General features: G+C 56.3%; 49 protein-coding genes and 1 pseudogene (1 of these 50 running past the window's edge). 5 read left to right on the top strand and 45 right to left on the bottom strand.

Annotated features, from left to right (window positions below):
* Positions 1-848, bottom strand: partial view of a methylisocitrate lyase gene (prpB, locus tag GTP27_RS20535; protein ID WP_161040968.1) — the 5' portion only. It extends 40 nt beyond the left edge of the window; the window shows 848 of its 888 coding nt (coding positions 1-848); it begins with the start codon at positions 846-848; its stop codon lies off the left edge, out of view.
* A gap of 173 nt (positions 849-1021) precedes the next feature.
* Here prpB and prpR point away from each other — a divergent pair, with 173 nt between their 5' ends.
* Positions 1022-2725: a propionate catabolism operon regulatory protein PrpR gene (prpR, locus tag GTP27_RS20530; RefSeq protein WP_161040967.1), complete on the top strand. Its 1704-nt coding sequence runs from the start codon at positions 1022-1024 to the stop codon at positions 2723-2725.
* Between the two features lie 37 nt (positions 2726-2762).
* Here prpR and clpA read toward each other — a convergent pair whose 3' ends face one another.
* Both clpA and clpS read right to left on the bottom strand, forming a co-directional pair.
* A complete protein-coding gene (gene clpA, locus GTP27_RS20525) occupies positions 2763-5069 on the bottom strand; it encodes an ATP-dependent Clp protease ATP-binding subunit ClpA (protein ID WP_161040966.1) in 2307 nt (768 codons plus the stop codon).
* On the bottom strand, positions 5066-5368 hold the full coding sequence (gene clpS, locus GTP27_RS20520; protein WP_155434756.1) for an ATP-dependent Clp protease adapter ClpS: 303 nt from the start codon (positions 5366-5368) through the stop codon (positions 5066-5068). Before clpS ends, clpA begins: the two co-directional genes overlap by 4 nt.
* Before the next feature lie 322 nt (positions 5369-5690).
* On the opposite strand from clpS, the gene cspE reads away from it, so the two are divergent.
* Entirely contained in the window at positions 5691-5894 is a 204-nt protein-coding gene (gene cspE / locus GTP27_RS20515; RefSeq protein ID WP_008446468.1) for a transcription antiterminator/RNA stability regulator CspE, read from the top strand.
* A gap of 81 nt (positions 5895-5975) precedes the next feature.
* On the opposite strand, the gene chrA is transcribed toward cspE, so the two are convergent.
* Together chrA and icd are read right to left on the bottom strand one after the other, a co-directional pair.
* Positions 5976-7376, bottom strand: a complete 1401-nt coding sequence (chrA, locus tag GTP27_RS20510; protein ID WP_161040965.1) for a chromate efflux transporter — start codon at positions 7374-7376, stop codon at positions 5976-5978.
* 72 nt (positions 7377-7448) lie between these two features.
* Positions 7449-8702, bottom strand: a complete 1254-nt coding sequence (icd, locus tag GTP27_RS20505) for an NADP-dependent isocitrate dehydrogenase (RefSeq protein ID WP_155434754.1) — start codon at positions 8700-8702, stop codon at positions 7449-7451.
* Between the two features lie 196 nt (positions 8703-8898).
* Between icd and GTP27_RS20500 the strand changes: the two genes are divergently transcribed.
* Positions 8899-9459, top strand: coding sequence for a pseudouridine synthase (locus tag GTP27_RS20500; protein ID WP_161040964.1), 561 nt, complete (start codon positions 8899-8901; stop codon positions 9457-9459).
* 144 nt (positions 9460-9603) lie between these two features.
* Here the strand turns inward: GTP27_RS20500 and rpsT are convergent, their stop codons facing one another.
* Complete coding sequence (gene rpsT / locus GTP27_RS20495; protein ID WP_072787092.1) at positions 9604-9870, bottom strand: 30S ribosomal protein S20; 267 nt, start codon at positions 9868-9870, stop codon at positions 9604-9606.
* Between the two features lie 182 nt (positions 9871-10052).
* Between rpsT and murJ the strand changes: the two genes are divergently transcribed.
* The gene (gene murJ, locus GTP27_RS20490) at positions 10053-11603 is read left to right on the top strand and encodes a murein biosynthesis integral membrane protein MurJ (RefSeq protein WP_161040963.1); all 1551 of its coding nucleotides are present in this window, start codon (positions 10053-10055) and stop codon (positions 11601-11603) included.
* Between the two features lie 574 nt (positions 11604-12177).
* Here the strand turns inward: murJ and GTP27_RS20485 are convergent.
* Positions 12178-13131, bottom strand: coding sequence for a DUF535 family protein (locus tag GTP27_RS20485; RefSeq protein ID WP_286173288.1), 954 nt, complete (start codon positions 13129-13131; stop codon positions 12178-12180).
* Between the two features lie 1404 nt (positions 13132-14535).
* Between GTP27_RS20485 and GTP27_RS20480 the strand changes: the two genes are divergently transcribed.
* Positions 14536-15342, top strand: coding sequence for a GNAT family N-acetyltransferase (locus GTP27_RS20480; protein ID WP_161040961.1), 807 nt, complete (start codon positions 14536-14538; stop codon positions 15340-15342).
* Between the two features lie 343 nt (positions 15343-15685).
* On the opposite strand, the pseudogene GTP27_RS20475 reads toward GTP27_RS20480, so the two are convergent.
* The 38 genes and pseudogenes from GTP27_RS20475 to xrtB form a co-directional block, all read right to left on the bottom strand.
* A pseudogene (locus GTP27_RS20475) lies at positions 15686-16207 on the bottom strand (FxDxF family PEP-CTERM protein); the annotation flags it as partial.
* Between the two features lie 240 nt (positions 16208-16447).
* Positions 16448-17128, bottom strand: coding sequence for a type II secretion system protein (locus GTP27_RS20470; protein WP_229634261.1), 681 nt, complete (start codon positions 17126-17128; stop codon positions 16448-16450).
* Positions 17129-17136: 8 nt separating this feature from the next.
* Positions 17137-17517: a type II secretion system protein gene (locus GTP27_RS20465; RefSeq protein WP_161040958.1), complete on the bottom strand. Its 381-nt coding sequence runs from the start codon at positions 17515-17517 to the stop codon at positions 17137-17139.
* Positions 17511-17975 carry a type II secretion system protein gene (locus GTP27_RS20460; RefSeq protein WP_161040957.1) on the bottom strand — a complete coding sequence of 155 codons (465 nt, stop codon included), beginning with the start codon at positions 17973-17975 and terminating at the stop codon, positions 17511-17513. The genes GTP27_RS20465 and GTP27_RS20460 overlap by 7 nt, the downstream gene beginning before the upstream one ends.
* Before the next feature lie 9 nt (positions 17976-17984).
* Positions 17985-19985 (bottom strand): secretin GspD/PilQ domain-containing protein, encoded by a 2001-nt coding sequence (locus GTP27_RS20455; protein WP_161040956.1) that lies wholly within the window; start codon positions 19983-19985, stop codon positions 17985-17987.
* A complete protein-coding gene (locus GTP27_RS20450; RefSeq protein WP_161040955.1) occupies positions 19985-20581 on the bottom strand; it encodes a hypothetical protein in 597 nt (198 codons plus the stop codon). The genes GTP27_RS20455 and GTP27_RS20450 overlap by 1 nt, the downstream gene beginning before the upstream one ends.
* A complete protein-coding gene (locus tag GTP27_RS20445) occupies positions 20578-21129 on the bottom strand; it encodes a hypothetical protein (protein WP_161040954.1) in 552 nt (183 codons plus the stop codon). Before GTP27_RS20445 ends, GTP27_RS20450 begins: the two co-directional genes overlap by 4 nt.
* Positions 21126-21671: a PilN family protein gene (locus GTP27_RS20440; RefSeq protein WP_161040953.1), complete on the bottom strand. Its 546-nt coding sequence runs from the start codon at positions 21669-21671 to the stop codon at positions 21126-21128. Before GTP27_RS20440 ends, GTP27_RS20445 begins: the two co-directional genes overlap by 4 nt.
* Positions 21668-22510, bottom strand: a complete 843-nt coding sequence (locus tag GTP27_RS20435) for a hypothetical protein (RefSeq protein WP_161040952.1) — start codon at positions 22508-22510, stop codon at positions 21668-21670. Before GTP27_RS20435 ends, GTP27_RS20440 begins: the two co-directional genes overlap by 4 nt.
* A complete protein-coding gene (locus GTP27_RS20430) occupies positions 22503-24233 on the bottom strand; it encodes a GspE/PulE family protein (protein WP_229634260.1) in 1731 nt (576 codons plus the stop codon). Before GTP27_RS20430 ends, GTP27_RS20435 begins: the two co-directional genes overlap by 8 nt.
* Complete coding sequence (locus GTP27_RS20425) at positions 24230-25417, bottom strand: type II secretion system F family protein (protein WP_161040951.1); 1188 nt, start codon at positions 25415-25417, stop codon at positions 24230-24232. The genes GTP27_RS20430 and GTP27_RS20425 overlap by 4 nt, the downstream gene beginning before the upstream one ends.
* A gap of 15 nt (positions 25418-25432) precedes the next feature.
* Positions 25433-25876, bottom strand: a complete 444-nt coding sequence (gene gspG / locus GTP27_RS20420) for a type II secretion system major pseudopilin GspG (RefSeq protein ID WP_161040950.1) — start codon at positions 25874-25876, stop codon at positions 25433-25435.
* 120 nt (positions 25877-25996) lie between these two features.
* Positions 25997-26785, bottom strand: coding sequence for an XrtB/PEP-CTERM-associated transcriptional regulator EpsA (epsA, locus tag GTP27_RS20415; RefSeq protein ID WP_161040949.1), 789 nt, complete (start codon positions 26783-26785; stop codon positions 25997-25999).
* The gene (locus GTP27_RS20410; protein WP_161040948.1) at positions 26782-27492 is read right to left on the bottom strand and encodes a response regulator; all 711 of its coding nucleotides are present in this window, start codon (positions 27490-27492) and stop codon (positions 26782-26784) included. The genes epsA and GTP27_RS20410 overlap by 4 nt, the downstream gene beginning before the upstream one ends.
* 230 nt (positions 27493-27722) lie before the next feature.
* On the bottom strand, positions 27723-28340 hold the full coding sequence (locus GTP27_RS23675; RefSeq protein WP_202416967.1) for an NF038129 family PEP-CTERM protein: 618 nt from the start codon (positions 28338-28340) through the stop codon (positions 27723-27725).
* Positions 28341-28352: 12 nt separating this feature from the next.
* The gene (locus tag GTP27_RS20400; RefSeq protein WP_161040947.1) at positions 28353-31412 is read right to left on the bottom strand and encodes an ExeM/NucH family extracellular endonuclease; all 3060 of its coding nucleotides are present in this window, start codon (positions 31410-31412) and stop codon (positions 28353-28355) included.
* A 157-nt stretch (positions 31413-31569) separates the two neighbouring features.
* Positions 31570-32583, bottom strand: a complete 1014-nt coding sequence (locus GTP27_RS20395) for a TIGR03790 family protein (protein ID WP_308495304.1) — start codon at positions 32581-32583, stop codon at positions 31570-31572.
* A gap of 70 nt (positions 32584-32653) precedes the next feature.
* Positions 32654-34069: a mannose-1-phosphate guanylyltransferase/mannose-6-phosphate isomerase gene (locus GTP27_RS20390; RefSeq protein ID WP_161040946.1), complete on the bottom strand. Its 1416-nt coding sequence runs from the start codon at positions 34067-34069 to the stop codon at positions 32654-32656.
* Positions 34066-35226: a nucleotidyltransferase family protein gene (locus tag GTP27_RS20385; protein WP_161040945.1), complete on the bottom strand. Its 1161-nt coding sequence runs from the start codon at positions 35224-35226 to the stop codon at positions 34066-34068. The genes GTP27_RS20390 and GTP27_RS20385 overlap by 4 nt, the downstream gene beginning before the upstream one ends.
* A 9-nt stretch (positions 35227-35235) precedes the next feature.
* Positions 35236-36237 (bottom strand): UDP-glucose 4-epimerase GalE, encoded by a 1002-nt coding sequence (galE, locus tag GTP27_RS20380; protein WP_161040944.1) that lies wholly within the window; start codon positions 36235-36237, stop codon positions 35236-35238.
* 32 nt (positions 36238-36269) lie between these two features.
* Positions 36270-36914 carry a hypothetical protein gene (locus tag GTP27_RS20375; protein WP_229634262.1) on the bottom strand — a complete coding sequence of 215 codons (645 nt, stop codon included), beginning with the start codon at positions 36912-36914 and terminating at the stop codon, positions 36270-36272.
* A 145-nt stretch (positions 36915-37059) separates the two neighbouring features.
* Positions 37060-37941, bottom strand: a complete 882-nt coding sequence (gene epsG / locus GTP27_RS20370) for a chain length determinant protein tyrosine kinase EpsG (protein ID WP_161040942.1) — start codon at positions 37939-37941, stop codon at positions 37060-37062.
* A 13-nt stretch (positions 37942-37954) separates the two neighbouring features.
* Positions 37955-39358 (bottom strand): chain length determinant protein EpsF, encoded by a 1404-nt coding sequence (epsF, locus tag GTP27_RS20365; RefSeq protein WP_161040941.1) that lies wholly within the window; start codon positions 39356-39358, stop codon positions 37955-37957.
* Positions 39359-39427: 69 nt separating this feature from the next.
* Positions 39428-40216: a polysaccharide export protein EpsE gene (gene epsE, locus GTP27_RS20360; protein WP_161040981.1), complete on the bottom strand. Its 789-nt coding sequence runs from the start codon at positions 40214-40216 to the stop codon at positions 39428-39430.
* A 31-nt stretch (positions 40217-40247) separates the two neighbouring features.
* On the bottom strand, positions 40248-41249 hold the full coding sequence (locus tag GTP27_RS20355; RefSeq protein WP_161040940.1) for an EpsD family peptidyl-prolyl cis-trans isomerase: 1002 nt from the start codon (positions 41247-41249) through the stop codon (positions 40248-40250).
* 239 nt (positions 41250-41488) lie between these two features.
* Positions 41489-42871, bottom strand: a complete 1383-nt coding sequence (locus tag GTP27_RS20350) for an undecaprenyl-phosphate glucose phosphotransferase (protein ID WP_161040939.1) — start codon at positions 42869-42871, stop codon at positions 41489-41491.
* Between the two features lie 10 nt (positions 42872-42881).
* Positions 42882-44171 (bottom strand): XrtB/PEP-CTERM-associated polysaccharide biosynthesis outer membrane protein EpsL, encoded by a 1290-nt coding sequence (gene epsL / locus GTP27_RS20345; RefSeq protein WP_161040938.1) that lies wholly within the window; start codon positions 44169-44171, stop codon positions 42882-42884.
* 47 nt (positions 44172-44218) lie between these two features.
* On the bottom strand, positions 44219-44917 hold the full coding sequence (locus GTP27_RS20340; RefSeq protein ID WP_229634258.1) for a CAAX prenyl protease-related protein: 699 nt from the start codon (positions 44915-44917) through the stop codon (positions 44219-44221).
* Between the two features lie 94 nt (positions 44918-45011).
* On the bottom strand, positions 45012-46925 hold the full coding sequence (locus GTP27_RS20335) for an ATP-binding cassette domain-containing protein (RefSeq protein WP_161040937.1): 1914 nt from the start codon (positions 46923-46925) through the stop codon (positions 45012-45014).
* Positions 46926-47058: 133 nt separating this feature from the next.
* Positions 47059-48093, bottom strand: a complete 1035-nt coding sequence (locus GTP27_RS20330) for an SDR family oxidoreductase (protein WP_371865966.1) — start codon at positions 48091-48093, stop codon at positions 47059-47061.
* 7 nt (positions 48094-48100) lie between these two features.
* Entirely contained in the window at positions 48101-49381 is a 1281-nt protein-coding gene (locus GTP27_RS20325; RefSeq protein ID WP_161040936.1) for a nucleotide sugar dehydrogenase, read from the bottom strand.
* Between the two features lie 36 nt (positions 49382-49417).
* Complete coding sequence (locus GTP27_RS20320; RefSeq protein WP_229634257.1) at positions 49418-50173, bottom strand: WecB/TagA/CpsF family glycosyltransferase; 756 nt, start codon at positions 50171-50173, stop codon at positions 49418-49420.
* A complete protein-coding gene (gene wecB / locus GTP27_RS20315) occupies positions 50170-51279 on the bottom strand; it encodes a non-hydrolyzing UDP-N-acetylglucosamine 2-epimerase (RefSeq protein WP_161040935.1) in 1110 nt (369 codons plus the stop codon). The genes GTP27_RS20320 and wecB overlap by 4 nt, the downstream gene beginning before the upstream one ends.
* Positions 51280-51418: 139 nt before the next feature.
* Positions 51419-52471: a glycosyltransferase family 4 protein gene (locus tag GTP27_RS20310; protein ID WP_161040934.1), complete on the bottom strand. Its 1053-nt coding sequence runs from the start codon at positions 52469-52471 to the stop codon at positions 51419-51421.
* Positions 52468-53916 carry a phenylacetate--CoA ligase family protein gene (locus GTP27_RS20305; RefSeq protein ID WP_161040933.1) on the bottom strand — a complete coding sequence of 483 codons (1449 nt, stop codon included), beginning with the start codon at positions 53914-53916 and terminating at the stop codon, positions 52468-52470. Before GTP27_RS20305 ends, GTP27_RS20310 begins: the two co-directional genes overlap by 4 nt.
* Positions 53917-53982: 66 nt before the next feature.
* Positions 53983-55473: an O-antigen ligase family protein gene (locus tag GTP27_RS20300; RefSeq protein ID WP_161040932.1), complete on the bottom strand. Its 1491-nt coding sequence runs from the start codon at positions 55471-55473 to the stop codon at positions 53983-53985.
* A 44-nt stretch (positions 55474-55517) separates the two neighbouring features.
* A complete protein-coding gene (epsI, locus tag GTP27_RS20295; RefSeq protein WP_161040931.1) occupies positions 55518-56210 on the bottom strand; it encodes an exosortase-associated protein EpsI, B-type in 693 nt (230 codons plus the stop codon).
* A complete protein-coding gene (gene xrtB / locus GTP27_RS20290) occupies positions 56207-57115 on the bottom strand; it encodes an exosortase B (RefSeq protein ID WP_229634256.1) in 909 nt (302 codons plus the stop codon). Before xrtB ends, epsI begins: the two co-directional genes overlap by 4 nt.
* Positions 57116-57671 lie beyond the last annotated feature (556 nt).

Raw genomic sequence — 57671 nt, 5'->3', positions numbered from 1 at the left:
TCGAAGCTGTGGTAGTTGATGCGCTCGTACAGCTCGGCGCGGGTCTGCATGGTGTCGACCACGTTCTGCTGAGTGCCGTCGCGGCGGATGGCGGTGTAGACGTTTTCCGCCGCCTTGTTCATGGCGCGGAAGGCCGACAGCGGGTACAGCACCAGACCAACGTCGGCGCCGCGCAGTTCATCGACGGTGAACAGCGGAGTGGCACCGAATTCGGTGATGTTGGCCAGTACCGGCACTTTCACGGCAGCGGCGAATTTTTTGTACATATCGAGGTCGATCATGGCTTCAGGGAAGATCATGTCGGCACCGGCTTCCACGCAGGCCACGGCGCGCTCGATGGCGGCATCCAGACCTTCGACGGCCAGCGCATCGGTACGGGCCATGATGACGAAGTTTTCATCGGTGCGGGCATCCACTGCAGCGGCGATACGGTCAACCATTTCCTGCTTGGTGACGATCTCTTTACCTGGGCGGTGGCCGCAGCGCTTGGCGCCCACCTGATCTTCGATGTGCATGGCGCCGGCGCCAGCCTTGATCATCGATTTGACGGTACGGGCCACGTTGAAGGCGGAAGCACCGAAGCCGGTATCCACATCGACCAGCAGCGGCAGGTCGCACACGTCGGTAATCCGGCGCACGTCGGTCAGCACATCATCCAGGCTGGAGATGCCCAGATCCGGCAGGCCCAGCGAACCAGCCGCTACGCCGCCACCGGACAGGTAGATGGCTTTGAAGCCGGCACGTTTAGCCAGCAAGGCATGGTTGGCGTTGATCGCGCCAACGACTTGCAGTGGGGATTCTTCCTGTACAGCTTTGCGGAAAGCGGCGCCTGCGGAATAGAGACTCATGTTGTGACCTTTCAATGTTGCGTTAAGTGCTGTCCTTAGTGCAAGCAGCGTGCCATGCTCCCAGCCTATACAAATCAATCACTTAGCAAGCTGCAACGTTTCATATATGTTTCAATTGCGTTTCAATGACGTTTCACATTGAAACATCGCAACACCTGCTCTAGAATAGAATCATGCGCCATTCCACTCCCCTCCCCTTCGACGCCAACGACAAACCCGTGATCTGGACGGTGTCCGTTTCGCGCCTGTCCGACCTGTTCCGCGACATCACGCTGGAATACGACGACCTCGCCACCATCGAACCGATCAAGCTGGGTTTCGACGAAGCGGCGCGGCATATCCGCGAACGCATGGCGACGGAGCGCTGCGATGCCGTGATTGCGGCTGGCTCCAATGCCGCTTATCTGAAAGGCCGTTTGTCCGTTCCGGTGGTGATAGCCCGCTTCAGCGGCTTCGATGTAATGCAGGCGCTGGCCCGGGCACGCCGCGTGTCGGACCGCATCGGCATCATCACCTATCAGGAAAAGCTGCCCGAACTGGCCGAATTTGCCAGCACCTTCGGCTTCGATGTGGCGCAGCGCACTTACGCGACGGAGGAGGATGCCCGTGCCCAGATCAATGACCTGAAAGCGGCAGGCATCAAAGCCATCGTCGGCGCTGGCCTGATTACCGATCTGGCCGAAGAAGCCGGGCTGACGGGCGTGTTCGTGTACTCGGCCACTTCGATCCGCGACGCTTTCGACAACGCGCTGGAAATGGCCCGCCTGACCCAGCTGGAATCGAACCGCCACCGCGCGCGCGGCACGGTGGAGAAAGACACGCTGCGCGCCAAACACGGCATCAACGACCTGCGCGGCGAATCGCTGGCGATGGAAGGCATACGCCAGTCGGTAGTGCTGTATGCGAAATCCGCCGCCACCGTGCTGATACAGGGCGAAACGGGCTGCGGCAAGGAACTGGTAGCACAGGCCATCCACCGTGAAAGTCCGCGCACGCTAGGCCAGAACCGGCCCTTCGTGGCAGTCAACTGCGGCGCCATCGCCGAGTCGCTGCTGGAGTCGGAACTGTTCGGCCATGAGGAAGGCGCTTTCACGGGCGCGCGGCGCGGCGGCCATGCCGGCCTGTTCGAGGCAGCCAACCGGGGCACGCTATTTCTCGATGAAATCGGCGAGATGCCGCTGACCTTGCAGACGCGCTTGTTGCGCGTGCTGGAAGAGCGTGAAGTGGTAAGGGTGGGCGGTACACGCCCCATACCCATCAATGTGCGCATCATCAGCGCCACCCACTGCGACCTCGAACAGCGCGTGCGCGAGGGCCGCTTCCGTGCCGATCTGTTCTACCGGCTGGCCGTGCTGCGCCTGACCTTGCCGCCGCTGCGCCAACGTCCGGACGATATCGTGCCGCTGGCCGAGTGGTCGCTGAAGAATGCGCTGGCATCGCTGGGCGCCCGCCCCCATCCCAACCTGCATGCGGAAATGCGCGCCTGCGCACCGGTGCTGCAAGCCTACGACTGGCCGGGCAACGTGCGCGAACTGCGCAACCTGACCGAGCGTCTGGCGCTCTTCCTCGCTGCCGAACCACTACAGGCGCTGACGCCCGCCTTCGCGCTGAGCGTGGCGCCGGAACTCATGCATTCTGTGCGCAGCGCAACGCCGCGCCTGCCAGACAGTCTGCCACCTGTGCCGTTGCCGGTACCAGCCACGCCTACAGCAAGCTCACCGTACGGCAACAGTCACCTGCCTGTACCCCACCCCGCCAGCGAAAGCGTGAGCGCCGTACTGGCCCGCTTCGGCGGCCGGCGCGATGCCGCCGCCGACTACCTCGGCATCAGCCGCACCACGCTGTGGCGCAAACTGCGCGCCGAAGGCCAGAGCTGAGAACAAAAAAAAATCGGGGCCAGGCCCCGATTCTTGTTTATTCCACTTCGACCGTTTCCGGTGGCGTGCTTGGTGCTGCATCCGGCGGTTCCGGGAACTCCAGCTTGACCTGGTCTTTCTCGTCCAGATCCACCGTTACGCGGCCGCCCGTTACGAGACGACCGAACAGCAGTTCGTCGGCCAGCGCCTTGCGGATCATGTCCTGGATCAGACGTGCCATCGGACGCGCGCCCATCAGCGGGTCGAAGCCTTTCTTGCCGAGGAACTTGCGCAGATTCTCGGTAAATACGGCTTCCACTTTCTTCTCGTGCAGCTGCTCTTCCAGCTGGATCAGGAACTTGTCGACCACCCGCAGGATGATTTCTTCATCGAGCGGACGGAAGCTGATGGTGGCGTCGATACGGTTGCGGAACTCCGGCGTGAACATACGCTTGATATCCGCCATCTCGTCGCCTGCCTGCTTGGCCGTGGTAAAGCCGATCGAGGCCTTCTGCAGACTCTCAGCACCGGCGTTGGTAGTCATGATGATGATCACGTTACGGAAGTCGGCTTTGCGGCCGTTGTTGTCCGTCAGCGTGCCATGGTCCATCACCTGCAGCAGGATGTTGAAGATGTCCGGATGGGCTTTCTCGATCTCGTCCAGCAGCAGTACCGCATGCGGTTTCTTGGTGATGGCTTCCGTCAGCAGACCGCCCTGATCGAACCCCACATAACCGGGCGGCGCGCCGATCAGACGGCTCACCGCATGGCGCTCCATGTACTCGGACATATCGAAGCGGATCAGCTCTATGCCCAGAATGAAGGCCAGCTGTTTCGCCACTTCCGTCTTGCCCACGCCGGTAGGACCGGAGAACAGGAAGGAACCGATAGGCTTGTCGGTTTTGCCCAGACCGGCGCGGGCCATCTTGATGGCCGACGACAGCGCTTCGATGGCGGGGTCCTGACCAAACACTACGTTGCGCAGATCACGGTCGATAGTCTGCAGCTTGCTGCGGTCGTCCTGATTGACGGTCTGCGGCGGAATCCGCGCGATCTTGGAAATAATGTCCTCGATCTCGGATTTGCCGATGGTTTTCTTCTGCTTGGATTTCGGCAGGATGCGCTGGGCAGCACCGGCTTCGTCGATCACATCGATCGCCTTGTCCGGCAGATGACGGTCGTTGATGAAGCGCGCCGCCAGCTCGGCAGCGGTGGACAGCGCCGATGCCGAGTACTTCACGCCATGGTGTTCTTCGAAGCGCGATTTCAGGCCACGCAGAATCTGCACGGTCTGCTCCACGGTAGGCTCGTTCACATCGACCTTCTGGAAGCGGCGGCTCAGTGCATGATCTTTCTCGAACACGCCACGGAATTCCGTATAGGTGGTGGCCCCCACGCATTTGAGCTGGCCATTGGCCAGGGCAGGCTTGAGCAGGTTGGACGCATCGAGCGTGCCGCCGGAGGCCGAACCGGCACCGATGATGGTGTGGATCTCGTCGATGAACAGAATGCCGTGCGGATTATCCTTGAGCTGCTTGAGCACCGCTTTCAGACGCTGCTCGAAATCGCCGCGGTATTTGGTACCGGCCAGCAGTGCGCCCATGTCGAGCGAATACACCACGGCATTCTGCAGGATTTCCGGCACATCGCTCTGGGTGATGCGGTAGGCCAGACCTTCGGCAATCGCGGTCTTGCCCACACCGGCCTCGCCCACCAGCAGCGGGTTGTTCTTGCGCCGGCGGCACAGGATCTGGATCACGCGGTCCACTTCGTCTTCACGGCCGATCAGCGGGTCGATCTTGCCCTCAGCCGCCGCCTTGTTCAGGTTCTGCGTGTACTGGTCAAGCGGGCTTTCCTTAGGCTGGCCTTCACCGCTAGGCGTACCTTCTTCGCCGCCTTCCGAGGCTTTGGCCGGCTCACCCTGCTGGTCCTTGCGCACACCGTGCGAGATGTAGTTGACCACGTCCAGACGGGTCACGCCCTGCTGGTGCAGGTAGTACACGGCGTGCGAATCTTTTTCGCCGAAGATGGCCACCAGCACGTTGGCGCCCGTGACTTCTTTCTTGCCGTTAGAAGCCGACTGCACATGCATGATGGCGCGCTGGATCACGCGCTGGAAGCCCAGCGTAGGCTGGGTGTCCACTTCGCCCGTGCCCGGCACGGTCGGGGTGTTGTCGCCGATGAAATTGGTCAGCGTTTTGCGCAGGTCTTCAATATTGACGGCGCAGGCGCGCAACACTTCGGCAGCCGAAGGATTGTCCAGCAAGGCCAGCAGCAAGTGCTCTACCGTGATGAATTCATGCCGTGCCTGCCGTGCTTCGACAAACGCCATGTGCAAACTTACTTCTAATTCCTGCGCAATCATACTTCCTCCATCACACATTGCAGGGGGTGGCCTGCCTTGCGTGCGTGCGTTAAAACAAACTCCACTTTGGTACTGGCGACGTCTTTGGAAAATACGCCACACACACCTTTGCCGTGCTGGTGCACGCTGAGCATAATTTGCGTGGCCGTTTCCCGGTCTTTATTGAAATACTCCTGAATGATGGCCACCACGAACTCCATCGGGGTGTAGTCATCATTCAGCAGCGCTACCTGATACAGCGGCGGCGGTTTCAGTGCCTGCCGCTCCAGAAGCGCTTCGGTGTCATGCTTGGTTGCCATACGCTTATATTCTAATGCTTTCAGTCTTGTTGCAATGTGATTTCACATGGCGATGTCTATAGTTTCCATCTTACGCGTTTTCTCGACTTGTCGCAGATGGCTCCCTCTATTCCAATTTCAAGAGTTGCATTTTCACCAATTTAATTCAAAGTAGCAAAATGGATACAAATATGCTTGACATTAGAATTTGCTACGCTAACAATGCGTTATCGGCTGCGTGCAGAAATGTACATGTTGATAAGAAGTGAGGCGTGAGGAGGGGGCAAGAAGCTTCTTGCTTTTATGGCTCGTGTGATCCGTTTTAATTTTGAAAGTTCTTTTTATGGCAACAGGTACTGTTAAGTGGTTCAATGATTCCAAAGGTTTTGGCTTCATCACTCCTGATGACGGCGGCGAAGATTTGTTCGCTCACTTCTCCGCAATCAACATGAACGGTTTTAAGACCCTCAAAGAAGGTCAAAAAGTTCAATTCGAAGTCACGCAAGGCCCTAAAGGCAAGCAAGCTTCCAACATCCAATCCGCTTAATTTCTTAAGCAGCAGATGTAAAAAACCTCGCACTGCGAGGTTTTTTTTCATCCCTACTCCGCCACCCCTGTTGTAGAAGCCCTACAAAAAGTATCCATGGAGCAACCCTATTAAAGCGCAGAAAATAATCACTTTATGCACTTTCTGCTGATAGCGTATCAGTGCGATGGCCGCCACGATGGCAATTCCGGCTGCTGCCAGATCAAGCGGTCCGGTCGGGCCTTGCGGCCATAAAACGTTGTAACCGAAGAACAGTGCCAGATTCGCGATTACGCCCACCACCGCAGCCGTGATGCCCGTCAAAGGTGCGGTCAGTTTCAGATCGTCGCGCGTGGCTTCCACCAGCGGACCGCCAGCCAGAATGAAAATAAACGACGGCAGGAAGGTGAACCAGGTCACCAGCAGCGCCGCTACGGTACCGGCCAGCCAGGCTGGCTGCGCAGCGGCGAGTGCCTGGCCGTAGGCGCCCACAAAGCCGACGAACGCCACCACCATGATCAGCGGGCCCGGCGTGGTCTCGCCCAGCGCCAGACCATCCATCATCTGCGCCGGCTGCAACCAGCCGTAATGCACGATCGCGCCCTGATACACATAGGGCAGCACGGCATACGCCCCGCCAAAGGTCAGCAGCGCCGCTTTGGTGAAGAACCAGCCCATCTGGGTCAGCGTGTGCTGCCAGCCCAGCAGCAGCGTCAGCGCGCCCATGGGCAGCAGCCACAGCAAGAGGCCACTGGCCAGCACCAGCAGCAAGCGCGACCAGCGGAAGCGGGCGTGCGCGGGCGGTGGAGTGTCATCGTCGACCAGGGCCGCGCCATAATGCTGCTGCACTGCTGCGCCATGCCCCGCCATGCTGAATGCGGCAGGACGCCAGCGCCCGCCGGCATAGCCAGCCAGCGCTGCCAGTCCGATAATCAGCGGGAACGGCCAGTGCAAGGCAAAGATGGCGACAAAGGCGGCAGCAGCAATACTCCACAGCCAGCCATTACGCAGCGTGCGCTTACCGATGCGGTGGGCTGCCTGCAGCACGATGGCCGTTACGGCAGGCTTGATACCATATAGCAGTCCCGCCAGTAGGGGCAGCTGGCCGTAGGCAGCATACAGCCACGACAGCACAATCAGCAGCACCAGCGACGGCAGCACGAACAATACGCCAGCTACCACACCACCGCGGGTACGGTGCAGCAACCAGCCGATGTAGGTCGCCAGCTGCTGCGCCTCCGGGCCCGGCAAGGTCATGCAGTAATTGAGCGCATGCAGAAAGCGCCGCTCCGATATCCAGCGGCGCCGCTCCACCAGTTCCTGATGCATGAGCGCGATCTGTCCGGCCGGACCGCCAAAGCTGATGCAGCCTAGCAGCCACCAGTAACGTACGGCCTGCCAGAAGCTCGGCGCGGCCGGAGGCAGGGCCGTGGCAACGGGCAGCGCCTGCTGGCCTGCCGACGCTTCCTGTCTGCTGTGACTCTGCTGCTCTTGCTGCGCCATCGCCTTCCCCTCGCCAAAATAAAAAAAGGCCCGCTTCATCGCTGAAGCGGGCCCTCTATGCTAATGCATGAATTACATGTTGGCGATCATTACGTCGCCGAAGCCCGAGCACGAAACCTGGGTTGCGCCTTCCATCAGACGGGCGAAGTCGTAGGTGACCTTTTTCGAGTCGATCGATTTTTCCATCGACGAGATGATCAGGTCAGCTGCTTCAACCCAGCCCATGTGACGCAGCATCATTTCAGCGGACAGGATCAGCGAACCTGGGTTCACGTAATCTTTGCCTGCGTACTTAGGTGCGGTACCGTGGGTGGCTTCGAACATCGCGACGGAATCCGACAGGTTGGCGCCCGGAGCGATACCGATACCGCCTACTTGTGCTGCCAGAGCGTCGGAGATGTAGTCGCCGTTCAGGTTCAGGGTGGCGATCACGCTGTACTCTGCTGGACGCAGCAGAATCTGTTGCAGGAACGCGTCAGCGATCGAATCCTTGACGATGATGTCTTTACCGGTCTTAGGATTCTTGAATTTGCACCATGGGCCGCCGTCGATCAGTTCTGCGCCGAATTCGGTTTGTGCCAGTTCGTAAGCCCAGTCACGGAAGCCACCTTCGGTGTACTTCATGATGTTACCTTTGTGAACGATGGTCACGGATGGCTTGTCGTTGTCGATAGCGTACTGGATCGCTTTGCGTACCAGACGCTGGGTGCCTTCTTTCGACACTGGCTTGATGCCCAGACCCGAGGTCTCTGGGAAGCGGATCTTGGTCACGCCCATTTCCTTGATCAGGAAGTCCATCAGTTTTTTGGCGCCTTCCGAACCTTGCTGGTATTCGATACCGGCGTAGATGTCTTCCGAGTTCTCACGGAAGATGACCATGTCGGTCTTCTCTGGCTCTTTCACTGGCGAAGGCACGCCGGTGAAGTAACGCACTGGACGCAGGCAGACGTACAGGTCCAGCTGCTGACGCAGAGCCACGTTGAGCGAACGGATGCCGCCGCCAACCGGGGTGGTCAGAGGGCCTTTGATGGATACAACGTAGTCTTTCAGTACCGTCAGGGTTTCTTCTGGCAGCCATACGTCCGGGCCGTACACATTGGTCGATTTTTCGCCAGCGTAGATTTCCATCCAGCTGATCTTGCGCTTGCCAGCGTAGGCTTTGGCAACAGCAGCATCGATCACTTTGATCATGACTGGGCTGATGTCGACGCCGGTGCCGTCACCTTCGATGTACGGAACGATAGGATTATCTGGTACATTCAGGGAAAAATCGGCATTGACGGTAATTTTCTGGCCGTCGGCAGGTACTTTGATATGTTGATACATCGTGATCTCCGAAGTGGACGCTAGACTAGCAGCGGACTGCTATCAGGCAGGAATTAGTTGCACGTTGGTACATTTGTCCGAAGTCTTCTATAAGACATAAGACGGGCGTTTCACATTATGCACGACAATTTTACTAGGCGCTACGGTTTTTCAAATACTGGCCAATAAGCCTACACCAAAACACCCCAAGAAAAGTATGTCTCTCATTCTATTTAACAAACCCTTTCAGGTACTGTGTCAGTTCTCGCCACAAGACGGTCGCGCCACGCTGGCCGACCACCTCGCCATTCCCAATATCTACCCTGCCGGCCGGCTCGATGCCGACAGTGAAGGGCTGATGCTGCTGACGGACGACGGCAAGCTGCAGCACATGATAGCCCACCCCGACCACAAGGAAGCCAAGGTCTACATCGTGCAGGTGGAAGGCGTGCCGGATGCAGCCAGTCTGGCGCAGCTGCAGGCACCGCTTGATCTGGGCGACTTCGTCACCAAGCCTTGCAAGGCCGTACAGATCGAAGCACCGGAGTGGCTGTGGCCACGCAATCCGCCCATCCGCGAGCGGGCCGGGCAACCCACCAGCTGGCTGGCGATTACGCTACAGGAAGGAAAAAACCGTCAGGTGCGGCGCATGACGGCGGCCGTCGGCCTGCCCACCCTGCGCCTCGTGCGCACCGCCATCGGCGGCATCTCGCTGGCCACCCACCCTCTGATGCCGGGCGAGTGGATGGAAGTGTCGCCACAGGATCTGAATACCTGACGCCACAGCTTGCGCAGGCCAGCTCAGGCAACAGAGCTGGCCTGCTCCCTCGGCGAGCGCAGCAACCCTTCGCGCAAGCACAAAAACCCGCACCAGCCAGAGGCCAGTACGGGTTTTTACACAGCTAACTTCCGGTGAGGGAAATTAAGCGGACAGTGCTTTCAGAGCAGCTGCCAGACGGCTCTTATGACGAGCTGCCTTGTTTTTGTGGATGATCTTCTTGTCAGCGATGCTGTCGATGGTCGACACGGACGACTGGAAGATGGTCGTTGCAGCAGCTTTGTCACCAGCTTGAATCGCCTTACGAACTGCTTTGATCGCGGTACGCAGGGTCGAGCGCTGAGCCGAGTTGTGAGCGTTTTGCTTAACTGCTTGACGAGCACGTTTGCGCGCTTGTGCGGTATTTGCCATGGAATTTCCTAAAACAGGGTAAAGGTGCGTTTGCAAACATTTATGTTTGCCAAGCAGGTGCAATTCATTGCATCTGCCGATCAAACTACTGCTTGCCAAACATTAGTGTCTGCATAACAGAATTTTGTACAGCCTGCGATTATAGCGATATTTTCGGTCAGGAGCAACTATAATCATGCCCCATGAACTTGCTCAAAACTCTAGCCGCCATCTCCAGCATGACCATGCTGTCCCGCGTTACCGGACTGTTGCGTGAAACCCTGTTTGCCCGAGCCTTTGGCGCCGGTGCCTATACAGATGCTTTCATCGTCGCGTTTCGCATTCCCAACCTGCTACGCCGGCTATTTGCCGAAGGCGCATTTTCGCAAGCCTTCGTACCTATTCTATCCGAATACAAGAACCAGCACGGTCAGGAGGCCAGCAAGACACTGGCCGACCATGTAGCCAATACCCTGGTCTGGTCCACGCTGCTGGTCAGCGCCATCGGCATTATCGGCGCCCCCGTGTTTGTTTACCTGATCGCTACCGGCCTCGACCAGCAACCCGGCGCCTTCGACGCCGCCGTCTGGATGACGCGGTTGATGTTCCCCTATATTAGTTTCATGGCCTTTGTGGCATTGGCCGGCGGCATCCTCAATACCTGGCGCGAATTCAAAATTCCCGCCTTTACGCCAGTGCTGCTGAATATTTCCTTCATTGCCGCTTCGCTGTTCCTGCAATCGCATCTGCAGCAGCCCATCTATGCCATGGCGATTGCTGTGTTCATCGGCGGCATACTGCAGGTCGCGATCCAGATTCCCGCCCTGCTTAAGATCGGCATGCTGCCTACGCTGTCGTGGAATCCGGCAGCGGGCCTGGGCGACCCGGGCGTGCGGCGCGTGCTGAAGAAAATGGGGCCGGCCGTGTTTGCCGTATCGGCAGCACAGATCAGCCTGATGATTAACACCAGCATCGCCTCGCGTCTGACCGAAGGCAGCATTTCGTGGCTGTCCTATGCCGACCGCCTGATGGAATTCCCCACCGCCCTGCTCGGTGTGGCGCTAGGCACCATCCTGCTGCCTAGCCTGTCCAAAGCCCAGTCCGACGGCGACCCGCAAGAATATTCCGACCTGCTGGACTGGGGGCTGCGCCTGACCTTTTTGCTGGCCTTGCCTGCGGCGGTAGGACTGGCCATGCTGGCCGAGCCGCTGATTGCCACCCTGTTCCATTACGGTAAATTCACGGCCGAGGCAGCCACTCAGTCGGCCCGCCCGCTCATTGCCTACAGCGCTGGCTTGCTGGGCATCATTCTGGTCAAGACCTTGGCGCCGGCCTTCTATGCGCGGCAAGATATCCGTACGCCCGTGAAAATCGCCACTGGTGTGCTGATCGCTACCCAGTTGATGAACCAGTTATTCGTTCCCTATATACAGGTAGCCGGTCTGGCGCTGTCGATCGGCCTGGGCGCCTGCATCAACGCTGGCTTCCTGTATGCAGGACTGCGCAAGCGCGGCATATACCGCCCGAAGCCGGGCTGGCCGCTGTTTTGCCTAAAACTGGCCATCGCCTGCACCCTGATGGGCGGCGCTGCGTGGCTGGGCGCGCACGAAGTTGACTGGCTGGGCATGCAGCATCACACGCTGCTGCGCATCGGCGCTCTGGCGCTGGTAATCGCCGCCTGTGGCGCGGTGTACTTCGCCGCCTTGCTCGCCATGGGATTCCGCCTGCGCGATTTCAAGCGCAGCGCACGTTGACGCAAACTTACAATTACAAACAAACGCCTAACCCCATATTGCGACCTTAACTGTAGGGGTTTAGGCTGACCAATTGGGGAATGCTTATTGCCGTCATTCATCCATGCCCCAGGCGGACGCGCGATGCCAGAATCATTGCGCAGCAGCAGTTCCGATGTCTCGACCTATGCGTTCTGGTAGTGCAACCATACCCAGCTAATCAAACTAACTATGCGACGGGGCATTCGCGCTTACATGCCGAATTGAATTAGAGGAATGCGCAACGGCATTTGCTAGCCACTTGAGCAAATCGTCGCATTATGCGGCTAAGGCGAGTCTTCCCCCCCCAGTCCCATAGATTTTAGCCGATGATCTTGGATCTTGAACAAGATCAAGCCGCGCATAGTGAGAAGACTCAGAATATCGCCCCTCTTAATCGCCACCTGCTTCTAGGCGTGACTGCTATGTTGTTTGCAGACCAGCACCAATTCGTCCATCAAGCGGCCACACAAAAATTCACACAGTCTTTGTTTTAGCAATGACTGTGACTTTGTAGTGAGACGAATTGATCAAACATCCATTCGCACCCAATGCATCAATTCAATGTAGCTGCAAAGCAACGACTTATTGCAGCACTCGCCCTCTGCTCAATTTCCGTCCAATGCTGACGTCGTTGCTCTGCTCGCTTTCTGTGTTTAGATGGAACTGCTTTCAGGTCCTTCAATGGAAGGCGTGATGGGATGTGATATCCATAGCGCGAGTCCTTGGTTCCGTTCATGGACAGCCAAAGATCGTCGTATGTGGCAATAAATTGCGGTCTACGCTCGGAACTTAATGCGACGTGTGAATCGCCACCAATACCAATGAACACTTCACTGCCGAGCGCTAGCGCGATACCCCGCAGCGCGGATAGACAAAATAATTTAGCCCAGTTGTTCGGAAAGGCTACACTAAACTTTTCAGGTGCTTCTGTTTTACTATGCCTCAAACCCTGGCAAGTAGTAACCCAGGGAACAAGGGCACCCGGAAGACCTATTTTCACTCCGTCGATCCAGCTGAACTTAAAACTATGAAGACGTTGCTCGTCCACAAATAGTGCGACTTCGAGATCCCCCTCCTGAGCCACAATCGATGCCATTCTGAGCTTAATTTGGAAATGAACTTCTTCAACAACCTGCTCCCAAAGTACTAGCCCCCCCTGAAGATATACCGCATTCTTATATGTCGTATCGAAATACCTGTCCTCCACGCGCATATGAAAAACAGCGAACTCTGCACGCTCGCGCAAAGAGAGGAAAGAAGATAGGTAATGCCGGTGGCTCAGGTGATAAAAAATATCATGGCTCGCGCGTAGCGCGACAAAATCGGTTATTAACGACAGCCTCATTAATTCTCGCTGTTGTTGAAAAAAAAACAAACCTCTGACAATTCGCCAAACTGAAATACATTTTGTCCTCAAAGGATACTGTTTCAATACGAAATTTAGGTGCGCTTGGTGAGACCGCAAAATGACGGCCAGCTTGCCAGAGGTAGTTGTCCGGTTGCTCATAAGGAAATATACAATTTTGCAATTTTGTTCTCCAGAGTCTAACACCTTATCCGTTGTTTCTCAATTGATAACTATTTGCAAATATTAAATTTTTATTACCTCAGATTGATTAGCTTGGGCTGACCAGACAGATCCGAGGTCTAATTCGTCCCCAACAGATAAAAACTAATCGAAGCAGATCAGGTGTATTACTTTTAAGAAATGCAGAGTACACCGCGGCAACCATCTACAACCACCCGCTTCCGGCCTATCCCATGTAGTGCTTTACCTTCCGGCTAGTCTCGATAATAATATATTTACAATTTTTATCCCCAATGATATGCTCAATTGCTGCTGGCTGCGCCCCCCCCCCCCAGATCAAATTACAATAAGCTGTTTTGCCTCCGGAATTATCTGAAACCGCCATCATTAATTGGGGTTCATTCTGTAAATTCCCCGGCTTTGTTACTAGTAGGGGCAAATGCAACAATTAGCAGCGGCAGAGGTTTTTTGTCTGGCATTTATTGAAAATATACGAAAAATTCCGCATAGACATGAAAATTTTCGTCCCAATCAGAATCTGGTATTTTGCCGCCACCGCAATCAAATGCCGCAGGAACACTCCAACCAGAATCAGCTAGATAGATTCTGCATTGAATTTGAACGTTAGATTGGCGACAAACTACAATGTCGGAGAGAATTGGCGAGAACAACGCAAACTAGAACAAAATGACCGCAGAAATGGATGCAATCAGCCGTGGGGAAATTTCAATGCACCTCACGACTATAGGGGCGATTATTCAAAGATGTGATCATTGCGATACTACTTGAACTGTAGCATGTGATGGGCCAATTGTTGCACGCCAGCGGGAACCGTAAATTCGCCTGCACTGCATGTAAAATGCAATTGCTCTATGACTGAATTTCCAAAGTCCATATACCATCCCCGTGTCAAGCTAGAGGTGCAAGCAATGGCGCTTTACACCAAGCAAGGCGCATGCATTGCCGGCCATTCAGCTCGGAAAATGACCTGAGGCGGTGAGAGTTTTTACACGAAGAAAAAGCACGACTGCAACATGAACAAAACCATGGATATTTACAAAGTCGATTAAATCCCTAGCATGCGGTGGACGCACAGGATGAAAGCGATCACGCCCGACTGCCGTTATTGGCCGTATTCCTGCAAGAGATCGATTAGAGGCTACAAACTGCAATACGAACTCAACTACCGCTGGATAATGCACTTCGCCTATGCTCAGCACATATGAACGAAGGCTAATTGAAAGAATGACTAATCTGCGATTGGGGCGATAGAGATGTCCACGTGCATATTCCATGCCTCCCACGTAGAGCCGATTGCACTTATTGTAGGGTTTAACAATCCACCAACGCGAAAGGCATTGCCTGAACTGAAAGGATATAAGGATGGTGAAGTACCGGAAACATGGGTTAAGAATGGCGGAGTTATGGCTAGACTCCCCTATCGTCCGCCCCAAGAAATGCGATGTGTTGACATTACAGCAATATAGCCAGTTGCCCGCAGGTGCAATCAGTAAGCCATTCTCTACTTTGACCATCAATTTGCTGTTATCGGAAGAACAGCTGCTGGAAGGACTGGACCGAGATACCAAGTATGAGGTGCGCCGCGCAGCCAGCAAAGACATGGTCGAATGCATCGTCGAGACCGAATCTAGCGAGGAAGTCTGCCGTGCCTTTCATTCGTTTTATGAGCAATTTGCGATCGCGAAAGGATTAGACCGCCTACCAATTGAGCCCTTGTTAGCGCGTTCGCGCTGCGGCACCTTACGCTTCAGCCGTGCCCTGTTGGACGGCAGCACTCTGGTTTGGCATGTGTATGTAATGGGTCCGACCACCGCCTGCTTGCTACACTCAGCTTCGCTATTTCGACAACTAGACGACTCGAAGTCGCGCGCCACTATCGGGCGCGCTAATCGACTGCTGCACTGGCGCGATATGTTAGCCTTCAAAGCTGAAGGCAAGAGTATCTACGATTTCGGTGGCTGGTACGCAGGCCAAGATAACCCAGATCTGCTGCGCATCAATCGATTTAAGGAAGGCTTTGGTGGCCAGCGCACCGACCAGGTAAATGCTGCGCTGGCACTGAGTTGGCGTGGCTGGATATACTTAAAACTGCGACAGCATTTTTCAGCCCAACAGCGACGCGCTTTCCGTGCCAAGATATTAGCTCTGGTCGGCGCTCGCAGTGCATAGCAGCTGACCTAAAAATTTATATCTAGTCAACCTAGTTTTGATTAGTTGCATCTAGCGAAAAGCGATCAAAAAGCAGTTGTGACGAAATCGAACAACTGCCCGCTCACTTGTTTCAACAAAAACTATTAACTCATTCCAGGCGGCTCTTTACGTTCAGGAGCTAAATCATATTTGGCTATTCACTTCAGCGCCACCTATGTTCTACGGCGCCCCCGATTTCCCCCATCCCCTGACATTCTGAATTAGAAAACTCATCGAGCACTTGCAAAAAAAAACCCGCAAAGCTGTTTTCCAGCTTTGCGGGGTTTGTTCTTGAAGTGAGTTACCTCAAGTCAGCAAAAAATTACGCGGCCTTTTTTGCCTTGCGGCGAGCAACAACACCCAGCAGAGCCAGGCCACCCAGCAGCATGCCGTAGGTTTCTGGTTCTGGAACCGCGGTTACGGCCAGATTAAAGGTGCCGCTGTACGAACCAACAGTATTTTGCAGCAGCGTTTGGCCCTTGATGGTGAAACCGTAATTGCCAGCGGTCAGACTATTCAGCAGATACGAGGTGCCACCGACATTTTCAGTCGAGATAGCAACGTGAGCACCGTTAACAACCTGGAAGAACTCCACTGGTGCGGTGAACGCCATGTTATCGACAAAAGTGGTGACTTTACCAATTTTCACCTGCACTTTACCCGATGCGAGACCAAATACAGCAGGATCAGCAACGGTAGATGGGTTCACCGAGAACAGGAAATCGTCGGAAAAACTGCCGAGCGCGGTAGTATTGTTGCCAAAATAAGCATTGCCGCTTGCAGGGTCTATGCTCAGGTTAAAAGTTGCTGCCGAGGCAGCGAACGAAGCAGCGGCCAGCAATGCGCCAGCGGCGAGAGTTTTCAATTTCATATGATTTCCTTAATCAGACGAATTGTGGCGTCGCTGTGCGTGCCACGAATTAATTAACGGGAGTGCTACTTGAATAATCATAACACAACAAATAGCCAAATAATTGCAAATTTCTTATTTTAATTTATTATTTTGCAATATTTTTCATCATGTAGAATTTCTATCCCGCGGGCAAAAGTTTACGCACTAAATTGATGCTGAACAGATGTGGAATCAGGAGAAATCTTGCTTAAAAGGTGTGAAATTCCGTTCAGCAACAGGTACAGGAGGCTCGTCCTGTGCAGGACTTTCCTCGTTTTCCCTAGCACGCCCTATCACTTCGGGCGCCGGCGCTGCACTTTCCGGTTTTTCTTCAGAGGACTGTGGTGATGGCGCGACAGCGGGCGCAACCGGTGGCGAATTCGTTTCGCCAGCAGGCGCTGGACTAGCAGACATTTGCCCCGCTGTAAATTTCCAGTCAGAGATACGTGACACGCCGGCAAAACTGGCAAAGCGCTGCGGGAAGTTGCTGATCTTCACCGGCCGGGCTGTCGATAAACTATAAACGGCCAGCACGCCAGTGTGCTCGCCAGCATACACGATGCCCCACTCCGCCCGTCCCGTCACCGGATCGACAAATATCTTGCGCAGATGCCGCTTGAGAGTGGGAAACCGCGGATCGCGCAGCAATTCCTTGAGCGAAGGCGGCATGGTTGCCTGTCCGGCCGGTGTTGCCTCGGCATAGCTTTGCAGGGCATCGCTGAAAGCGGCGCCAATCTCCAGCAATTCCTGCTCGGCACGGCTACGCTGCAAAACCGAGCCCAGCTTGATAGAGCTCGCCGTCACCAGCCCGATAATCGCCAGCAGTATCATCAGGCTCAGGTAAGTAAAGCCGTGCTGGCGGCGCTGCGTCATAGCCGGCATTACCAGTCAGCGTATGGTTTGCCGTTGCGGTCATTGCCGGCGGCGCCACTACGGATGTTGTACACCCCGCCTTTGCTGCCATCTTCCGGCGGCACGACAATCCAGCTGCTATCGCTCTCGGTGATCGGATCGACCGGCATAGCGCGCAGATACTTCTTCTCGACCAGCTGCTTCAGCGTATCCGGATAGCGCCCCGTATCGCCGTAATACTGATCCAGCACCTGCCGCACATTGCGCAGATTATCTGCCAGCACCACTTCTTTCGATTTATCGATGCCCGGGAAAAAACGTGGCACAGCCAGCGTCAGCATCAGGGCAATAATGCCCAGCACGACCAGCAATTCGATCAGCGTAAATCCTCGGTGGCGCATGTTTACCATTTCCTGTACGGGACACCATTAAGCCCCGTCTTTTCACTGAGGCTGTACACATCATAAACATCGCTGCCTTCACGCGGCTGATCCGGCTCGCTCGCGTAACTGCGCTTGCCCCAGGTCTGCGCGTCGCTCAGCGCAGGGTCGGCATTGAACGGATCGCGCGGCAGGCGGCGCAGAAAATACAGCTTGGCACGGGCCGGGCTCTGTACATCGGTAACGCCCGCCACCAGCGCTTCCAGCGTTTTCGGATAGCCGCTCTCGCCCAGCATCTTGGTCATATGGCCCTGCTCGTAGGCCAGCTTGTAGGCATCGATCGCATGACGGATCTGCTGCAAGCCTTCGCGCAGCTCCTGCTCCTGACGGCGCTGCACGACAATCTGCGCAGTCGGCACCACCAGCGCACTGAGCAGACCCAGTATGGCCAGTGTCACCAGCAGTTCGATCAGCGTAAAGCCTTTCATCTAGCACACTCAGGGGCGCGGCTGCAGCGGCGATGGCGCCACGATCTCGCCCTGCCCGCCAGAGCCAGCAGGAGCGTTGACAGCCGGCGCAGGCGATTCGGCAGGCGCCGGCGTGCTGATAACGGCCGCTTGCGGCATAGCCGTGCCATCAACTGCTGGCGCCACGACAGAAACCGGCGGCGGCACGGGTGCCGGCATCGGTATGGCAGGCGGTGCCGGCATGGCGACCGGCGCACGCACCGTCATATCGGGGCGGCGACGGAAACTCGCCTCGGTACCGGCCGAGAATTCGGACATCGACGCTTCCGGACGCTGCAGATTACGGATCAGGTGCGGGGTTATCGACAGCACGATTTCCGTTTTCTGCTTGTCGTCGCGCTTATTGCCGAACAGGCGGCCCAGCACAGGCAGGTCGCCCAGGCCTGGCATGTGATCACCCGAGCCGCGCTCCTCGCTATTGATCAGCCCCGCCAGCACCTGATTCTCGCCATCCTTCAGCTGCAGCATGGTGGTGGCCTGACGCGTGCCGATCTGGTAGGCCGTACCGCCGTTTTTGGTGGTAATGGTGCCGGTCAGATTGCTCACTTCCAGCGCGACCCGTATCGCCACTTCGTTATTCAGATACACGATGGGTTCCACATTGAGCTTGAGGCCCACTTCCACCAGGCTGATGGAATCGCTGGCAAAGCCGCCCACACCGGACGAAACGGTGGTGGTAATCACCGGCAGCTTGTCGCCGATAACGATGCTGGCTTTCTCCTTGTTGCGCACGCGGATGCGCGGATTGGCCAGCAGATTGGTATTGTTATCCTTGGTATTGGCATTCAGACTGGCCGCTACACCGCTTACGCCTATCGAGCGCTGGTTCAGGTTGTTCAGGTCGCGTACGGTAATGGCGGTGCCGCCGGTAGTGGACAATGGCGCCAGTTCCACCTTGGTGGGCCAGGCCACGCCCAGATCCACCGTACTGCCCCGCTTCACTTCCAGAATTTCCACTTCCAGCATCACTTCCGGCTCAGGCGTATCCTGCAGCGCGATCAGCCGCTCGGCCAGCCGGATCGCATCGGGCGTATCGCGTATGATCAGCAGATTGAGCTTCTCGTCCACCACCACGTCACGCGTCTTGAGGATAGTCTTGAGCGTGTTGGCTACCTGCTTGGCTTCCGCATTGGCCATAAAAAAGGTCTTGACCGACATCTCCTGATATTCCTTGAGCTTGGCGGCTACATTAGGGAAGATCAGAATGGTGTTGGCATCCATGACCTGCTGCTCGAGCTGATTGGTGAGCAGCATGAAATAGATCGCCGACTCCACCGTGCTGTTCCTGAGCAGGATGGTGGTGCGCTGATCGAGCTTCACATCCTTGTCGAAGATGAAGTTCAAGCCCGAGCGGCGCGAGATTACATCGAACACCTGCTTGAGCGGTGCATCGCGGAATTCGATAGTGATAGCCTGCTTGTAGGCTTTGCCCAGCCCCGTCTCGGCAGCCGCTGGCGCCTGCTTGTCGCTAATATCGCGCAGCATCAGGCGCGCCTTCTCGTGGCCGGGCTGCTCGGTCAGGATAGCATTGAGTTTTTGCTTGGCCAGTTCCAGTTCATTCCGGGCCAGATGCTGAGCTGCGGCGTCGAGCAGCTTAGCCAGACGCTCATCGCGTTCCAGCTGGCGCAAGCCGGCACGGGCCCGCTCGTTCTGCGGATCCAGTCCCTGCACCCGCAACAGGCTTTGCGCAGCCAGTTCGGCACTGCCTTCGGCCCGATACTGGTCGGCCTGATCGAGCAAGCGCTGGGTGGCGCGCTCGCGTTCGCGCAAATAGGTGGCACGGTACTGGGCGTTATTCGGATCGGCCTTGCTGGCCTCCTGATACTTGAGCAGCCCAGCCTCGATCTTGTCTTCGGCAATCAGCGCGCGGCCATCACGGTAGGCCATCTGGCCGGCGCAGCCACTCAGTGCAGCGGCCAGCAAAGCTGGCATGGCAGCACGGCGGCCCAGTTTTTTCAGGTGGCTAGGCATCAGTCGAGCGCTCCAATATTCATCTGTTGTACCTGATTCAAAGGCAGGTAGGTAATCGACATCGACGGCGGCGCGATCTTATCCACGCGATAGCTGCCATCGATAATGCTTTGCGGGCGTGCCACATAGGTCTTGTCGCCACGCGACAGATACACTTCCCACCCACCGTCGGCCAGTGCCTTGCCGATTACGGTAAATGGTAACGGCGGCGCCATGGGCGGTGGCGGCGGCACATTCGAGACGGGCGGCGGCGGTGGCGGTGGCGGATTCCAGTTCTGCCCCTGAAACACGCCTTCGCCTGCTGCAAAAGTCGCCTCGCCCGATACGCCGACCAGATCGGCACGGGGGATCAGGCGCAGTATCGCCGCCTCGGGCTGTGCCTTGCCGCCTCGGACGACTGGCGCTGCTGCTTGCGGCGTGGCGGCGGCAACGGCTGAGGGCTCGCCCGCCGCTGGCACTATTGGAGCCCCTGCCGCAGGCGCACGGGGACGCTGCACGGCTTCGGCAATGTCACTCTCCGGCTTAGGATCGCCAAACAGCAGCAGCCCTGCCGAACCCGCCAGCGCCAGCGCCATCAGCATCTGATAAGGTTTCATGAGGCGGCATCCTTCAGGTATAAGGTCAGACGCAGACGCGCTTCCACTGCCGGTTCGCCGATACTCTCGCGGCGGAATGCCACTTCATCGAGCGAAGCAAACGGCATGTCGCGCAAAGCCTGCATGGCAAACTGCCAGATCGCCTGATAAGCGCCTTTGACGGGCAGGATAATCTGGTAGGTGGTTACGCCGCTGGCCGCATCGCGCGCCGATTTGTACTCGCCCTGATTAAGCACCAGACCATTTTTTGCTGCCAGATCGAACAGCACTTTCACCTGTTGCTCGGCATAGCGCTGCGGGCCCAGCACGGCATAGAAGTCGGCCAGATTCTGGTTGGCTGAAGGCGGCGGCGCTGCCACCACCAGCGCTGACGGAGTTGGCAATGGCCGCGCCAGTTGCTGCTGCAAGGCGGCGCGCTGGGGCAATAGCCATAGCCAGCCTGCCGCGCCGGCCAGCGCCAGCAGCCCCGCTACACATAGCGGTGCGCCAGCACGCTGCAGTGCAATCCGGCCGCGCAGCATCAGTGCGGCCATGTTCAGTGGTTTCATCGCACTAGCCATATCGCCTCCACCTGGAAACGCAAGGGCCGGTTCGGGTCCTGCTCGTTGATCTCGTGAAGCAGCAGCGTCACGCTGGCAAACAGTTCCTGCTGCTTCAGCTGGGCCACATACGTCACCATGTCATCGGCCGAGCGGGCTTCGGCCGTCAGCTTGAGCAATTGCTTGCGCGGCTCAGGCTCCAGTGCCAGCAAGGCAATCTGGCGCGGCGTGGCTGCCGCAACGGCATCCTGCAGTTCGCGCCACGGCAGATTGAGCTGCCCGATGGCGCCATTGACGAATTGCGCCTGTGCCGGTGCAATGCTTACCTGCGTCACTTCACGTGGCCGCTGCATCAGCGCAGCGGCACGCTGGCGTATCTGTTCGAGTTCAGCCGCACGCGCCTGCTGCTGTTTGCTCATCTGCCAGCCGGCCAGCGCCGCGCTGGCACACAGCAGCGCTGCGCCAGCCGCCAGCAGCCATACCGCAGGATGGGTGTGAAAAAGCGTACGCCGCACACTGGCTGGCGCAAAGTCGATGTTCAGTGCTTTCATAGTGCACTCCCGCTGCGTGCCAGCTGCGCCAGTGCGGTCATGGCAGGCCCACTGGCCTGCTGCGCATGATCGAGCACGGCACAGGGTATCTGGCCACTCTGATTCACCGGCTTATGCCACCCGGCCGGAACGCTACCGCACACCTGCAGCAATTGCGGCGCAGGCAGGTCGAGCAGCAGCGCTTCGCGCTGCAGTGTCTGACTCAGCCACTGCTGACCGGCATCCGGCCCTGACGGCAAGGGCAGCACCCGTATGGCGCGCAGCGACGCCGCATCAGGCTCCAGTGCCGCCAGCGTCAGCAACCCATCATGCACCTGTGCGAACCATGCCCCCGGCTGCAGCGCGCGGCGCCAGCGGTTCAGCGCCGCCACCAGTTGCGGCTCGATGCCGACGATATGCAGGCCGGTTTCTTCAGCCAGCAGTTGCAGCACTTTCAGCAGATCGCGCGGGATGGCCGCAGCAAAGAACGGCGCCGTGGCATCCCAGTCCGCACTGATCTGCCAGCTGGCCGGAGTTTCGCCATAGAGCGACTGAAAACGCAAACCGGCACTGGCCTGCAGGTCGGCCAGCCGCGCCGCACCTGCCGGCGGTTCCACCCGCCACAGCCGCACCAGCTCATCGGCCAGCACAAAGCGCACCGGCCAGCCAGCCACTTGCTGTTCACCTAGCAGTGCGCGCAGAGCCTGCGCCAGCGCATCATACGGATGCTCGGCCGAGGCGCTGCACACATGCTCGGCCAGCATTGTCACGCCGGCCTTGCGCCAGCGGCTTTCCAGCAGCAGGCTCACGCCTTTTGCCGCCACGCCTATGCGCAAAGACTGTCCCCAAGCTCTACGCATGCAAAGTCACCCGTTTGATTTCCGTCAGCGTGGTACCGCCACGCTTGACCAGTTCCAGCGCCGCCTGCCGCAGGCTGCGCGTGCCGTTGGCATACGCCGCCTGTTTGATCTGGCGAATCGGCCGCTTGTCCACGATCAGTTCGCGGATTTCGTCGTTCAATGTCAGAATTTCGGCGATCGAGCGGCGCCCCTTGTAGCCGGTACCGCGGCAATCGCCGCAGCCCTTGCCCTGCATGAAGAGGTAGTCATAGGCCTCGCTGCGCGTCAGCCCTACGCTGGCCAGCTCCTGCTCGTCCGGCTTATAGGGCGTGGCGCAGTGCGGGCAGTTAATCCGGATCAGGCGCTGGGCCCAGATGCCGTTCAGGGCCGAGACAAAGGCGTAGGGATCGATGCCCATGTGGGTGAAGCGGCCAAACACATCGAACACATTATTGGCGTGCACCGTGGTCAGCACGAGGTGGCCCGTCAGTGCCGACTGCACGGCAATTTCGGCCGTTTCGCGGTCACGGATTTCGCCCACCATGATTTTGTCGGGATCGTGCCGCAGGATCGAGCGCAAGCCTTTGGCGAAGGTCAGCCCCTTCTTCTCGTTGACGGGAATCTGCAAGATGCCGGGCAGCTGGTACTCCACCGGATCTTCGATGGTGATGATCTTCTCGCGCCCGTTGTGAATCTCCGTCAGCGCGGCATACAGCGTGGTGGTCTTGCCGGAGCCGGTGGGCCCCGTTACCAGCAGCATGCCGTATGCTTCCTGCGCCAGCACGCGCAGCGTGGCCAGCGACGGCGCATCAAAACCCAGCGCTTCCAGCGTCAGCGAACCGTAGGCCTCGATCATGGCGCGCTTGTCGAGAATACGGATCACCGCATCCTCGCCGTGGATGCTGGGCATGATGGAGACGCGCAGATCGATTTCGCGGCCGTTAGCCTCCACCCGGAAGCTGCCGTCCTGCGGCACGCGGCGCTCGGCGATGTCCAGCTCGGCCAGCACTTTCAGACGCGAGATGATCTGTTCGGCCACGTCGATGCCGTTGACAGCGGTAGCGTGATCGAGCACGCCGTCGACGCGGTACTTCACGGCCAGCCCGCCTGCCGTGCTTTCAAGGTGGATGTCGGAAGCGCCCGCCTTGAGCGCATCGTACAGCGTGGAGTTGACCAGCCGTACGGCTGGGCTGGCGCCTTCCGACACGGAAGCGAACGACAGCACGGCTGCCGTCTTGCCATCGCGCCGTCCTTCGCTACTACCCGGCAGCAGCGTATCGGTGGCACGTGCCGATTCCTCCTGCTTGGACAGATAGGCCTGTATATCGGCCTGCAAGGCCAGCCGGGTCTGCAGCGGTGCCTGCGGCGTCGCGCGCGCCTGCGTGCCCAGCCAGGTCTGCAGGTCCAGATCGAAGGGATCGGCAATCACCCCCAGCACGCTGCCGTCGCCCGCCCGTAGCAGCACGCAGTGGCGCGCCATGGCCTGCGACAGCGGCAGCAGATCGAAAGCTGGCAGCATGGCCAGCATATCCGCCGTTTCCAGTACCGCCAGACCAAATGGCCGGGCCAGTGCCTGCACTACCTGGCGCGCATCGAGCGCGCTCTGCGCCTGCAGCTCATCGACCAGCGCGCGGCCCGATGCGCGGCACACATGGCGCGCCCGCGTGACCAGTGCCATATCGAGCACCGCTTCGCTGGGTTCGGCCTGCTCGCTTGCGCCCGGGCTGGGAATTGCAGCCGTCATGACATGTCTCCGGCCAGATCAAAAATCGGCATATACAGCAACACCACTATGGCGCCGACGATAAGGCCGATAGCGGCCATCAGCAGCGGTTCGAAAGTTCGGGTAAAGCGGTCTATCCAGCGGCTGATTTCGCCATCGTAGAAAGCCGCAGACTGGGTCAGCATCGGCCCCATATCGCCCGTGCGCTCGCCCACGCGCAGCATGCGCAGCGAGATCGGCGTGGTCAGATGGTTGGCCTCGAACGCGGTCGACAGCGGCAGACCCGCTTCGATCGCACTGCGGGCCTGCTGCAGATGCAGGCGCAGCGCCGGCGATACCATGCCCTGCACGGTGTCGAGGGCATGCACGATGGTGATGCCGCCTTCGCTCAGCATGCCCAGCGTCAGATACAAACGCGACAGCTCGTAGATGTGCGCCCGTTCGCCCACGCCAGGCAGGCGCGCCAGCAGCCGCATCACGCCGCCACTACGTATCAGATGGCGCACGCCCAGCACGCCGGCCGTCAGCAGCAGCGCCAGCAAGGCCAGCAACAGACTGGTATGCTGGGCCGCGAACTGGCCCCAGTTGAGCATCTGCTGCGACAACCACGGCAGGTTGCGCCCTGCCCCCTGATAGACTTCGGCAAAGCGCGGCACCACGTAGGCGATCAGGAACAGGCTGACGCCGCCGCCCACCAGCAGCAGGATGCAGGGATAGATGGCAGCCGACACCAGCTTGCCGCGCACCAGATCGATGCGCTGCTGGTAATCGATATAGCGCGCCAGCGCGCGCGGCAGATCGGAAGTGCCTTCGGCGGCCCGCACGATGCCCACATACAGCGGCGGAAACAGTTCCGGCTGGTCAGCCAGTACGGCGGAAAAGCGCTGGCCTTCGCGCAGGCCGGCCAGCAGGCGTTCCAGCACATTGCGGGTGGCAGGGTTAGCTTCCTTTTCCAGCAGGGCTTCCAGCCCTTCGACGATACCCAGACCCGCCGTCAGCAATGCCAGCAGTTCCTGACTGAATAGCAGCAGCGACAGGCCGCCGCGCTTGCCGCCAGCGCGCAACGCAGCTCGCTGCGGCGCAATTGCACTCACATACAGGCCACGTGCCTCGACCTGACGCCGCGCGTCGGCTTCATCGCGGGCATCGACCAGCAGCTGGCCGATCACCATTTCGGCCGACAGAGTGCGGACTTCGAACTGCATGGGGAGCGGCGCAGCTTACAGGGAACTGATGTCGGCGTCCTCGCCGCTACCACCGGGCTGGCCATCGCGGCCCAGCGAAACAATCTCGAATTCGCCTTTGCTGCCGGGAGCCTTGTACTGGTAAGGATGGCCCCACGGATCGGGTGGCACGCCTTTTTTCAGATACGGGCCATTCCATTTGGCACCGGCCGAAGCAGGTGCCGCCAGCAGTGCTGCCAGTCCTTCTTCCGTGCTCGGATAGCGCCCCACATCGAGGCGATAGGTATCGAGCGATTTTTCAAACGCTTCGATTTGCGCTTTAGCGATCGTCACTTCCGATTTGCCTAGCTGGGAGAAATATTTAGGCCCTACATAGGCTGCCAGCAGACCGATGATGACGATAACAACCAGCAACTCCAGCAAGGTAAAACCGCCCGCCTTGTGGGCGCCAGCCTGACCGCGAATCTGAGCAAACTCCATCCGAACAACTCCTTAAGCCTGTACACCTGCTTGCACGAGACAAGAGGCTACCACGCGCTTTGCATAGTCGACAATCTTTTCTTCTTGTAATGTTCGCTCTAGCTCAAGATTACGACGAATTCAGGCTGCGCGGCCGAGCGGCGCTGGCGGCTGCTCGAACAGCTGCAAGGCCATGCCGCGCGCGATGGCATGGGCACGGTTGGAAACACCCAGCAGGCGATACAGTCGCTGCAGATGATTTTTGACCGTCAGACCGCTGATGCCCAGAATCAGGCCGATTTCATCATTGCTCTTGCCTTCACGCACCCAGTGCAGAATTTCGCGTTCGCGGGCACTGACGGGGCGCTCCAGCCGCCCTTCCTGTGCCTGCCGCTGATTGAGCCTCAGCAGCGTCAGATGCAGCGTGGGCAGCAGCAGACTGAAGAAGTAGGCATGGCGTGCGCTGGGCCGCTGCGGCAGGTTAAACAGCAGAAAGACCGTATCCTGCCCGGCGGTGCGGCCATTACCATGCAGCACAAAGTTCTCCAGCCCCAGCGCCAGCAATTCGTCGGCAAAGCCGTCTAGCGGCGTCCGAGCGGCAAGGCCACCGGCCTCGTTCCATACCGGCAGCAATTGCGTCTGACGGGCCGCGCGCGCCAGCCGCACTGCCAGACCATCGTGCGGATGACAGATGCGGCGCAGCAGGTCGCCATCGAGCACCACGGAATGCAGAGCGTCGATGTGCTGCAGCACATCGCCGGAGCCAAATTGCATGCACACCATCATCTGGTGCGGCAGCAAGGCCTGCAGCGGCCCCTGCGACCACAGGAAGAACTGGCGCCGCTCCTGCACCGGCAGCGCAGCCTCGATGGCATGCAGCAGATACTCCTGCTCGAGTTTGCTCAATATGACCAGTGCATCACGTTTCATGCGCGCGCCGCCATGGCCTGCAGATGGCGCGTGCTGTAGCGGTAACCGCTACCCCGTACGGTTTCGATGCAGATTTCGCGGCCGCTGGGCTGCAGCGCCGTACGCAGGCGGCCGACATGGGTATCCACCGTGCGTTCGGCAACATACACGGCACTGCCCCACACCTGATCGAGCAACTGGGAGCGGCTATGCACGCGTTCGGGATGGTTGATGAAAAAATGCAGCAGCTTGAGTTCCATGCCTGCGATGGCCAGTTGCTGGCTACCGGCCGTCACCCGCAGAGTATGCGGGTCTAGCCGCAGATCGCTATCCGGCTGCTGCGGCACTACTGTCGGGCAGCGGCGCAGCAGCGCATGCACGCGCGCCACCATTTCACGAGGACTGAAGGGTTTGGTCATGTAATCGTCAGCACCGCTTTCCAGCGCCATGATCTTGTCCGGTTCGCCGCTGCGGGCGGTCACCATCATGATGGGCAGGTTGCAGGTACGGGCTTGGGCACGTAGACGGCGGATCAGCGACAGCCCCGACTGGCCCGGCAAATTCCAGTCCAGCAGCAATAGATCGGGCACTGCATCTTCCAGCAGCAGCATGGCGCTCTCGGCATCCTGCGCACGGGTGACGCTGTGGCCGGCCATGCCCAGATTGAGCGCGATTAATTGCAATGTCGCCGGCTGGTTTTCAATAACAAGGATGTGGGCTGGTCGCATGGCAAATCCGTGTAAAGAAAACACTATGCAATATGTAACATGCGTTTTACTAATATGATTTTTTTTTAATATTTATATTTTTATCCTATATATCCCTGCTTTCCACGGCTGGCACGGCATGTCCGAGCAACATCCGTTTGCCCGTACAAACAAAAAAACGACACGACCGCCTGGCGGTGTGTCGTTTTTAAAACATCCGGCCGGGCGCTAATGGCCCGGCACAGAGGGGATTACGCGGCCGACTTGCGGCGACGGACCAGACCCAGCAGTGCTACGCCAGCGCCCAGCATCAGCCAGCTGGACGGTTCCGGCACGGCCGTCACATTCACCAGGTTGGCGTTGTAGTTGCTGGTAGCAAGCGTGCCACTGGCGCCTGCCGTGGCGGCCGGCGTCCAGTCCATGGTCAGCAGGCTGTAACCGCCCTGACCTACGCCCAGCGCATTGCCCTGGCTGTCGAGCAGGGCCAGCGAGAACGCCGTGCCGCCGTTGCCCGCTACGCTATCGATGGTGACATCGAAGCCCACCTTGCCGCCACTGAAGCTCACTTCATGGAACAGCGAGCTAGGACCGTTGGCCGTACTCATGTGCACGCCGCTGGCCAAGCTGCCGCTGGCTTCCTGCCACAGAGCCGTGGCCGAATCGCCGAAGCCGACAAAGTTACGCAGATCGGCCGTTGCCGCTGCCGGCGCCAGCGGTGCCGGATTGAATTGCAGGTCTATCCAGCCCGAGGTACCGAAGCTGACGGTGTTCAGTTCGATGTGCAGCGTGGTGGCGGCCGAAGCCAGCGTTGCGCAGGTGCTCAGAGCCAGTGCCAGCAGGCTGCGACGCAGAGAGATCATGTTCGACATAATATGTATTCCTTAGAAATTACCGCTATAGACTTTAACTGCCGAGTAGCTCACGCCGCCGCTGCCGGTTTTGCTGAAGCTGGTTGGCACCACAACACTGGCGCCCGGAGCCAGATTGCTGTTCAGGGTGATGTACGGTGCGCCGTTATGGCTGCCGCTGGCATTGACCAGCGTTGCACCAGCGACCAGACCGGACAGTTCTACTTGCAGCGGGCCTTGCAGCGCCACGTTGCTGGTGTTGGTCAGCGTCAGGTTGCCGCTCCATTTGCCGGTAATGCGGTTCAGCACCAGACCGGAGGCCACGGCACGCACGCTGCTGCTCACGTCGGTGTATGGGGCAGCCAGATTCAGGCTGATCACCACCGGATCGTGGTCGGAGGCGCGGTAAGGCGCTGCCGTGTATTTATCCTCTGGCTTGCCGTCGGTGTTGTAGTCGAGCACAGTCGGTTCGTCGGCGTTGTTATGCCACTCGGCAGCGTCGGCCACCTGACTATTCAGTGCCGGGCTGGCCAGTGCATGATCGAGGTAGCCCGCTTCGCCGTTGAACACGAAGGAGTAAGGCATGGCGCCGCTACCACGCACGAAACGCTCGAGCTGGTTGACGTAACCGGTGGCGGTGATGGCAGCAATCGGATCTTCCATACCGTAGGAGTTGAAATCACCGATCAGCAGTACACGGTTGTCGCCAGCGGCAGCCTGTACTTGCGGCACGAAGCTTCCCACCAGACGCTGTGCCTGCTGGATACGCGTGGCATTCCAGCAGCCCTGGCTATCGCCCTGATCCGTGTCGGCACCCGAACCGCTAGGGCAGCTGCCTTTGGATTTCAGGTGATTGACGATGACCGAGAACTTGGCGCCATTCGGTGCCAGGAAGGTCTGCGCCATAGGCGGACGGTTGTTGATGGCGTCGGCATCGGACAGGGCGCCGCCCACCAGTTTCAGCGCGCTAGGCTTGTAGATCATGGCAACGCGGATGGCGTCGGTGCCGGTGCTGGCTGGCTTAGGCACCACGGCATAGGTTTTCAGACCGGTGCCCGGAGCAATCGCTTCGTTCAGTGCATCCACTAGTTTGGTGACGGTGTACTCACCCTTGTTCTGGATTTCCATCAGGCCATATACGTCGGCATTGATGGCTTTCAGTTCGCCCACGATCTTGGCGGTCTGACGATTGAATTCGTTCAGATTGTCGGCGCCGCGGCAGTTCGATTTGCTGACCGAACTACCGAGCGAGCAGCCCTGCCCCGTATTGCCCAGATCGTCAGTACCGTTGGTGAAGGTGGTGAAGTAGTTCAGCACATTGGCGCTGGCTACCTTGACATTGCCAGCCACCAGTGCCGGTGGTTCGCTGCGGGGATTGTCGGCCGAGAATACTGGCGCCACGGTCGGTTGCAGCTTGAAGCCGGCACCGCCGCCGCCTTTGGCGCCGAAGTCCACCACGCCGGTCAGGCTGCTGACCGTGAAACCGGCACGCAGCGAACCGTCCGCGCCCAGATACGGGATGGTGGTGGGCGTGACAAAGATGCCGTCATCCAGAATGATCTGGTTTTTCACATTGGCCGCAGCCTGGGCCAGCGCTTCTGGCGTGCCCGGACGATAACGGTTGGACGCAATTTCCAGGCGTCCCGTAGACAGCGTGACTTCGCCGCGATCGCCAAGGAATTCCAGTTGCGACACGGTCAGAGGATTGGTAAAGCGCACCAGCATGCCTTCCACCTGAGCCAGCTCCTGTGTACCCAGCTGGATGTTGGTCGGAGCAATCACCCGATCCTTGTCCAGCTTGGTGATCGCGCTCAGATTGGTCAGCTCGGTGTACGAACGGTTAGCACCGCTAGGCGTGTACTCGCTGATGGTGCCGGTGATGCGCACCAGATCGCCCACACTGACGGTGCCGATATTGGCCGCCGTGGTGTAGACAAACAGGCCGTCGGACGTCGTGGGATCGCCGTCGCCGACCGGATCCTGAATGAAGAAGCCGGTGCCTACCTTGGCCGTGACCACGCCTTCGGTGGTCTGCACGGTGTTGGCGTAGGGGCTGCTGGCGGCCGAGCCCTGGATTTGCGGAATGGTATGGGTGATGGCCGCAGGCGCGGCCACGGTAACGCTGATGTTGCAGCTGGTTTGCTGCGACTGGTCATTCTCGAACAGTACCGTCACGGGATAGGTATTCGATGGCACGCTGGCGGCGACGCTCAGGGTCACGCTGGCATTGCCGCCCACACCGGCCGCAGCGACAAAGTCCACCAGGCTGATGCCGGGTATGCCAGCCGAGGTGATGGTGGCGCGGTTGACGATGCCATCCGTGTCGGTGGCGCTCAGCAGTGCCGTGCCGCCCACGCCCTTGCCCAGTGCCAGACTGGCCGGGCAGGTGGCGACGATAGGTGGCGCTGCAGGTACGCCGCAGGCGTGCAGCGGGGTGGCGCTGTTGCGCGGAGCGGGCGCGCCCGTAGCGAAGTCGGTGCTATTGCTGTCGGTATCCGTGCAGCCGTCTGCTGCACGCAGGGCGGCAGTGGTGTTGCTCAGCGTAGGCGCAGGAGCGCTGCCTTCATAATAGGTGGCCGTGCCGAAACCGATCAGGTCGACGAACGTACCGGCGGCCGGCGAACCACCGGACAGCGCGGTGCCGCTGTTGACCAATGCCACCTTGCCGGTGGTGCCGCTCAGCGCCAGCGAACCGGCTGCATCCGGCGCAGGCAGAGCGTCCGTGCCGCCAGTGCCGGCTGCTTCCTGGATCAGATAGTACTGGCCGGGTTGCAGAGTTACGCCGGCTGGAATTTTAGTCGCCTGCCAGCTGGTGCCGGTGGACGAAGCGTACTGCACGCTCCAGCCGCCGATAGTTACCGGCGCATTGCTGCGGTTGAACAGTTCGATGAAGTCATTCTTGTACTTGGCGCCGGTATTACCGCCGCCGCCATACACCTGGCTGATTACCACAGGAGCGCCGGTAATAGCCGGCACTGCAACAACAGCCAGAGCCGGTGCCGACAGGGCTGCCAGCAGCGCTGCCGCCATCGCGGTACGACGTATGGGCGCGGCCCCGACAGCAGCACGCGACAAGTAGGAAGATTTTTTCATGAAAGATCCTGAAGTGGAAAGGTGTCGAAAATGCGAAGTTAACAAAATGTATTCAAACATGACATTTTGCATAGTAATTCGCACGATTGACGCCTTGATGACAGCGCATTAGTCCATTCAGACTAAACGCGCTGCTTCAGGTTCCGCGCTGCCAGCTTCAGTGGCGGTAAGGAGCTGCCAGCGGCTCGCCGATGAACACGCCCTGCGCTGGCCAGGCCACACTTTTCCAGTAGGCCTCGATGGCACTGGCGCCACGCAGATACTGGCTGAGCAGCACGGTGGAGTTGGGGAATTTCTGCCAGTGGTTGCAGGGCTCGGTGACCGTGCCATAGCTGGCGGTGGCACCGGCTTCCAGCCAGCGCAGGCTGCTCATCTGGCTAGAACCAAGCAGGTCGCCGCCGAACGAGGTCAGATGGTCGGCCAGTGCACCGGGCAGGAATTTGAGGGTATTCAGTTTGGGGACACTGCTTAGCCCGGTCTGATAGACCATGATATCGCTGACCTGCTCGATGCTATCGGCCTGCAGAGTCTTGATGCTCAGCCGTTGTTGCGGCAGCACCATGGAACGCGGGAAGAAACGCGCCCTGCTACTACGGGCAATGTCGCTGGTCTGGAGAAAATACGCACTGGCCTGCGGCGCCGAGAAGCCGCTGGTCACACCGCGGTCTATCAGTGCCTTGGCATTTTCCACATTATCGGTAGGCAGCAGCATGGACAGCCGCATCTTCAGGTCGGTGTACGGGTGGGTGCTGGGCGAATTGTAGTAAGCACTGGGTTTGGATGGCCCGCACGGTTTGGCGCACAGTGCGCTATCGAGTCCCAGTGTATAGGCCGAGGTGATGGAATTGCATTCGACCGCATACGGCGCGGTCCACAGCATCAGCACAGCCTGGATTTCCGGCGACAGACGGGCGTCGATTTTAGTTTTCAGCGCTTCGAATTCATCGGCATCCAGTTTGCGCGGACTGTGGGGGATCTGCACATGAACGATGTTGGCAGCCGGTATAGCGCGCGCCTTGCGGTAGTATTCGCCGATTTCGACACTGTTAGGTTCGTCATCGTTGACGACGATGGCTAGTTGCGCCGCACTGAGTCCGCGCGGCGGCAGCACTTGGGCTTGGGCAGAGGTCAGCAGCAGCATGGCTGCACACAGCAGGAATAGATGGCGCAAGGCAGTCAACTTTCAAATAAAAAAACGGAAGCCGCAGCTTCCGTTTCGATTATAGCCTTACCGCAAGAGCTTAGGCACGCTGATAAACATCTTCAAAGCGCACAATGTCGTCTTCGCCCAGATAGCTGCCCGACTGTACTTCGATCAGGTGTAGCGGCAGCTTGCCGGGATTTTCCAGCCGGTGGGTCATGCCGATCGGGATGTAAGTCGATTCGTTTTCCGTCAGCAAGGTCACCTTGTCGCCGCAGGTGACACTGGCCGTGCCACTGACCACTATCCAGTGCTCGGCACGATGGTGGTGCATCTGCAGCGACAGTTTGCCGCCCGGATTAACGGTAATGCGCTTAACCTGGAAGCGATCGCCGATATCGATACCTTCGTAGCAGCCCCATGGACGATACACTTTGGTGTGATGCAGGTGCTCGGTGCGCTGCTTGGTCTTCAGGTGATCCACGACGTTCTTCACGCGCTGAACTTGATCCTTGTGGGCCACCAGCACCGCATCATTAGTTTCCACCACAACCAGATCTTTCACGCCTATCACCGCCACGATACGGCTTTCGGCACGTACCAGCGAACCGCTGACATCGTCCAGATAAACGTCGCCGCGCGTGGCGTTGCCATGCCCGTCCTGCTGCTGCACTTCCCACAGTGCCGACCACGAACCCACATCGCTCCAGCCTATATCTGCTGGCACAACGATGGCGTGTTTGGTGTGTTCCATCACGGCGTAGTCTATCGAATCCGATGGGCAGGCAGTAAACGACGCCTCATCCAGACGGCAGAAGTCCAGGTCGCGATAATCCTTACCGACAGCGGTGGCGGTGGCTTCGGCTATCGCCGGCGCAAATTTCTGCAGCTCGGCCAGATACACGTCCGCACGGAACAGGAACATGCCGCTGTTCCAGTAGTAATTTCCGGCTTCGACAAAGCTCTGCGCCGTGGCACGGTCCGGCTTCTCGACAAAACTATCGACCGTGTAGCAATGCGGCGCAGCTGCTGCTGCACCACTACGAATATAACCATAGCCCGTTTCCGGACCGGTAGGCACGATGCCGAAAGTGGCTAGCGCCCCCTGCTCCACCATAGCTGCGGCGTGATTGATCGCCGCATTAAACGCATCGACATTATTAATTACGTGATCGGCAGGCAGCACCAGCATCACGGCAGCAGGATCAATCGCGCGCAAATAGTGAGCAGCGGCAGCCACCGCAGGCGCCGTATTACGTCCCACTGGCTCCAGCAATATGCCGAGCGGTTCAATGCCAATTTCACGCATCTGTTCCGCCGCGAGGAAGCGATGATCATTGCCGCATACTACCAATGGTGCTTGAATGTGCTGGCGATCGTGCAGACGCAATGCAGTTTCCTGCAACATCGTGCGATCCGAAACCAGCGGCAGCAACTGTTTCGGCAGCACCGCCCGAGAAAGCGGCCACAGACGGGTGCCAGAGCCACCGGAAAGGATCACCGGGTAAATTTTCATGCACTAATTCTCTTTTTAGTTAATTCAGTATCTTGCGCCGTGCGCCGCTTGCTGCGCCGGTCGCGCGCATTGGCCCAAGAGTCAGGATGCATTTCCGATACATGCCGCATCTCGCCGCAACGGTCGACACTATAATCCTTAAACACGATCATCTCGTCCAAAGAAACATTCGGTAACACCCTAGTGTATTCGAACAGTACGCTGCGTACCACCTCGGCACTGGCGCAGATATGGCTGCCATGACCTATCCAGCTCGGGCCGACGATGTGTACCCCGGCCTCGATGCGCGTTCCCGATCCGATATAGACCGGACCTTCAATGCGCGTACCTTCCCAGTCTATGCTGGTGTTAAGCCCCACCCATAAACCATCATCAACCTGGATACCTGGCATGTGCAGATTGGCCACTTCCCCCATCAGTACGCTCTGGCAGGTTTCCCAGTAATCGGACACACTACCGATATCTATCCAGTTGAAGTCACGTGTCTGGGCGTAAAACGGCAGTCCCTTTGCGGCTAGCAGTGGAAATAGTTCCGAGCCGATATCAAAGATCTGCCCGGAAGGTATCAGGTCGATGACTTCGGGCTCAAAAATATAGATGCCGGTGCTGACGAAATTGGATTTGGCGGTACTCTGGCTGGGCTTTTCCTGAAATTCCGTAATCCGGCCATCGGCATCGGTGACCACCACGCCATAGCTCGACACCTTATCCCAGGGAACTTCCTTTGTGATTACCGAAGCCAGCGCCCCCTTGCGGCGGTGCTCGAATAAGGCAGATTTGATATCGAGATCAATCAGGGCGTCGCCGCACAGCACGATGGTGGTGTCATCAAAGAAGCCGCCGAACTCCTGGATCTTCTTCATGCCACCAGCGGAACCCAGCGGCTGCGGCACCACTTCGCCATCGTCGGTGGTGTAGCCTTCGAAGGAATACCCGATCTGCACATCGAACTGATGGCCTTCGCCGAAATACTCTTCGATTTTTTCATGCAGATAGCTGACGTTGACCATGATCTCGGTTACGCCGTATTTATGCAGATGCTCGATCAGATAGGCCATCACCGGCTTGCCGAGGATGGGTATCATAGGCTTGGGCAAATCGTACGTAAGGGGCCGAACCCGGGTCCCCTTGCCGGCCGCCAGTATCATTGCTTTCATGCGGATTCCTTATATTCGGGACATGGTTTGCCAGCGCCAGGAATCAGCACACATCTGATCAATGTTGCGCAGCGCTTTCCAGCCCAGTTCACGCTCTGCCAGAGAAGGATCAGCATAGCATGCAGCAATATCACCGGGGCGCCGCGCTACGAACTGATAAGGTATCGTCCGCGCGCTAGCTTGCTCAAATGCACGCACCATCTCGAGCACGCTGTTGCCGCGTCCCGTACCCAGATTGTAAGTATAGACGCCAGCAGCACTTGCCAGCTTGTTTAATGTAGCAAGGTGACCCAGCGCCAGATCGACCACGTGGATGTAGTCGCGCAGGCCAGTGCCGTCAGGGGTCGGGTAGTCGTTGCCATATACCGACAAAACGCTGCGCTGCCCAGCTGCGACCTGCGCCACATAAGGCACGAGGTTATTGGGGGTGCCATTGGGCTGCTCACCTATCAGTCCGCTCTCATGGGCACCGACCGGATTGAAGTAACGCAGTAAGGCAATCCGCCAGCTAGTATCAGCCTTGTAGAGATCGCGCAGCATTTCCTCTATCATCAGCTTGCTGCGGCCATAGGGATTGGTGGCCGACAGCGGGAAGTCTTCCAGTATCGGCACCGAGGCCGGGTCGCCATACACAGTTGCAGAAGAGCTGAATACCAGCGTCTTCACAGCAAATTTAGCCATGGTTTCAAACAGTACCAGACTACCCGTGACGTTGTTGTCGTAGTAGCGCAAAGGCTGCTCGACCGACTCGCCCACGGCTTTCAGTCCAGCAAAATGAATCACCGCATCGAACTGGCGCGCGGCAAACAGCGCTTCCATCGCCGCGCGATCACGGATGTCGGCTTCCACCCAGTCCAGCGGCTGCCCTGTGATCCGAGCTACCCGCTCCGCCACTGAGCGATGGCTATTGCACAGGTTGTCCAGCGCCACCACGGCGTGCCCGGACTTCATTAATTCAACGCAGGTATGGGAGCCAATGTAGCCCAGACCGCCCGTCACAAGAATATTCATCGTTAATCCCAGGGCAATTAAATAGTAGCGTACTACTTTCCGCGAAGTTGAAATGTTTTATCCATAGACGACAGCAAGCGTCCGACATCGACCCACACCACCAAATCGTCGAACGATCCCCCGATGGCGGCAGCGTCCGTACTTTTTTCCCGGCTAATATAGTTGCGCGACGCAGTGATGTTACGCAGTTCGTCAATACTGGTACCATCGCTAGTACTCGGGTGCTGTAGCAGCCCTTGCGGGCTAACCCCAAAATTATTCTTACCGGTCGAGAACACAACAGCAGGAGCACACAACAGAGCACTGGAGCACTCGTCCTGTCCCACCACGTACACCATATCACCGTTAGAAAGGCGCCTTGCTACAGTCCGATTCGGAACGACGTCGCGCTGTACCTCTTGGCCTGTCAGAGCGGGCGTCACGCTGTAGCGTAGCAAGTGCCACCAACCGTCCACTCCATCGATACCCAAGGTGACCCACGGAATAAAGCCTGTGCAGTCCGCATCAGTAGAACAAGGAACTTCCGCCTCTTTACCGTCGCGGGATGAGGCTGCAGGACGAGGAAGGCGACCGTGAGATACGGCGTAACCCACCAGAGCGTCGCGCGCTGCTGCCAAGCGCTGGTGCGTGATGCGTTCACGGCGCTGATCAAAATTCAAATGTTCAGCAAAACGCATGAGCAAAGTCGCTGCGCCCAGAACCACTACCAACAAGATTATCAGAGCAGCACCACTTTGCTCAGGCCGGGAAAGCCTAGTCAGAGGGGGCATCGGTCTTAACCAGATAGAAAAGCCGGCATAGCCGGCTTTTTCAATGAGACGATTAAAAGTCGACCAGCACCGAGCCGATGACTTCCGCACCACTATGGCGCATCTGCTCGCGCAGCGCATTGATGTCCTCGATCCTAGTGTGATTCTTCCGAGCCACAACGAGTACGCCACCAACACGCGAAGCGATCGCCAGCGCATCGGCGCCCACCGAGAAGGGAGCTACATCGTACAGAACCACATCGTAATGCTGATCGAGACGTGGGGTCAGCGCCGCAAAACTATTACGGCTCAGCAGTTCCTGTGGGTTAGGCGGCAAAGTACCGGCCACCAGTACGGACAAGTCAACGAAAGCATCAACCTTGGCCACAACGTTGGTATCGGCGCGCCCAGCCAGAATATCCGATAGCCCCTGGCGAGACTTCAGATCAAAGATTTCATGCTGACTAGGCTTACGCAGATTGCTGTCCACTAGCAGGGTTTGTTCGCCCAACTGGGAAAATACCACTGCCAGATTGGCGGCAAACAGGCTAGTGCCTTCACCGGAATCCACGCCGATAATGACCAAGCCTTTATGGCCGCGTGCGAACCAGCGCAACATCAACTGGCTACGGATTGCACGCAGTTGCTCTACCTGGTTACTAAACGGCTGATATGCCGCTAGCAGCTTAGGCGAGTAACTCCCTTCGCCAGCCTGCAAGTATGGATAGTCAAACTGGCGCGCCAGCACCTGCTGAATGTCGCTTTCAGTGATAAGACCGAGGCGCTGGGCTGCCTCGCCAAAACGGATGCCTAGCTCTTTTTGCATACGCAATACGCGCTCGGCATTTTCAGGCGTAATTTTGCCGGATTCAAGCAACAGGCCGCCGATACTGGAATCGGAAGTGCGCGGCGTCGAAGTAGCGGACGAAGAAACAGATTGGACTGGAGCATTCATAACAGTTCCCTTATTAATTCAAGCGCAGACGACGTTGCGACAGCAGATTCCGCAAGCGGCTAGGCTTACGCGTGGTGACATTCCAATCGATCACCCCAAATACCGGAATTTCCAGAGCGTCAGTCAAATCACTCTCCGATCGGACGCGTCGGTCAAGTAGTTCAGCTGCCAGCGCAAGACCAGTACCGAGCATCGAGCCCAATACAAACGACAGCACAATATTTAACATGAGTTTAGGACCTGAGGCATCTATCGGGGCAACAGCAGGGTTGAGGATCGCCACATCGGACTGCTCGCTCTGACCTTCAAGATGAGTCTGGGAGAACCGTTGGGACGTAATATCGAACGCACGCTGGGCATTTTCCACATCCTTAGCCAGAGCACCAAGTTCGTCTCGGGTACGGTTCAGCTCCAGAACCTTGCGCTTCTGTTCCTGCAGCGCAGCACGAACCTCAGCCTCACGGCGACGGAAAATGGCTGCGTTATTGCCTACACTACTACCAGCGCTCTTGATTGCCGCGTTCAGATCAGTACGCAGTTTCTCCACTTCAGCTTTTGCAGCTTGGTATTGAGGGTGATTACGATCCAAACGTTGCGACATTTCGGCAAGCTTGCTTTCAGCATTGCCGAGACCGATACGCAAATTCTGCACTAATGGATTTCCATTGATATCAGGCGAATCGGTCGATCCGCTGGCAATACCAGCCCGGGAGTTCGCTTCCATCAGTTGCCCCTGAGCTGCTACCAGCTGAGCTGACAAATCGTTCAGACGGTTAGTTTCGACGTCAAGTCTGTTATCCACGCTGACAATACCATTTTCCTGCTGGTATTTAGACAAGCGAGCCTGGGTTGCCTCGACATTGTCTCGCAGCTGTTTCAGCTGCTCATTGAAATGGGCCGCAGCATTCTTAGATGGTTCCACTCGCAGCGCCACGCTTACTTTCTGGTACTCATCTGCAAACGTATTGGCAACTACCGCAACAAACGCCGGGTCGTTACCCTTAAAGCTAATTTCTACGACACTGCTTTCACGGGATGGAGCAATTTCCAACTTCTTGAGCAAAATATCAGCCAGCCAGTCGCGCACATTGCCCTTACCCTGAGTGGAATCATTAAACTGTTCGATAACAGTCGGATTGTTCGCTAGTCCAAGACGATCAATCACACGCAATGCAACCTTCTTACTGCCAATGATATCAGTCTGAGTTGCCATGTAGCCGGGCATCAGTTGCCCCGGCATTGTCAGGCCGGTCACTGGGTCAACGCCCTTATAGTTCAGCAGAATGGAAGCAGTCGCCTTATAAGTCTTAGGCAAGACAAGGCTAACGATGGTCGTGGCAACGACCGTAACCAAAAGCACTAGAAGCACGATCCCCTTGCGGGCGCGCATGACGTGCAGGAATTGGGTAGGGTTCATGAAAACACTCTCACAAGAATTGCAAACAGAAGCCCGAGCATTGCGATAGTACTAGCTCAGGCCCACGGCTTAAAACAGGCTTTCTTTTACGTATACCACATCATCAGGTTGCACCAAGTCATCCTGTTTGGCATCGAGCACCTGCTGCTTGCCTTTGATGTCACGGCGTTTGATGACCATGCCGCGCTCAGTACCACGTGGTGTCAAACCACCCCCTGCCGACAAAGCTTGCAGCACGGTCATAGAGCGTTCAAGCCGCACCGGTCCCGGGCGCTGAACTTCGCCATAGATGTAAAAGCGCGGCGCACGTTCGACATACAGAACATCATTCGCTGCCAATTCGAAGTCTTTCTCCAGCTCTCCGGTCCGCACCATACCAATGATATCGACCACTTCCTTGGTAGTGGTACCATTTCGCTTGCGGATCAAGGAAACTGTATCACCGCCATCAGCAGCGATGCCGCCAGCCATGGCCAGCATATCCAGAATGCTGCGACGCCCTTCGATAGGATAACGTCCAGGGCGGTTAACCTGGCCCAGCACAGATATCTGCTGATTCTGAATCTGCGTGATCAGGATATTAACTTGGGCCTTGCGTAAGAAGCCGCCTGTTTCAAGCAGTCCGCCCAGCTTTTTCTCGGCACTGGTCGCGGTCAAACCACCGATTTCCACAGGTCCCAGCAAAGGGAAGGTAATCGTACCGGCGTCGCTGACCCGCGTTTCGGTTGCCAGGTCTGGGTTTCCGTACACTGATATTTTGAGAATATCACCAGGCCCCAGCACCGCATCCGCAGCTTGCGCATTGCTAAACATAAGCAACACCGCCAGCAAAGCAAGCCATTTAGTCAGTTGTTTCATCATTATGCTACCTCTTATCGGTCAGGGAAGTTTATTTCAATCCAGTAACACCGCGTGCAGTCGCTGCGTCATCCGATTTCACCTCGGACTTATCACTACCACCCACGGTGGGCGCCTGGGCAGGTACAGCAGGCGCTTCAGCCAAAGCACTTGCGCTAGCCGATGCAGTGACTTTTTCTGGTGGCTGACGACCATTCAGATATTCGATTTTTGCCTTACCGCGCAGACGTGCCAGCTCGGCATCAGCCGCATCTTTGTTTTTCTTGTTGACCAGATATTGTTCGATCTGGCCAGCAGCAGCGGCCAGCTTCACTGGAGCATCTTTGATTTCAGTGATCGCTACCAGCAGGCTGCGCTCGCCCTCTTTAATGATAAACAACTGGCCACGCGGCATGCCCACCAACTTGCTTACCAGTTCAGGCGGCAGGTCAGCACTGGTACGAGAAATCTGGGTACGGCCAAACGCTACTTTGTGCTGCTCCATCCAGCTAGCAACTTCCTCTAGCGACTTTGCACTATCGATGGTCGCCTTCAACGCGTCATTCATATCCTTGGTCGCAAAAACCAATTCATTCATGTCGAACTGTTTGCGATTGGTAAAGAATTCCGGATGCAGATTGAAGTACGCTTCAACATCCGCTGCGCTAGGTTTGACTGGCGGGCCCAACTTTTTCTGCAAATAGGATTGGGCAATAATCAATGCCTTAGCCCGCTCAATTGCCTGCACCACCTTAGGGTCACGGTCCAGCTTATCCTGCATCGCTTCATTCACCAACAACTGACGATCTACCAGCGACTCGATCAACTGCTTGCTGGCCGCTTCCTGCTGGGGTGCTTGAACATTTGCCCGCTGCAATTCCTCATTCAACTGAGAAACAGTAATCTCCTCGCCATTCACCCGGACCAGTGTCTGGCCGGGCTTAGATTCCTTATTGCCACAAGCACTCAAGCCAGCGGCGACAAACAGTAGCGTCGCAAGAGTTTTAGCACGGTTCATTGAGTTTGCCTTTCTGATCTGGTTCAACGTATTCATCCTCGATAGTCCAAAAGGTGCTTCCCGAAAGCAACTGCGATCCGCCACCTATGTTAGCTGCGCTCCCGGCACAACAATAATCAATAGCAATTAATATTGACAAAAACTCACAAATACTAGCGCCGAAGTATGCATGCTCAGCTCCATGATTGTCAATATTATAAATAACATACGGCACCGCTAGCGCATTATTAATTCAACAGAAATTGAACTATCCACATGGGGTCAAAACCTGCACCTTAGTGAGCATTCTCGCGTTTCAATACGACATGCACAGTCTTCAAAATAATCCAGATATCTAGCCACAACGACCACTTGCGTAAATAGTCCAAATCGTAATGAATTCGCGCCTCCATCTTATCCAAGGTTTCAGTTTCCCCGCGCAATCCATTCACCTGAGCCCACCCGGTAATTCCAGGTTTCACTTTGTGGCGCAGCATATAACCTTTGATCAGTTTGCGGTACAACTCATTGTGTGCGACTGCGTGAGGACGCGGTCCCACGATGCTCATTCTTCCCTGTAGAACATTGATGAATTGAGGCAACTCATCGAGTGAGGTACGGCGCAAGAATGCGCCTACTCGAGTCACCCGTGCATCATTTACCTTTGCCTGTACAACGGTCGGGCCATCATCGGTAACGGTCATCGAACGGAACTTATAAACAATAATTTCTTCGCCATACAGACCATACCGGCGCTGACGGAATATCACTGGCCCGGGCGAACTCATTTTCACCGCAAGCGCGATAACCAGCATGATCGGCGACAGCCCAATCTGGATAATTAATGCAAGCACAATATCGCTCACGCGCTTGACCATACTGTTTATGCCCGTAAATGGCGACTCACGGATTGCCACCACTGGCATGCCACCGACACTATCAAAACGAGCTTGCATCAAGTCAAACACATAGATATCAGGAAGGAAATATACCGATGCCGTCGTATCCTGCAACTCGTCAAGCAACTTTCGGATACGGGGCTGAGCAGAAATCGGCTGACTAATGAAGATCATTTTCACATTGTGCTCGCGCACATAAGCCGGGATATCTACCATTTTGCCAAGCAGAGGATCACGCCCGCCACCCGCTACTCGGTCTTCGACCCGGTCGTCGAAGAAACCCAGTACGTTCAAGAATAGATTTGGATGCTGCTTGCATACATTGGCAAACTTCAACCCTACTTCATTCACCCCAACTACGACTACCGACCGTACTTCACTGTCTTTGCTGGTCCCAAAGGTCACGCGCCGAAGCGCCCAGTGACTTACCAGCAAGATCACCGGTGTAATCAGGAACCACACAATTACTGCTTGGTTATCCAAGCGGCGATTCAGTCCGCTGGCGGAACCAATAAAGCACAGTACTCCGACTGTAATCAACCAGCCGACCACCGTATCCCGTGCGTAGGCGAACATCCGCCCACTACGCCAAGTACGATACGGATCGACATACTGATAAACTGACGAAGAAACAAAAAACGCCAATATCATCAAGACCAGTGCATAACCGGTAAATGGCTCGTGGAACGCTATCGAACAAAAATAAAGCGTCCCCATGATAATCAGCGGATCAAGCACCCGCTGAAAGAACGAAATCAAAGGAATATCACTGAGGGTCATGGTGCTGCTATCAATATTGCACATTAACATTTAGAGAAATGCCCTTGGCGCGGTAGTTACCATTCCCAAGTACCAAAGAAGCTAGGCCCGTGCGCGTTTCCTCAAAGACCGAAGTAGAAACTTGTAGCTTGTTCAGCGGCATGTAGATTAATCCCAGGGAAAATCGGCGGTTGCGATCGCTGACATCCAGTGTAGTGGCGCTGACCAGTAAACCGCTGTAGGCGCGCCGCTCAACCCGTCCTTCCCCTGTCGCCTGCAACTTGGAAGTTAAATTCCAGAACAGATTGGCACTGACGCCCGTTTGCGTAGCATAACTAGCGACGGAACTTTCTACCGCCACAAACTCTCGCCAGATCGCACCATTCAACCCCAGTTGGCCGTCCATCGAAGTCGCTGCTTTAAGTTTGGCATTAAACCCGCTTGAATCACGCTCTGTAAAATAGACGTGCTTGCGCTTCGCCCAACCACCAAGAAATTGTACGCTCGTAATCGGCGTAACACGCCAGTCAATGTCCAATTTGACATCGTTCTGATCATTTCCGGCATCAATCATACGGCCGCTAATGCTGCGCAGAATATCGTATCGACTACGAATCTGATCAACCCTTACCCCTACGGAACTCCCGGTAGATGCCAAATAATCAATCCCCAACATTCCGGCGCCCACGGTGCGATTATTATATGCTTGGCTAGTCAGATCGTAGCTATAAACATCGCGCGTATAGCCCAGAGTTGCGCGCCAGCTTGGGTGAAAACTCCAGCGTGCCGTGGCAAACTCGTCCCGCTGAACGCGCAGATTGCGCTCACTCGTCAGAACGTCTGTATAAGGGGCGAGAACCTGAGCATACATCATGCCAGCCGTACCCTGCAGACGATTACCAAGCTGCCAATCCCATTCGACCTGCGCATCCTTACCGTTGTAGTCAAGCTGAGTGAAATGTTCAAACTTCACGCGGCTGGCATTGGCCTGGAACTTGACTGTCTGGCGGCCCAGCGTCTCATTGACCAGCAAACCTGCTTGCAGTTGAGTATATCGATCGCTGCGCACACCGCCATAGCCAGGATTATTGTCGCTCAGACGAAATAAGTTGTCGTCATAGGACTGGCCAATGGTGGCATAAGGATGAATTCCAGATTGAACCTGCTGCGCGTTGGCGCCAAGTGCACTCATCAATGCAACACCTAGCCAGCAGTTACGTACAAAGTCAGCCTTTCTAAGACCTGCGGGTAGCATTGCGAAGGCATGCGCAAACATAGTCTTGACATGGCGATCGGAGTGAATGTCCAAAGGGCTCTGCATGAATTATTCGTCTTTGAGAAATGTTAAAAAATCGATACTACGATATCTTACCAGTAACTCCATTGGCCAGAAGCCAGAATCCAGAGTCCGAGTCCGCCGTTAGTCACTGCATGCGCCAATATGGATAAACAAAGTTTATTAGTCCGCATGTAAAGCAAGCTATAAACACAGCCAGCGACAATTCCCGCGAGCCACTGATTGTGTTCAATTCCGAATAATATCACTGAAACAATGAAACTTTTGCAATTTATTGTGGCAGGTACTACCGTTTTAAAATCTTGGGCAACGATCCACCGCATCAGGAACGAACGCCAGAAAAGTTCCTCCATGACCGGAACAACCACAGCCCCTCCGAACAGCCTCACCGACACGAGCCACCAGTTGATGTGCCCGTCATCGCGCGGATCGAATCCAGCGGAGTGACCAACTATCATCCAGTCGGCATTCAACGTTATCCAAAGCCACAATACCAGCAAGCCGGCACTGGCAGACAAGAATAGTGAACGCCAACGGATGTGAATTGTTGCCAACTCTTGATACTGTTTCCAAAATACGACGAGGGCTATTGAAACGGCAGTGATTTTGACGGGATAGAGCCAGCGCAGGGCATCGGCACTCATCCCAATTCGGCTTAACCCATCAGCTATAGCAATAAATGCTATATAGATTACAAACGGCAATACGCGCGCCACCCCTGCCTGACTAACCATAAATTGCCCCGCCAACCATCGACGCGGGGGCGTCATGAATTACTCGCCACACAATATAAAAACTTGAATGTACATTCCGCGGCCTGCGCATTTTTCAGCACGTCCTCTCACAAGATTGACCAAGCTCAGATTAAATTCGACTACGCGCTTCAATCTGCTCCCACTTCTCCAGAGCTTCCAATAACAAAATTTCGATTTCCTCGATTCGTGCACTCATGCGCTTGGCCTCTGCGGGGTTCTGCCGGTATATATCAGGAGCAGCCAAGGAAATCGACAATGCGCGCTGTTCGTCTTCAAGCATAGCTATCTGTTCGGGCAACGCCTCAAGTTCGCGCTGCTCTTTATAGCTAAGCTTCTTCGGTTTGACAGCTGAAACATCTGCAGCAGTTGATACCGGCTTGGAGTCAGCGACGGCCGGCTTTGCTTGCGTTTTTTTCTCAGCTGCAAGGGTTGCCGCCACTCGTTCCCAATCGGAATAGCCCCCTACGTACTCACGCCATAAGCCATCCCCTTCCGCAACAATGACCTGGGTGACTACATTATCAAGAAACATGCGATCATGGCTAACGAGGAATACCGTTCCTGTGTATTCCTCCAGCAACTCTTCTAAGAGTTCCAATGTATCGATATCGAGATCGTTGGTGGGCTCATCTAGCACCAGACAGTTGGCCGGCTTGGCAAACAGACGCGCAAGCAGCAGACGATTCCGCTCGCCGCCCGACAGCGATTTGACTGGAGAGCGCGCCCGCTCCGGGGCAAATAGGAAATCCCCGAGATAGCTCATAACGTGTTTGCGCTGGCCGTTCACTTCTACCCAGTCACTGCCCGGCGCAATGGTATCCACTAAACTAGCCTCTTCGTTCAACTGTGCACGCATCTGATCGAAATATGCAACTTGTAAGCGGGTTCCCAAACGCGCAATCCCTTGATCTGGCGGCAATTCGCCCAGTATCATTTTTAGCAGCGTCGTCTTACCAGCCCCATTACGTCCTATCAGGCCGACTTTATCGCCGCGCAGAATGGTGGCACTAAAATCGCACACAATCTGCTGCTCGCCAAAGCTCTTGGATATATTTTCCATATCCGCAACAATTTTCCCTGAGCGCTCACCCGCAGAGAGCTCAAGCTTGACTTGCCCTTGCTGTTCGCGGCGCGCGGCACGCTGCAAGCGCAACGATTCCAGCCTACGGACCCGCCCCTCATCGCGTACCCGGCGTGCTTTAACACCCTTACGTATCCAGACTTCTTCTTGAGCAAGGAATTTATCAAACTTAGCAGCTTCGACCTCTTCGATCTCAAGCTGCTCACCCTTGCGGGTCTGGTACGCGCTAAAATTACCGGGATAAGACAGCAGGCGCCCGCGGTCAAGTTCGATGATCCGTGTCGCGACGTTATCGAGGAAACTACGGTCATGGGTAATAAATAACACAGACCCCTTGAAATCGCGCAGCAAACCTTCAAGCCAGGCAATGGCCGTGAAGTCCAAATGATTGGTTGGCTCATCAAGCAAGAGCACGTCGGGCGCAGCTACCAGAGCAACCGCAAGGGCTACCCGCTTTTGCATTCCGCCAGACAAGGTCCCCATCAACGCGGCACCATCCAGATTCAGTCGATCCAATGCAGTTTGCACCTTATTGGCAATATTCCAGCCGTCTGTCGCATCGAGTTGTAACTGCAGCTCGTGCATGCGCTCCATGATCGATTCATCATCGCCTTGCCCAATCTGACCGGTCAGGGATTCGTATTCATGCAGCAGTTGTTGCTGGGTCCCCATTCCAGCGGCAACAGCAGCATATACTGATTGCACTGGGTCGAAGGCGGGTTCCTGTTCGACATAGGCGATCTTCAAACTTTGCTGCTGTACCAAGAGACCATCATCCAGTTTGGTACGTCCGGAAATAATTTTAAGCAATGACGATTTACCCGTACCATTGCGACCGATCAGACCAACACGCTCTCCAGTTTCAAGCGAGAATTCAGCATTATCGAGCAATGCGACGTGGCCAAAAGCCAGTTGCGCGGATGAGAGAGAAATGACAGCCATAAGGGAAATGGGGAAGCAACGGCCTTTAGCTTTACCGTCACATCAGCTATAAGATGGAAGAAGCCGCCATTGTACTGGCATAAGCACAGGCACTGGCGGGATACTTCACGCCAGTGCCTGTGCCATTCACGCATTAGCTCAGCCGTGACACATACCAGGCCAGAGATTCCTGCAAGCCATCAGCAATACGGTGGCTGGGCGCATATCCCAGCAGGCGCTTGGCCTTGGAAACGTCAGCCTGCGAATGGCGCACATCACCCACCCGGAAATCGCCATAACTAGGCTTGAAATCCTCGAGATGGGGGAATTTCGGCGCCAGCGCAGCCCGCATGCTTTCGCACACTTCATTCAGCGTGGTACGGTCACCAACGGCCACGTTGTACACCTGGCCAATAGCTTCTGCCTCGGTCACCGTCGCGGCCAGCAAATTAGCCTGCACTGCATTGGCGACATAGCAAAAATCGCGGCTGGTTTCGCCGTCACCATTTATGCGTACCGACTCGCCTGCAATCATGGCGGCAATCCACTTAGGAATGACTGCAGCATAGGCGCCAGCAGGGTCCTGGCGCGGGCCAAAGATGTTGAAGTAGCGCAGACCGATAGTGGCCATGCCATAGGTACGACCAAACACGTCCGCATACAGTTCATTGACCAGCTTGGTTACCGCATAGGGTGACAGCGGACGGCCTATCGCATCTTCCACCTTCGGCAGTGCCGGATGGTCGCCATAGGTCGAGCTGGAAGCGGCATAGACAAAGCGCTCAACGCCGGCATCGCGGGCAGCAACGAGCATATTCAGGAAACCGCTGATATTGCATGCGTTGGTTGTGATCGGATCTTCAACGGAGCGGGGCACACTGCCCAGCGCTGCCTGATGCAGCACGTAGTTAACGCCCGCACTAGCTTGACGGCAAACCTCCACATCACGGATGTCGCCCGTGATCATCTGGAAGCGCGCCCACTGCTGCGGACTGATCGCAGCCTGAACCTGATCCAGATTGTGTTGATGCCCCGTCATAAAGTTATCGAGCCCTACCACTTGCTGATCCAGTTTCAGCAAGGTTTCAAGCAGGTTCGAACCGATGAAGCCGGCAACCCCAGTCACCAGCCACTTACGCGGCTGGGCGAGCAATTGCTGGCGCAAGGTTTGATACGCAGTCATGTCCATCCCTATCTTACAGACGCCAGACGCGCAAACCGGCCTGCTCCAGTGCTACCTGGTTGAAACAAGCTTTTACGTCGATGAAACAGCCGCCCTTGACCAGCTTCGCAGCGAAGTCCTCTGCTGCCATGGCGACGAATTCCTTATGCGATACCGCCGCTACAATCGCGTCGGCACGCGGCAGATCATTCCAACTGGTCAACTGTACGCCGTACTCGTGCTCAGCACCTTCAGCCTCAGCGTGCGGATCGTGCACAAACACTTCCACCCCGTAGCTCTTCAATTCGGTAATCACATCGGCTACCTTGGAATTACGCAGGTCGCCGCAGTTCTCTTTAAAGGTTAGACCCAGTACGTTTACGCGGGCACCCTTGATGTAACTACCGGCCGCAATCATGTTCTTGATAGTCTGCTCGGCAATGTACTTAGCCATACCATCATTAATACGGCGGCCAGCCAGAATCACCTGTGGGTTGTAACCAATTTTTTCCGCTTTATGGGTCAGGTAGTAAGGGTCTACGCCGATGCAGTGGCCGCCCACCAAGCCTGGGCTGAACTTGAGGAAGTTCCACTTGGTGCCCGCAGCCTTGAGTACTTCGCTGGTATCAATATCGAGCTTGTCGAAAATAATGGCCAGTTCGTTCATCAGCGCAATATTCAGATCGCGCTGGGTGTTTTCGATCACCTTGGCTGCTTCAGCAGCTTTGATCGACGAAGCACGATGCACGCCAGGAATAACGATGCTCTCATACATCTTGGCCACAGCTTCCAGAGTTTCTGGCGTGTCACCAGAAACAATCTTCAGAATCTTGGTCAGCGTGTGCTCACGATCGCCCGGATTGATACGTTCTGGCGAATAGCCTACGAAGAAGTCCTTCTTCCAGGTTTTACCCGATTCTTTTTCCAGAACAGGAATGCAGATCTCTTCCGTGGCGCCTGGATAAACGGTCGACTCATACACCACAATGGCGCCCGATTTCATATTGCGCCCAGCACTGCGCGACGCACCGATGAGTGGCGTAAAGTCTGGTTGGCGAGCATCATCGACCGGGGTAGGAACGGCGACGATAATGATATCTGCCTCGCCCAGCTTGGCAGGATCCGAAGTGTATTCGGCAAATTTCGATGCAGCCATTTCCTCGTCGGTCAGTTCACGCGAGGGGTCGGTACCGCGCAGGCATGCATCTACTTTGTTTTGTGCGATGTCAAAACCAATGGTACGGGAATGCTTACCAAATTCGACCACCAGAGGCAGGCCCACATAGCCCAGTCCGATAACAGCGATAATAGTCATAAAAAATCCTTCACCAGAAAAATAAACGTGGAACTGCTAGCGGCGTATCCATTCCTTGAGGAAAAGACCGATAAACGCCATATCATCAATAAAATAACGCCGGAACATGCGGCGCGGCTCTTGCAGGAAACGGTAAAACCATTCGAGACCATTGCGCTGCATCCATAGGGGAGCCCGCTGAACCCGTCCTACCACGACGTCGAACGTGCCGCCAACGCCCATTGCAAACGGAATTTTCATCTGTTCCTGATACCGCCCCAAGAAATGCTCCTTCTTGGGCGAGCTAATCGCGACGAACAGCAAATCAGCACGTGCCGCGCTGATCGCCTCCACCACCCCCGCTTCTTCTTCCGGCTTCCAGTAGCCATTGCGATAGCCGGCCACAATCAGATTCGGGTAGCGCTGCTCGTAAACTGATTTGACACCGGACACCACTTCTTCGCGCGCCCCAAGCAAATAGACGCGCCACTGACGCTCGGCCGCACGTCCCATCAAGGAGTCAAACAGGTCTACTCCGGCCACGCGCTCCTTGATCGGTTTGCCCAACAGGCGCGAAGCCCACACGACCGGCATGCCATCAACGTTGATCAGCGCGCATTCATTAATGATGCGGCGCAGCTCAGAATCGCGATCGGCTTTCACCAGCTTATCAACATTGACCACCACGTGCTGGTGGGGTTTGCCGCTGGCGATAAAACTCTCGACGCGTTGCAAAGTTTCTTCCATCGTCAGATTATCCATCTGACAGCCCATCATGGTAATACGGCCCGAATCGTTCACTGCATCGCTCATGCCAACACCTCTGCCAGCACGGTGACGATACGTTCGGCGGCTTTGCCATCCCAAAGGGCGGGACGGCGCCCCTGCTTGCCCTGACCACTGAGAATTAACTGGACCTGTGCCACCATTTGCTGCGGGTCTGTGCCGACCAGCACATTCGAACCTTCATCGACCGTTACCGGACGCTCAGTATTCTCGCGTATGGTCACGCAAGGCACCCCCAGAGCCGTGGTTTCTTCCTGCAGGCCACCGCTGTCGGTAAGCACCACCGCGGCGTCTTTCCACAGGTTCAAAAAGGCCATATAACCTTGCGGCCCAACCAGCATGACGTTAGGCCCCAAATCGATACCAAACTTGTCGAGGTTGGCGCGGGTACGCGGATGCACGGGGAAAATCAACGGCAATTCCGCTGCAATTTCTCGCAAGCCGCTGGCAATTCGTGCCATCGTTACAGGATCATCCACGTTGCTTGGGCGATGCAAGGTCAGCACGCCATACCGTGCACCGGCCTGCGACGCTTTGAAACCGTTAGGATCGAGCGCCGCACCGCCCGAGCGAGCAAGCTTTTCCGCCTGATACAGCACATTGTCGACCATTACGTGGCCTACATAATGCACGGCCGACGCCGGCTTACCTTCGCGTGCCAGATGTTCCATGCCGCTGGGTTCAGTAACGAAGAACCAATCAGTAATACTGTCAGTGACCAGACGGTTGATTTCTTCCGGCATCGCCATGTCGCCGCTACGTAGTCCGGCCTCGACGTGGGCAACTGGAATCTGCAATTTCTTGGCAACAATTGAACAAGCCAGCGTTGAATTGACGTCGCCAACCACCAGTACAGCACTAGGCCGCTGCTGCTGACACAGTTCTTCGAACGCCAGCATAATCTTGCCCGTCTGCTGAGCATGACCTCCACCACCAGCGGCCATAAACAAGTCGGGAGCGGGTATGCCCAACTCCTGGAAAAATACATCGTTCATGTCGTGATCGTAATGCTGACCGGTGTGGATAATTTTAAATTCCAGCCCGCCATGCGCCTGAAATGCGCGTACGATAGGCGCAATTTTCATGAAATTGGGCCGTGCGCCGGCAACCAGGTAAATCAAAGGCTTGGTCATAAGATCGAAAGTTCCGCCAATTAAAAAGTGCCAGGCATCCGCCCATGATGCACCGCAACATTAAAAGCCAAAGCCGCCACACTGTACACCATGCAGACCTAACATGGCAATATAGGCAACATCAACCAACAAAAAAACCCTACTGGGCCAATGCCGCATATCGCTCTTGCAGCCGAGAAAGTACAACACCTGCCTCATACTCTTTCAGCACCCGTTGGTGCGCACGCTCAGCCATCGCCTGCGCAGCAGGTCTGTCGACCAGAAGTCCGGTAATGGCACTGGCCAGAGCATCCAGATCGGCAACATCGACAAGTTTTCCGCATGCTCCATTCTCCAGCATGCACGGCACACCGCCAACCCGGGTCGCCACTACTGGCACCCCAGCCACCATGGCTTCTAACACCGTCATGGGCATTTGTTCAAAATGCGATGGCAAGACGAACACTGCAGCTCGTGCCAGCAGAACTGATCGCTGAGCTTCGTTGACCCAGCCTGGCAACTCTACCGCATTCAGTATACCTAGCGCCGTCGCCAATTCACGCACCTGAGCAACTTCACCCTCGCCGCCCAGAATCAGCCGCGCCTCTGGTACTTGATCACGCACATATTTAAACGCTCGCAATAGATCATAAACGCCCTTCTTATTATCCAGCCTTCCCAGGAAAAGAATTTCACTACTCGTCTGGCGAGCCGGACTGACCCGGTTTATCTCAATCGGATTAGGGAGAAGCTCAATATTTCGTACACCTATCCCGCTCAGCAACTGAGCCGCGTCATCACTTAATACCAGCGCATAATCAACCCGACGCATCAGGGCGACCGCGAATTTGCGCTGCCCAGGACTCATGCGTTGTTCAAGAAAGACTCTGAATTCTCCGCTATGCAAATGGAAAATTACCGGGCATCCAAAAAACTGCGCCACACGTATAAAGATAGCTTTACGCCAGAAACTGGCCTCGGACGCCACATGTGCATGCAGCAGTGCGACCTGGCCAGTAGCCATCAAACATGTAACGCGCAGCAATGCCCAGAGAGCCACCCAGGCCTTGCGCACTAAGCCGGCACTGATATGGGTCTGAATAAAACGGCAGTGCCCATCGCGTTCATAACCGACCCGCAATAAAGTCCCTATTACCGTTGCGATCCCGCCTTTTGCGCTAGGCGAAGGACCTATCATGATTACCCGCTTCATTCCTCCCCCTGAATATGGGAAGCGCCGAGATAGCTGCTAATGTCCAGATTTTGAACCAGCAACTTGTGCTTGCCGGTCGAGGTTCTAGCAATCTCGTCTACACGCACTATCTCCACCTCCAGCCCACCCTGGGTTTTCGCCCGTATGCCGGCCGACAGCTGTGCGCGCGCCGATTCGCTGAGCTCGGTCGTCGACAAAACTTTTAGCAGGGCGTGCCCTGGCTCACTCTGCTCGAATTGCATCCGATCGGCATCGGCCAATTGCTCGAAATGCGCGGCACCAATGGTGCAGATGGACACCAAGCGCTGCTCCTTGCAGACCAAGAACTCCTGCAAGCGTCCTTCGATGCGATCGACGACAGGAAAACCCGGCCTGATGGTGTTCGGCTCTCCGCTCCACATGGCCAGATCGCCCGTGCGATAGCGGATCAAGGGCATAACGCGGTTGTCAAACCCGGTCCCCACGATTTCACCGAGTTCACCCGGGCGGGTGACAGGCTTTCCATCAAATCCGATCAACTCGAGCTTGCCATAAAGAGGCCAGAAAAAGTAGCGTCCATCTTCCGGCAAGGAAATGGCTTTCAGTGCCCTTTCGGTATGGCCGTAATCCAGCAGAACGGGACAGTTAAACACCCGCCGGATCAACTCGATCTGATAGTCATACACGTTCTCGGAGAACAGCTGGACGCAGCGGATGCGCTCGGTGATATCCGGCGCCGGGTTGGCTTCCAGCCACTTGGCGAAAGGCACCAGGGCTGACGGAAATGCATGAATGAAAGTTGGCTTCCATTCGCGCGCAGCTGAGATGTAGCGCGACATATGCTGCGGCTCAAGATGATCAGAACTCAGGTGCAGATAGCGCTTGATGGGATCATACATCCAGATTGGACCGCCCGGCCGGTCTGCGCCGGGCACAGTGCGTCCGCGCAGGGCCAGAATACGATCTTGCGGACCTATGCCGGCAACCGTGTCAAACGTACCGTTATAGGCAAAATCCTTGGATCGCGATACATATTTTTCCAGATACAGGCGCATCGGGATCGAAGTTGAGCCACCTGTATGGGCCGCCAAGCGATGCCTCGGTGCCTTGGCGTTTGAGAGATAGCTTTCTATCGAGCTCTTCAGGCTGGCCTTTTCCAGCAATGGAAAAACAGCCAGGAGCTCGTCAGGAGAGCGGTCACGCCCTAATTCTGCCAGCATAGGCCGGTAGGCTGGAACCGTCTCGGCGGCCCAGCGCAAGGTCTGCATTAGCTTCTCGTCAGCTCGCTTGGCCATCCAGACCGGATCGCGGCAGCCGTGTATTTCCGCAAGAAATTTCTCGTACCTGACGCCGTATCGAAAACTGGTTGGTATGTGCGAATAAATGCCACCCACTGTAGTCTTGATCCACTGCGGCGCGGCCGTATAGTGCTTCAAGAATGGGTGAATAATATCTTCCATCGGCATGCGATTTTCTTCTTATAAAATTGCGCGAAAATTTTTAAACCGAGACTAAAAATCAACAACTACCGATTAGCGCACCGCACGAGTAGCGCCACTAAAAGAATTCCAGTGCGGCGCCACCTCTCGCTCACTCTGTTGACTCAGCCGCAGCTTACGCGCTTCCAGTCCCAAGCCTATGGCTATGGCAAGCCAATAAAATACGTGCAGTAATTCGAAAATCAGACGCGTCCCAGACATGCATTGCACAAAAAACACAAGCAACGCGACAGACATTCCGTTGAAATACGCCCTCACCAGCGGCGACTGCTCTTCATCGCGCGCCAATCGCCTGAACAAGCGCCAAACCTGCAGCAAGAAGTAGCCAATAATTGGAATACCAATTATCCCATGGTCTTTGACCAGACGCAGATAGGCATTATGCGGATGCCCTTCCACAATTAAGCCCTGGCGCGCCGGCGTAGACCAAAGAATAGAACTGGTACCGTCACCCAATATTGGATGCTTTGCCACATCGGGCAACAGAGGCAACCAGATACCACGTACCCTGCCTGCCGTCAGCGGATCATTATGGGCGCCTATCGTTCCTTTTTGCCCGATACCGGTGGTTGCTCGCTCAACTATGGAATCTGGCAAGAACGCTGCCACCACTGCAAATACCAGCACTCCCGCAAAAATATAACGGTAGCTACCACGCAAGAAGAAGAATGCAAAGGTGACTAAAATCACACCCAAGAACGCCGCCCGGGAGAACGTCAGTACTAAGGCCAGTACCGTGGCCCCCATCACCGCAACGCCCCATGTCTTGGCATTCAAACTACGATATGACGGGAACATAAAAAGGGCGGCAGCATATGCTGGCAACAACTCCACCGCCAGTTCGTTCGCATGTAAGCCTGTCGCGTTCAAAAATGTACGCGCGGCCGGCGATGCCATCTCACGTAGGCTTAGACCCGACAGAGCAGCTACCAAAAACACCAGAATCGGCAACATGACAATGGAAACCCCTACCAGAGCCACCCAGCGTTGAGGTTTTTCACTTTGCGCAACAGCAGCACACAGCAGCCAAACCGCCACAAGTATAAGTAAAGGCTTAATCAATTCTGCGACCAGATAGGCACTGGCCGTCGTATATAGCGTCGGTGTATTGAGATAATAATGCGCCGCTATGTTATGCACTTTCCCCATGCCGATTAGGGCGCCCGACGTCAACAGGATAATAATAGGGGCAAACAGGCGCCACGGAACTGGCGCCAACCACTTGCGGCCTACTACGCCCGCCAGTACTGCAGCCCCCAGGGTGCCTGCCAATACAATATTTAATGGCGTAAAACCGGGGATGCCTAACATTTGCCGCGGCATCAGCACCGTCGCGGCAAGCGGCATCATCACAACAACCAGAATTACACCAACGCGATAGTCCACCATCGTCGCAATCAATCCGCATATCAGCACTATGATTGCGATTAACGGAATCCCGGCGCCCAAACCAACAAGCATGCCTAGCAAGATGGCAAATAGCAGAAATCCTGCAATAAAAAGTATGTGCTTTGTGCCTGTCATGAACGAAGCGATTCCTGAAATTTAGAAAATGGATGTAGAGGCTATTATCGTTTACTTGCACCACCAAGCAAGCGCTGCGCCAAACGCGGATCAACCTGGCTCAGCAGCTCCGTGGAAAACGCAGCCTGTTTAGCATAAGCCTGCGCAGAGTTGGATGATAAAGACGAAACGCGGTAGAGGTAACCATCTGGGATCACGCCCGACATCGCATACTTCAGCTGGGCTATCTGACGATCCACATAGCTCTGAACCACTGTATCCCCCATGGTGAACCAGTAAGTGACGGGCTCAACGCGAACATCGCCCTGACGGGCTAGCATACGGGTACCGCGGATTGTAGAGTTTCCGATTTGCAAGTTAGCTTGTTCCAATTGGGAAATTTGAAAACCTTGCGCGGTGTAACAAACCTCCTGACGGTGGGCACGCAATTGCCGTGTTTGACTTCCGCCATACGCGATCGACAGCATGATGCGCTCACCTGCCGAATTAACATATGTTCGGTTCAGTGTCTGATCATAAATTCGCGCAATCAACTCCTTGGTATCCTCAGAGGGAACAAAGGGTACTCCGCCAGTTTCCATGGTCCAGCCACCAAATTGCTTAGGCACCGCCGCCTCCAGGTCAATTGCATCCTCTTTGGCGGTGAGGCGCTTGGTTGGCGTTAAATAGGCGGTCGCACAGGCGGCCAATACCATCATCGTCGCAATAGCCAGCGACAAGCGCATAAACTGTTTCATGCCGTTTCTCCCGTGACAGCGCGTCCATCATTCTTCCCTGCATCGGGTGCACCAAAGCGCAGCAACGAGTCAACACCGATAATCAGCATCAACGCACTGGCGAACAGCACCATACCTGCGAACCCATGCAGGAAGCCCTGCCCTGCTGCATCGCCAAAGTGATAGGTAATTAAGGTCAGCACCATCACACGAATGACGTTGGCAGTGAACGAGATTGGAACTATCAGCAAAGCCAGCATAATATTCCGGAAGGTGGAGTCGTGCCGTACGATATTTAAGTAAAGTAGGCCTAACGCTTCAAGCGTGAACAGAGTGTGGAGGCCAGCACAGGCATCCGCCACCAGCAAGCTATACTGACCGATTTGCAGCATCACACCAGTGCGCGCAATCGGATACCCCACCCAGTAAAGCACGTGCTCCGCCACGAAGGAAACTGCTGTCTTCATCGGCAAAGTGAGCGCATCAACCATCGGCCCAGGCAGCGGAATCATGAACAGCATGAAAAACAGCGGGAACCAGTAAGCCTTGAGCGCTGCGGGTCCGCGCAACAATAGCAGAACGCCAGCGAGAAGCCACAGCGAGGAGCCGACCTCGAACAGAAGAATTTCCTGCGAACGCCCTAAAATATAAAGCAACAGGCCAAACACCAGAGGAATCCACCCCCATGTGCTCCCGGCCTTGCCTTCACTTGCTACAAGCATCTCGTCCCATTTCCGGTACATGAGCCAAACGGCAATGGAGAGCACAATAGGGCCATGCGCCTGCTCGTCCGAACTCCAGATACCAGTCAATAGACTATAGAGAGTAGGTACAAACAGAACTAGCAAGCCCACAATGATGGGAAGAGACTCCAACAGCCTTGGAAACCGTGCATTTATATTAGCTGCGGTTGGTAAACTTTGCATTTTCGAGCTCATCATTCCTCAATAGCGAGAATTACTAAAAATGTAAGGAGCAGCTAACATTAAACGTCCAATGTTAGCACAAACACCATTTAATGTGCATCTATTGCAATTATAAAGCGAATCATCGCGCCTGCTAGGTATTTCGCTCTTGCGCCACGGCAATTCATCGCCAAATCTTGACTCCTCCGCAAATTCAGGCATACTCACTTGCTGGCTTTAGCTAATTGACAACGGCAATGATGCAGCATCTAGCCACAGAAATTGCGTAAACGGAGTTTAATTTGAAGTTTTTACTTTCGGCGCCGCTCATAGATGAGCAAATTACAGCGACTGGCGGGCGTGCTAGCGGATTCGACTACTTGCGCATTGGCTTGGCAGTGCTTGTAATTTGTTTTCACTCAATGATCACAAGTTATGGCAGCAGCTTCCAAGGACCTGTCAGGAATTTTGTGTGCCGGGGTCGCGGTTCGTAGTTAATTAATCGCGTTGGTGAAGCGTTCCCCAAACAGAATGGCAAACTGGTTTGCTGCCATCTTCCAAGTTCGCTGCGGCATCT

Origin of the sequence: Duganella qianjiadongensis, from assembly GCF_009857915.1 — a bacterium.
In the GTDB taxonomy this organism is placed as follows: Bacteria; Pseudomonadota; Gammaproteobacteria; order Burkholderiales; family Burkholderiaceae_D; genus Rugamonas; species Rugamonas qianjiadongensis.
Note: the sequence above shows the minus strand (reverse complement) of the source record. Positions and strands in the feature narration are given on the sequence as shown.

What these genes read in the sequence shown, in the direction of transcription:
- GTP27_RS20385 (WP_161040945.1), bottom strand. Translation starts at nt 35,226, where the DNA reads ATGAAAGCAATGATACTGGCGGCCGGCAAGGGGACCCGGGTTCGGCCC.
- GTP27_RS20480 (WP_161040961.1), top strand. Translation starts at nt 14,536, where the DNA reads ATGGTGAAGTACCGGAAACATGGGTTAAGAATGGCGGAGTTATGGCTA.
- GTP27_RS23675 (WP_202416967.1), bottom strand. Translation starts at nt 28,340, where the DNA reads ATGTCGAACATGATCTCTCTGCGTCGCAGCCTGCTGGCACTGGCTCTG.
- icd (WP_155434754.1), bottom strand. Translation starts at nt 8,702, where the DNA reads ATGTATCAACATATCAAAGTACCTGCCGACGGCCAGAAAATTACCGTC.
- GTP27_RS20450 (WP_161040955.1), bottom strand. Translation starts at nt 20,581, where the DNA reads ATGAAACCTTATCAGATGCTGATGGCGCTGGCGCTGGCGGGTTCGGCA.
- GTP27_RS20435 (WP_161040952.1), bottom strand. Translation starts at nt 22,510, where the DNA reads ATGCGTAGAGCTTGGGGACAGTCTTTGCGCATAGGCGTGGCGGCAAAA.
- GTP27_RS20330 (WP_371865966.1), bottom strand. Translation starts at nt 48,093, where the DNA reads ATGGACATGACTGCGTATCAAACCTTGCGCCAGCAATTGCTCGCCCAG.
- GTP27_RS20410 (WP_161040948.1), bottom strand. Translation starts at nt 27,492, where the DNA reads ATGCGACCAGCCCACATCCTTGTTATTGAAAACCAGCCGGCGACATTG.
- chrA (WP_161040965.1), bottom strand. Translation starts at nt 7,376, where the DNA reads ATGGCGCAGCAAGAGCAGCAGAGTCACAGCAGACAGGAAGCGTCGGCA.
- GTP27_RS20340 (WP_229634258.1), bottom strand. Translation starts at nt 44,917, where the DNA reads ATGACGCCCCCGCGTCGATGGTTGGCGGGGCAATTTATGGTTAGTCAG.
- epsI (WP_161040931.1), bottom strand. Translation starts at nt 56,210, where the DNA reads ATGAAACAGTTTATGCGCTTGTCGCTGGCTATTGCGACGATGATGGTA.
- epsA (WP_161040949.1), bottom strand. Translation starts at nt 26,785, where the DNA reads ATGAAACGTGATGCACTGGTCATATTGAGCAAACTCGAGCAGGAGTAT.
- GTP27_RS20310 (WP_161040934.1), bottom strand. Translation starts at nt 52,471, where the DNA reads ATGAAGCGGGTAATCATGATAGGTCCTTCGCCTAGCGCAAAAGGCGGG.
- GTP27_RS20320 (WP_229634257.1), bottom strand. Translation starts at nt 50,173, where the DNA reads ATGAGCGATGCAGTGAACGATTCGGGCCGTATTACCATGATGGGCTGT.
- epsL (WP_161040938.1), bottom strand. Translation starts at nt 44,171, where the DNA reads ATGCAGAGCCCTTTGGACATTCACTCCGATCGCCATGTCAAGACTATG.
- GTP27_RS20500 (WP_161040964.1), top strand. Translation starts at nt 8,899, where the DNA reads ATGTCTCTCATTCTATTTAACAAACCCTTTCAGGTACTGTGTCAGTTC.
- epsF (WP_161040941.1), bottom strand. Translation starts at nt 39,358, where the DNA reads ATGAACCCTACCCAATTCCTGCACGTCATGCGCGCCCGCAAGGGGATC.
- epsG (WP_161040942.1), bottom strand. Translation starts at nt 37,941, where the DNA reads ATGAATGCTCCAGTCCAATCTGTTTCTTCGTCCGCTACTTCGACGCCG.
- wecB (WP_161040935.1), bottom strand. Translation starts at nt 51,279, where the DNA reads ATGACCAAGCCTTTGATTTACCTGGTTGCCGGCGCACGGCCCAATTTC.
- cspE (WP_008446468.1), top strand. Translation starts at nt 5,691, where the DNA reads ATGGCAACAGGTACTGTTAAGTGGTTCAATGATTCCAAAGGTTTTGGC.
- murJ (WP_161040963.1), top strand. Translation starts at nt 10,053, where the DNA reads ATGAACTTGCTCAAAACTCTAGCCGCCATCTCCAGCATGACCATGCTG.
- GTP27_RS20375 (WP_229634262.1), bottom strand. Translation starts at nt 36,914, where the DNA reads ATGCGTTTTGCTGAACATTTGAATTTTGATCAGCGCCGTGAACGCATC.
- GTP27_RS20460 (WP_161040957.1), bottom strand. Translation starts at nt 17,975, where the DNA reads ATGAAAGGCTTTACGCTGATCGAACTGCTGGTGACACTGGCCATACTG.
- GTP27_RS20325 (WP_161040936.1), bottom strand. Translation starts at nt 49,381, where the DNA reads ATGACTATTATCGCTGTTATCGGACTGGGCTATGTGGGCCTGCCTCTG.
- GTP27_RS20350 (WP_161040939.1), bottom strand. Translation starts at nt 42,871, where the DNA reads ATGACCCTCAGTGATATTCCTTTGATTTCGTTCTTTCAGCGGGTGCTT.
- galE (WP_161040944.1), bottom strand. Translation starts at nt 36,237, where the DNA reads ATGAATATTCTTGTGACGGGCGGTCTGGGCTACATTGGCTCCCATACC.
- GTP27_RS20455 (WP_161040956.1), bottom strand. Translation starts at nt 19,985, where the DNA reads ATGCCTAGCCACCTGAAAAAACTGGGCCGCCGTGCTGCCATGCCAGCT.
- epsE (WP_161040981.1), bottom strand. Translation starts at nt 40,216, where the DNA reads ATGAAACAACTGACTAAATGGCTTGCTTTGCTGGCGGTGTTGCTTATG.
- rpsT (WP_072787092.1), bottom strand. Translation starts at nt 9,870, where the DNA reads ATGGCAAATACCGCACAAGCGCGCAAACGTGCTCGTCAAGCAGTTAAG.
- GTP27_RS20335 (WP_161040937.1), bottom strand. Translation starts at nt 46,925, where the DNA reads ATGGCTGTCATTTCTCTCTCATCCGCGCAACTGGCTTTTGGCCACGTC.
- clpS (WP_155434756.1), bottom strand. Translation starts at nt 5,368, where the DNA reads ATGGCAACCAAGCATGACACCGAAGCGCTTCTGGAGCGGCAGGCACTG.
- xrtB (WP_229634256.1), bottom strand. Translation starts at nt 57,115, where the DNA reads ATGCAAAGTTTACCAACCGCAGCTAATATAAATGCACGGTTTCCAAGG.
- GTP27_RS20430 (WP_229634260.1), bottom strand. Translation starts at nt 24,233, where the DNA reads ATGACGGCTGCAATTCCCAGCCCGGGCGCAAGCGAGCAGGCCGAACCC.
- GTP27_RS20470 (WP_229634261.1), bottom strand. Translation starts at nt 17,128, where the DNA reads ATGACGCAGCGCCGCCAGCACGGCTTTACTTACCTGAGCCTGATGATA.
- GTP27_RS20305 (WP_161040933.1), bottom strand. Translation starts at nt 53,916, where the DNA reads ATGCCGATGGAAGATATTATTCACCCATTCTTGAAGCACTATACGGCC.
- gspG (WP_161040950.1), bottom strand. Translation starts at nt 25,876, where the DNA reads ATGGAGTTTGCTCAGATTCGCGGTCAGGCTGGCGCCCACAAGGCGGGC.
- GTP27_RS20440 (WP_161040953.1), bottom strand. Translation starts at nt 21,671, where the DNA reads ATGAAAGCACTGAACATCGACTTTGCGCCAGCCAGTGTGCGGCGTACG.
- GTP27_RS20485 (WP_286173288.1), bottom strand. Translation starts at nt 13,131, where the DNA reads ATGAGCAACCGGACAACTACCTCTGGCAAGCTGGCCGTCATTTTGCGG.
- GTP27_RS20300 (WP_161040932.1), bottom strand. Translation starts at nt 55,473, where the DNA reads ATGACAGGCACAAAGCACATACTTTTTATTGCAGGATTTCTGCTATTT.
- GTP27_RS20355 (WP_161040940.1), bottom strand. Translation starts at nt 41,249, where the DNA reads ATGAATACGTTGAACCAGATCAGAAAGGCAAACTCAATGAACCGTGCT.
- GTP27_RS20425 (WP_161040951.1), bottom strand. Translation starts at nt 25,417, where the DNA reads ATGCAGTTCGAAGTCCGCACTCTGTCGGCCGAAATGGTGATCGGCCAG.
- GTP27_RS20400 (WP_161040947.1), bottom strand. Translation starts at nt 31,412, where the DNA reads ATGAAAAAATCTTCCTACTTGTCGCGTGCTGCTGTCGGGGCCGCGCCC.
- prpR (WP_161040967.1), top strand. Translation starts at nt 1,022, where the DNA reads ATGCGCCATTCCACTCCCCTCCCCTTCGACGCCAACGACAAACCCGTG.
- GTP27_RS20445 (WP_161040954.1), bottom strand. Translation starts at nt 21,129, where the DNA reads ATGAAACCACTGAACATGGCCGCACTGATGCTGCGCGGCCGGATTGCA.
- GTP27_RS20465 (WP_161040958.1), bottom strand. Translation starts at nt 17,517, where the DNA reads ATGGTAAACATGCGCCACCGAGGATTTACGCTGATCGAATTGCTGGTC.
- clpA (WP_161040966.1), bottom strand. Translation starts at nt 5,069, where the DNA reads ATGATTGCGCAGGAATTAGAAGTAAGTTTGCACATGGCGTTTGTCGAA.
- GTP27_RS20390 (WP_161040946.1), bottom strand. Translation starts at nt 34,069, where the DNA reads ATGAAAATTTACCCGGTGATCCTTTCCGGTGGCTCTGGCACCCGTCTG.